Raw genomic sequence first — 57,082 nt, 5'->3', positions numbered from 1 at the left:
CGAAACCGCGCGGGTGGCGGCCGCGTCAGAACAGTGGCGCGCCGTCGTCGTCACCCTGACTGCCGGAGCCGTTACGCTCGGCATCCGGATCACGGTCCGGCACCTGATCGGAGCGGAACGTTTCGAAGATCGCGCTGGGGTTGCTCGAGTCCGTGACCAGCCCCGACTCGGGATCGATCCGCACGGTCACCAGGCCGCCAGGGCGGCGCAGGCTGTGCTCGGGCGACCCGATCAACGCCATTTCCATGAAGTCCGTCCAGATGGGAAGGGCGGCACGGGCACCGGTCTCGCCGCGCCCCATGGAGCGCCCCTGATCGAAGCCGATCCAGGCCGTCGTGACCACGTCACCATTGTATCCGGCGAACCAGGCGTCCTGCAGGTCGTTGGTACTGCCGGTCTTGCCCGCCAAATCACTGCGCCCGATCCGCTGGGCCGAACGTCCGGTTCCGGACGTGATCACGTCCTGCAGCATGCTCGTGGTCAGGTAGGCGTTCTCCGCCGAAATGATCCGCTCCGCCGGACGGTAGGTGGGCGCCAGCGGCGTATCGCCATTAAGCTCTGCCGTTTCCTCCACGGAGGCGTCTTCCAGCACTCCGGCTTCATGGGGCGCCTCACCACATTGCTCACACGCCAGTGACGGCTGCGCCGCCTGAACCACGGTGCCATCGCCATCCTCCACGCGTGACACGAAGTAGGGCATGACACGGTAGCCACCATTGGCGAACACGGCGTAGCCGGCGGTCAGCTCCCAGGGCGTCACGCCCGCACTCCCGAGTGCCAGCGAGAGATCGTCGGGCATGCGGTCCCTGGGAAAGCCGAACTGATCCAGGAAGTCCCGCGTCGTGCCAGTACCGACGTCGCGCAACACGCGAATTGAGACCAGGTTGCGGGACTGCGCCAGCGCCTCGCGCATCCGCGTCGGGCCGTAGAACCGGCCCGTGTAGTTCTCCGGCCGCCAGGTGCTCTCCAGGGCCTCATCATGGAAAACTACCGGCGCGTCGTTGATGATGCTGGCCGGCGTATAGCCGCCCTCGAGCGCCGCCGAATAGATGAACGGCTTGAATGCAGAGCCGGGCTGGCGAACCGCCTGTGTGGCCCGGTTGAACTGACTCTTGCGGAAATCGAAGCCGCCACTCAGCGCCAGCAGTGCACCGCTCCTCGGGGCGATGCTGACAATCGAGCCTTCCACGTCCGGGACCTGCGCCAGGCGATAGCTGCCGCCACCGAGCGCCTGCACGCGCACCACATCTCCCACGGAGACAACGTCGGCGACGTGCTCGGGCTCCGCCCCCACCACCCCCTGGGACACCCAGGGCCGGGCCCATTCCATGGCTTCCACGTCGAGTTCCACCGTGTCGCCGCCGCCCATGTAGACGGTCGCCACGACGTCCTCGGCGTCATCCGCGTCGGCATCCTGCTCCAGTTCCTCGAGCGCGTCGGGATCCAGCGCGTCGTCGTCCACGCCCCGAGGACCGATGGCGATCACGAGACCGGGACGTAGCCCCCCGAGGGTGCGCAGGCGACCCAACGCGTCATCCCACTCCTCCTCCCCGGCAAGGGCGTCCATGTCCAGCTGCCCCTCGGGACCGCGATAGCCGTGCCGCCGGTCATAGGCCAGCAGATTGCGACGCAGCGCGCGGTTGGCGATTTCCTGATAGCGGCTGTCGATGGTGGTGTACACCCGGTAACCGCCGGTATACGCCTCGTCCGCGCCGACCATGTCAACGACGTGCTCACGCGCCATCTCGGCAACATAGGGTGCCTCCACCGTGGGGCGCACGCGTCGGACGTGGGCCGTGTCCGGCTGGGTGCTCGCGTCGGCGAACGCTTCGGCGCTGATGACGCCGCTTTCGTGCATGCGGCGCAGCACGTAGGCGCGCCGCTGCAGGGCGCGCTCCGGGTTGGCTACCGGGTTCCAAAGCGACGGCGCCTTGGGCAGGCCGGCAAGCATGGCCGTCTCGGCAAGCCCAAGCTCGTCCGGTGACTTGCCGTAGTAGATCTGGGCGGCGGCGCCAATGCCGTAGGCGCGCTGCCCCAGGTAAATCTTGTTGAGGTAGAGCTCGAGGATCTGCTCCTTGTCGAGCTCCCGCTCAATCTTGAACGCGAGCAGAATTTCGTTCAGTTTACGCATGTAGGTCTGCTCGCGGCTCAGGAAGAAGTTCCGCGCGACCTGCATGGTGATGGTGCTGCCGCCGGGGCCGATCTCCCGGTGCTGCACGAGGTAGAGCACGGCGCGTGCCAGGCCCTGGTAGTCGACACCGGGGTGCTCGAAGAAGCGCTCGTCCTCGGCGGCGACGAACGCCTGCCACACGCGCTCGGGTATCTCGTCGAAGCGCAGCGGCTCGCGCATGTTCTCGCCGAACTCGGCGACGAGCTCACCGTCACCGGAGTAGATCCGCAGCGGCTCCTGGTAGCGGACGTCGCGGAGCTGCTCCACCGAAGGAAGCTGTGGCGACAGGTAGAGGTACAGGCCTGCCAGCGCGACGGCACCAACCAGCGCGAGGGACAACACGGTCGCCAGACCGTACACAAGGAAGCGGGGAAGACGGCGCATGATTCTCAATAATGTCTATGTGGTCTCGGTTTCGCCAAGTATAAAGCGTTATAACGGCGGGGACGAGTGCCAGATCAAACTTTCTGTTTTTCATTTCTTGCGGTTTGATCTATAGTTACGAAAAACTCTGCATGAAGCAGGGCAACTCTCTCACCCAAGCCACACAATGATAAGGGATTTCTCGTGGGACTCTTTCGCAAGAAAAGTCCACCGCTGCTGGGCATCGACATCAGCTCGTCGGCTGTCAAGCTGCTCGAACTGAAGCGCCAGGATGGCCGGTTTCGAGTGGAGAGTTACGCAGTCGAACCTCTGCCGTCCACTGCAGTGGTGGAAAAGACGATCGCCGACATCGACGCCGTCTCCGACGCCATCAAGGCTGCGGTCAAACGCTCGCGCACGAAGGTGCGCACGGCGGCGCTGGCGGTTCCCGCCTCGGCCGCGATCAGCAAGACCATCTCCATGCCCGGGGACCTGGGCGAGCAGGAGCTGGAGGCGCAGATCGAATTGCAGGCGGACCAGTACGTCCCCTACCCCCTGGACGAGGTAAACCTGGACTTCCAGATCATGGGGCCGTCGACCGACGGAGCCGGGATGGATGTGCTGCTGGTCGCCTCCCGCTCCGACAACGTGGACAGCCGCGTCGACGCCTGTGAGGCGGCCGGGCTGACACCGCACATCATGGACGTGGAGAGCTACGCCACCGAAACCGCCTTCGATCTGATCGCCGGCGAGCTCCCGGGCAAGGGCAAGGACCAGACCATTGCGCTGCTGGACGTGGGCGCGGTCATGACCACCCTGACCGTGTTCACCAACCGCCAGATCATCTACACGCGCGAACAGGTCTTCGGTGGCCGCCAGCTGACCGAGGAGGTCCAGAGCCGCTATGGCCTGACTTACGACGAGGCCAGCCGCGCCAAACGACAGGGCGAGCTGCCGGACGGTTATCAGGAGGAGGTCCTCGAGCCGTTCAAGCAGGCCATGGCGCAGCAGATCGTCCGCTCGCTGCAGTTCTTCTATGGCGCCAGCCAGCACAACAGTGTCGACGCCCTGGTGCTGGCCGGCGGCTGTGCAGGCATTCCCGGTGCGGCCGAGCTGATCCAGCAGGAGAGCGATGTGGCCACCTACACCGCGAACCCCTTCGCCGGCATGGCAGTCGCCTCCCGCATCAAGAAGCAGCGGCTGAATGAGGATGCGCCCGGGCTGATCATCGCCTGCGGCCTGGCCATGAGGGGTTTCGACGCATGACGCGCATCAACCTCCTCCCCTGGCGTGAAGCGCTGAAGAAGCAGCGTACCACCGAGTTCTACGTCATCCTCGCGATCACCGCCGCCCTGGCCGCCGCCGTCTGGTACGCGGGGCGCTGGTACATCGGCGACCTGGTCAGCCACCAGGAGTACCGCAACCAGATGCTCGAGACGGAGATCGCCCAGCTCGAGCTCCAGATCGAGGAGATCGACGAGTTGGAATCCGTCCGCGAGCAGCTGCTCGCGCGGATGAGCGTGATCGAGGAATTGCAGGCCGGCAGGCCGCAGGTTGTTCACCTGTTCGAGGAGATCGCCACCACCATCCCTGACGGCGTCTACCTTGAGGAGCTGAACCAGAGTGGCGAGCAGTTGACGGTCTCCGGGGTCGCCCAGTCCAACGCGCGCGTCTCCACTTACATGGAGAACCTGGACGGGTCATCGTGGCTCACGGCCCCGGACCTGGACGTGATCGAAGTGGACGACCGCCAGGGTAGCCGCGTCAGCCGCTTTACCCTGCGCGTGGACCAGACCGACCCGAACCGCGACGGGGAGGGGGCGGAATGAAACTCTCCGACATCAACCTCAACGAACTGGACCTCAACGAGATCGGGATCTGGCCGTGGCCGGCCAAGGCGGTCGTACTGATTCTGGTGTTCGCGCTGCTGGTGGGGGCCGGCTGGTACTTCGACTGGCAGGATCGCCAGACCACCCTCGAGCGCGTTGAAGCCGAGGAAACAGAGCTACGTCATCGCTTCGAGATTCGGCAGGAGCGCGCCGCCGCCCTGGACGACTACAAACAGCAGCTCGAGGAAATGGAGGAGTCCTTCGGCGCCATGCTCCGTCAGCTGCCCAGCCGCGTCGAGGTCGCCGGCCTGCTGGTGGACATCTCCCAGACGGGGCTCGCATCGGGGCTGGAGTTCGAGCTGTTCCGGCCGCAACAGACCCGCGAGCGCGAGTTCTACGCGGAGATGCCCATCGACATCGAGGTGCGCGGGACGTATCACCAGTTCGGCCGGTTCGTCAGCGGTGTTGCCAACCTGCCCCGCATCGTCACCCTCCACGACGTGGAAATCGAGGACACGGGTGACAACGGCGAACTCGCCATGCGGGCGACCGCGCGCACCTACTGGTACCTGGACGAGGAGGAAGGCTGATGATTCCGACTGCCTCCCGCCCGGGCACCGGCCCCCTGGTCGCCGCGATTGTGGCAGCGGCACTAGTGCTCGGCGGCTGCTCCCGCGACACCGACGACCTGGACGCCTACATCAAGGATATCCATGACCGGCCGGCGCGGGCACTGGAGCCCGTCCCGGAACCCGAGCCGGCGCGCAGCCACCGGTATCCGGATCTGGACATCCGCAACCCGTTCGCGCCCCTGAGCTTTGCGGAACCTGACGACGATGGCGATGACATGGCCGACGGCCCGACGCCGGATCGTGACCGCCCCAGAGAGCCTCTGGAGGAGTTCCCGCTGGACTCCATGCGCATGACCGGCATTCTGGAACAGGACGGATCGCGGTGGGCACTGATCCGCGACCCGGGCGGCACCGTTCACAGGGTCCAGGAGGGCAACTACCTGGGCGAGAACCACGGCGAAATCAAGCGCATCACCGAGCAACGCGTGGACATCCTGGAGCTCGTCCCCGCTCAGGATGGCGGCTGGCGTGAGCGTGACGCGTCGCTGACGACAAGAGAATAAGGCAGAGGGAGTCAACGAACGATGACGACGTTTGCGAAGGACAGGGCAAGGAGAGCCGCCTCGGCGAAGGGCCGGCGGCGCAGCCCAACCACGCGACTGGGCACACGACTGCTGATGACGGCGGCCGGGCTTCTCCTGGCGGCGGAGGCGCTGGCCGAGAACGCACTGCGGGACATCAGTTACTCCACCCTGTCCGGCAACCGTGTGCAGATCTCTGTGGAGCTGGAGAATCCGCCCGAGGAGCCCAGCAGCTTCACCATCGACGACCCGGCACGCATCACTTTCGACTTTCCGAATACGCGCAACCGCCTCGAGAGCCGCAGCATGCGGATCGGCGTGGGCGCCATCGAAGGTGTGTCCTCAGCCGAGGCGGACGGCCGCTCACGGCTGGTGCTCAACCTTTCGGAGATGACCGAGTACGACACCCGGATCGACGGCAACACCCTGCACATCTTCCTCGGCGGAGCTCCCGATGGCGCACCGGAAGCAGCCACCGCAACCGCGCTCGGCGATGATGAGCCGACGACCGCACCGCCGGGCAGCGCGCTGGAAGACATCGACTTCCAGCGCGGCAGCGACGGCGCCGGGCGGGTCGTCATCGACTTGAACGACGACCGCGTCCCCGTGGACCTGCGCCGCAGCGAGGGCCAGATCCACGCCCGCTTCCGTGACACCGACGTCCCGGAACGCCTCCAGCGGCGGCTGAACGTGGTCGATTTCGCCACGCCCGTGGAAACCATAGAGACCCGCCAGGACGGCGGCGACACGCTGGTCCGCATCCAGCCCATCGAGGGCGAGGATTACGATTACATGGGGTACCAGGCCGGCAACCAGTTCACCATCGAGTTCACCCCCGTCACCGAAGAGGAGCGCGAAGCCGAGGAGCCGGAATACACGGGTGAACGGCTGTCCCTGAGCTTCCAGGACATCGAGGTTCGCTCGGTACTGCAGATCATCGCCGACTTCACCGGCCTGAATGTGGTGGTGAGCGACTCCGTCACCGGCAACATCACCCTGCGCCTGCAAAACGTCCCCTGGGACCAGGCCCTGGACATCATTCTGCAGACCAAGGGCCTCGACAAGCGGGTCACCGACAACGTCATGCTGGTCGGGCCTGCCGACCAGATCGCCGCCCGCGAGCGCCAGCAGCTCGAGGCGCAGCAGGAACTCGAGGAAATGGCGCCGTTGCGCTCGGAGTTCTTCGAGATCAACTACGCCACTGCCGCCGAACTGGCCGGTCTGATCCGCTCCGAGGAGACCTCACTGCTGTCCAGCCGTGGCCAGGTGGCCATCGACGAGCGCACCAACACCCTGATCATCCGCGACACCGACCAGAACCTCTCCAGCATCCGCTCACTGGTGAACCGGCTGGACGTGCCGGTGCGTCAGGTGCTGATCGAGTCGCGCATCGTCATCGCCAACGACGACTTCAGCCGCGACCTGGGCGTGCGCTTCGGTGCCAGCGCCAGCGGCGGTGACGGGGTAATCGGCGGCACCCAGGACGGCGCCTTCGAATTCGCTGGCGGCACGACCGGCTTCGAGACCCCCGCGGGCAGCGGTCAGGAAGGCCTGATGGTCGACCTGCCGGTGGACGACGCCGCGGGCTCCGTCGGCCTTGCCGTGGGACGCATCGGCGACCGCCTGCTGCAGTTGGAGCTCTCGGCCATGGAGACGGAGGGCCGAGGCGAAGTGGTGTCCAGCCCGCGCGTCATCACGTCGAACCAGAAAACGGCGAGCATCCGCCAGGGCGTGGAGATCCCCTACCAGGAGGCCACGGCCAGCGGCGCCACCAACGTCTCCTTCCAGGAGGCCCTGCTGGCGCTGGACGTGACGCCGCAGATCACGCCGGACGAGCGCATCATCATGGATCTGGAGGTCAGCCAGGACACGGTCGGCCAGGTCTTCGCCGGCGTTCCCAGCATCGACACCCAGTCCGTCACCACCCAGGTGCTGGTGGACAACGGCGAGACGGTGGTCCTCGGCGGTATCTACGAGCGCGAGCGGCGGGAGCAGGAATCCCGGGTGCCGTTCTTCGGCTCGCTGCCCGCCGTGGGCTGGCTGTTCCGCAACCGCCAGGCGGTGGACGAGAACAGCGAGCTGCTGATCTTCGTCACGCCGCGAATCCTGCAGGAGAGCCTGTCCGGCGGTTCGACACAATAGGCTCGCTCCGTGGCCCGCCGTCGCCGCCCGCTGGGGCGGTAACGGCGGGCCAGGCTTCAAGCGGACCCGCCGCGGCGTTATCCTTGCTGCTTTTCCGGACGAGTATCGGCATGAGCCAATCGCGGCATCTTTTTCTCATCGGCCCCATGGGCGCGGGCAAGTCCACCATCGGTCGGCGCCTGGCGCGGGCGCTGGAGCTCCCGTTCGTGGACAGCGACCAGGTGATCCAGGAACGCACCGGCGTCGACATTCCGCGCATTTTCGACGTGGAGGGCGAGGCGGGTTTCCGGCAGCGCGAGAAGGCCGTCATCGACGAACTCACCGCCGGCTCACCCGCGGTCCTCGCCACCGGCGGTGGCGCGGTGCTGGACCCGGAGAACCGCCACCACCTACGGGAACGCGGCACGGTGGTCTACCTGCAGACCTCCGTTGACGAGCAGCTCCGCCGCACCGGCAAGGACAAGCGACGCCCCCTGCTGCAGACGGCCGACCCGCGCGCGCGGCTGGAAGCGCTGCTCACCGAACGCGACCCGCTGTACCGCGAAACCGCTCACCTGACCATCAGCACCGAACAGGGCAATATCGGCCAGGTCGTACGCAGAATCCTCGACACACTGGACAGCCAACGCCATGACCACCACGCCTGATCCCCGCCACCTTCAGGTGAACCTGGGCGAGCGCAGTTACACCATTCTCATCGGCCCCGGCCAGCTCGATGGCGGGTCGCCGCTGGCGGACTGGCTGCCGGGCCGGCAGGTTCTGGTGGTAACCAACGAGACCGTGGCGCCACTCTATCTGCAGCCGGTGCTGGACAGCCTTCCCGGCCTGCAGGTGGAAGCACTCACCCTGCCGGACGGCGAGGCCCACAAGACCGTGGCCAGCTGCGAGCAGATATGGACCCGGCTGCTGGAGCTGCGATTCGACCGCAGCTGCACCGTCATCGCCCTGGGCGGGGGCGTCATCGGCGACCTGGCCGGCTTCGCCGCCGCCGCGTATCAGCGTGGCGTCGCCTTCGTACAGATCCCGACCACGCTGCTGGCGCAGGTGGACTCCTCCGTCGGCGGCAAGACGGGGGTGAACCACCCGCTCGGCAAGAACATGATCGGCGCCTTCCATCAGCCCCGTGGCGTCATCGCCGATACCGACGTGCTCGCCTCCCTGCCCGTGCGCGAGATGTCCGCGGGCGTGGCCGAGGTCATCAAGTACGGTCTGATCCGCGACGCAGACTTCTTCGCCTGGCTGGAGGACAACATTGACGCGCTGCTGGCACGCGAGCCCCAGGCGCTCGCCTACGCCATCGAGCGCTCCTGCGCCAACAAGGCGGACGTGGTGGCGGCGGATGAACGCGAGCAGGGCATGCGTGCCACCCTCAACCTCGGCCACACCTTCGGCCACGCCATCGAGACCGCCACCGCCTACACCACCTGGCTGCACGGCGAAGCGGTAGGTGCCGGCATGGCCATGGCGGCGCATCTCGCCGCGGCAATGGAGTGGCTGCCCGCCGACGATCACGCGCGTGTCGTGGCTCTGATCCGGCGCGCCGGGCTCCCCCTGGAGCCGCCGGAGCTCATGACCAGCGAGCAGTTCCTGGAGCTCATGGCGGTGGACAAAAAGGCCCAGGCGGGCCGTATCCGCCTGGTGCTGCAGCAGGGCATCGGCCACGCTGTGGTCACCGACGCCGTGCCGGATGCGCTTCTGCGCGCCACCCTGGACCACTACACCGACGGCAACTGACCATGGCCACTCCGGAAGCGCGACCCCTCGCCCCCTACGCCGCCGATCCCGCACGCAGCCGCGGACGGGTCATCAGCGAGGGCGACGCCACCTACCGCAACGCCTTCCAGCGCGACCGCGACCGCATCATCCACGCGTCCGCGTTCCGACGCCTGGAGTACAAGACCCAGGTGTTCGTGAACCACGAGGGCGATCTGTTCCGCACCCGGCTCACGCACACCCTGGAGGTCTGCCAGATCGCCCGCACAATTGCCCGGGCACTGGATCTCAACGAGGACCTCACCGAAGCTATCACGCTGGCCCACGACCTGGGGCACACGCCCTTCGGCCATGCCGGCCAGGACGCCCTGAACGCCTGCATGGCGGATTACGGCGGCTTCGAACACAACCTCCAGTCCCTGCGCGTGGTGGACACCCTGGAGCAGCGCTATGCCACCTTCGACGGCCTCAACCTCACCTTCGAGACCCGCGAGGGCATTCTCAAGCACTGCTCCGCCCGCCACGCCCGGGAACTGGGACCGCTGGGCCGGCGCTTTCTCGACCGCACGCAACCGGGGCTGGAAGCGCAGCTCGCGAATCTGGCCGACGAGGTGGCGTACAACAGCCACGACGTGGACGACGGCCTGCGCGCCGGCTTGCTGGACATCGACGAACTCCAGGAGCTCGGGCTGCTCGGGCGCCTGTTCGCCGAGGTGCGGAAACACCACCCGGACATCCCGCGCCGGCAGTTCATCTACGAGACCGTCCGGCGCATGATCGCCGAGCAGGTCGCCGACATCATCGAGACCACCACGGACAACCTGCGCGACGCCGCGCCGGACTCGATCGACGCCGTGCGCCATCGCCAGGAACCACTGCTGCGATTCAGCGACTCGATGCAGGCGGAGCACAGGGAATTGAAGCAGTTCCTGTTTCGGGCGCTCTATCGGCACTATCGTGTCTACCGGATGGCGGAGAAGGCGAAGCGGACGATCCGCGCCCTGTTCGAGGCTTTCATGGACGACCCGGACCTCATGCCGCCTCAGCACAGCAGTCGCAGCCACCGGTTGGCGGAGGCCGGGGGCGCTGCCGGCCGCGCCCGCGCGGTGGCAGATTACATCGCCGGCATGACCGACCGGTTTGCCATCGACGAGCAGGACCGGCTGTTCAACCCGAAGCGCCTGACGTGACCCGGTCGCTGGCAACAGCGGATCGATTGAGCCACCATCAGAACCGTCAAGGAAACAAACCCATGAAGAGGGCAAAGACAATGACAACGCGCATACAGGGATCGGCCATGGCCGTTGGTCTGCTCGCCGCATTTGGAACCGCCACACCTGCCATGGCGGCGGATCGCTACGAGGGCGTCTACCTGGGCGTGCTCGGCGGCTGGAGCAACTTCGACACGGAAGTGGACGCGGACAATACCAGCATCGATGGCGCCAGCGCCGCCGGCCCCACCATGGGGGTGGTGCTCGGCACCAGTCAGGCGCAGGACGGTGCATTCCTTGGCCTGGAGGTCCACGCCACCTACAGCGACGCGGAGTATGAGCGCCAGAACGGCGGCGACCGCCAGACACTCACGGCCAGCACCGGGGTGGGCGTCACAGCGCGCTTCGGCGGCCTCGTGGAAGAGAGCACCCTGCTCTACGGCCTCGCAGGCTGGCAGCAGACCCGGGTGGAGCTGGAAACCGTCAACGGCGGCGTCGACTCCGACTCCACCGACATGGCCGGCGTGCGCTTCGGCGGCGGGGTGGAGTTCACCAATACCGCGCGCAATTTCGTACGCTTCGAATACAGCGCCGTGGTCCACAAGACCACCGAACTGGAAGCCGGCGGCGAAACCTTCGACGTCGCACCCGTGGCCCACCACTTCCAGGTGGGGCTCGGTTACAGGTTCTGACCGCCGTGCACCCCCCTGCGCCACCCGGCGCGGGGGTCTCTCCGCCCGCCCGTGGTCCGGGCGGGCGCCGCACCCCTGTGCCGCCCGGATTTGTGGCACTCATCACAAATCGCTATACTGGTCGACCCTTTGCCCTACGGATCGGGGCCTGGTCGTGTGTCCGGACATCGGCATATCGCCGCTGCGCCGCCGCGACCGGCGCAGGCTTCCTGAAGCCCCTACCCGGACGACATCAACCATCACGCAGAGGCATTCCCCGTGAGATACGAGAACGCTGACAGGCCGACGCTGTATCGGCCGAGCTTCGAGAAGGACAACTGCGGGTTCGGACTGATCGCGCACATGGACGGAAAGCCCAGCCACTGGGTGCTGTCCACCGCCATCGAATCCCTTGGCCGGCTGACGCACCGCGGTGCCGTCGCCGCCGATGGCAAGACCGGTGACGGCTGCGGACTCCTGATCAAGAAACCGGACGGGTTCCTGCGCGCGATCGCCGGCGAGCAGGGCTGGCAACTGGCGGACCGCTACGCCGTTGGCACGATCTTCCTAAGCACCGACGCCGACAAGGCCGCCCGGGCACGCGATACGCTTGATCAGGCCCTGGCCGACGAAGGTGTGACCGTGCTTGGCTGGCGCGAAGTGCCCACCGACGCCTCGGCCTGTGGCGAAGAGGCGCTGAAAACGCTGCCGCGCATCGAGCAGGTCTTCATCAATGCCCCGGACGGCATGGACGACCAAGACTTCGGCCGCCGCCTGTTCACGGCGCGCCGGGTCACCGAAAAGGTCATCGAGCCGGACGATGAGCACTTCTACATCACCAGCCTGTCCTCGCAGGTGCTGTCCTACAAGGGCCTGGTGATGCCGTCGTACCTGCCGGTGTTCTACCAGGATCTCAACGATCCACGCATGGAAACCGCCATCTGCGTCTTCCACCAGCGCTTCTCCACCAACACCTGGCCCCAGTGGCGCCTGGCCCAGCCGTTCCGTTTCCTGGCGCACAACGGCGAGATCAACACCGTCCAGGGCAACCGCAACTGGGCCAACGCGCGCGCCGCCAAGTTCGAGACGCCGCTGATCCCGGACATGGACAAGGTCGCGCCGCTGGTCAGCAGCGAGGGCTCCGACTCCAACAGCCTGGACAACATGCTCGACGCCATGCTGGCGGGCGGCATGGACATCTTCCGGACGCTGCGCATTCTCATTCCGCCGGCCTGGCAGAATGTCGACAGCATGGACGCCGATCTGCGGGCGTTCTACGAGTACCACTCCATGCACGTAGAGCCGTGGGACGGCCCGGCGGGCATCGTGCTCACAGAGGGGCGCCACGCCGCCTGCGTGCTGGACCGCAACGGCCTGCGCCCGGCGCGCTACGTCATCACCAAGGACCGGCACATCACCCTCGCCTCCGAGATCGGCGTCTACGACTACGACGCCGAAGACGTGGAGGCCAAAGGGCGGCTCAAGCCCGGCGAAATGCTCGCGGTGGACACCGAGACCGGCGAACTGCTGCTGCCGAACACCATCGACGACCGCCTCAAGCAGCGCAAGCCGTACAAGCGCTGGCTGCACGACCATCTGCAGCGGCTGGAATCCACGCTCGAGGAGACCGAGCTGGAAGACAGCGGGACGCCCATCGGCGAGGACGACCTGCCGACCTTCAAGAAGATGTACAACCTGACCCTGGAGGAGAACGACTCCGTGGTGCGGGTGCTCGCCGAGGGCGGCCAGGAGGCCGTAGGCTCCATGGGTGACGACACGCCGCTGCCGGTGCTGTCGCGCAACGAGCGCGCCCTGTACGATTACTTCCGCCAGCAGTTCGCCCAGGTCACCAACCCGGCCATCGACCCGCTGCGCGAGCAGATCGTCATGTCGCTGGAGACCTGTCTCGGGCGTGAACTCAACGTCTTCGAAGAGACCGAAGAGCACGCCAAGCGGCTGGTGGTGGAATCACCGGTGCTCTCGCGCACCAAGTTCTTGGTGCTGCTCAACCAGGACGATCCGGCCTATGCCAACCACGTCATCGACCTGCAGTACCCGGAGAGCGAAGGCCTGAAGGCGGCGATCGAGCGGGTGGCCGACGAGGCCGAGGAGGCGGTGCGCGACGGTAACGTCATCATCGTCCTCAGCGACCGCTACGTGGACGAAGGCAAGCTGCCCATCCACGCGCTGCTGGCCACCGGCGCCGTGCACCACCGCCTGGTGGCGAAGGGCCTGCGCTGCGACGCCAACATCGTGGTGGAGACGGCCACGGCGCGTGACCCGCACCACTTCGCCACGCTGATCGGTTACGGCGCCACCGCCATCTATCCCTATCTGGCCTACGCCGCCATCCGCAACATGCGAAGCAGCGGCCAGATCAAGCTCACCCCGGTGGACCAGCTGCGCCGCAACTACCGCAAGGGCATCAACAAGGGGCTGTTCAAGATCCTCTCCAAGATGGGGATCTCCACCATCGCCAGCTATCGCGGTGCGCAGCTGTTCGAGATCGTGGGTCTGGCCGACGATGTGGTGGACCTGTGCTTCACCGGCACGGTCAGCCGCATCAAGGGCAGCCGCTTCCAGGACCTGGAAACCGACCAGAAGACCCTGGCCCGGGAGGCGTTCTCGCGCCGCACCGTGGTCCGCAAGGGCGGCCTGCTCAAGTTCGTGCAGAATGGCGAGTATCACGCCTACAACCCGGACGTGGTGCAGCACCTGCAGGAAGCCGTGGAGACGGGCGACCGCGAGGCGTGGGACCGTTTCTCCGACCTGGTGAACACCCGCCAGCCCATGGTGTTCCGGGACCTGCTCAAGGTGACGGAGCAGAGCGCGGCGCTGGACATCGACGACGTCGAGCCCATTGAGGAGATCCTGCCGCGTTTCGACTCCGCCGGCATGTCCCTGGGCGCACTCTCTCCGGAAGCGCACGAGTCTCTGGCCATCGCCATGAACCGCCTGGGCGGCCGTTCCAACTCCGGCGAAGGCGGCGAGGACGAAGCGCGCTACGGCACCGAGCGCATGTCCAAGATCAAGCAGGTGGCCTCGGGGCGCTTCGGCGTCACGCCGCACTACCTGGTGAACGCCGAGGTGCTGCAGATCAAGGTGGCCCAGGGCGCCAAGCCCGGCGAGGGCGGTCAGCTGCCCGGCCACAAAGTCAACGAGATGATCGGCCGGCTGCGCTTCTCCAAGCCCGGCGTGGCGCTGATCTCGCCGCCGCCGCACCACGACATCTACTCCATCGAGGACCTGGCTCAGCTGATCTTCGACCTCAAGCAGGTCAACCCGCAGGCCCTGGTCTCGGTGAAGCTGGTATCAGTGGCCGGCGTCGGCACCATCGCCGCCGGTGTGGCCAAGGCGTACGCCGACCTCATCACCATCGCCGGCTACGACGGTGGCACGGGCGCCAGCCCGCTGACTTCGGTGAAGTACGCCGGCGCCCCGTGGGAGCTGGGGCTGGTGGAGACGCACCACGCCCTGCGCGCCAACGACCTGCGCGGCAAGGTGCGCGTGCAGGCCGACGGCGGCATGAAGACGGGGCTCGATGTCATCAAGGGCGCCATTCTCGGCGCCGAGAGCTTCGGCTTCGGCACCGCGCCCATGGTGGCCATGGGCTGCAAGTACCTGCGCATCTGTCACCTGAACAACTGCGCCACCGGCGTGGCCACTCAGGAGAAGGTACTGCGGCTGAAGCACTTCATCGGCACCCCGGAGAAGGTCGCCAACTACTTCCGCTTCGTGGCACAGGAAACCCGCGAGTGGATGGCGAAGCTCGGCGTGCGCCGGCTCGAGGACCTCATCGGTCGCACCGACCTGCTGGAGATCCTCCCGGGCGAGACCGAGAAGCAGCGGCAGCTGGATCTCACGCCGCTGCTCTCCGACGGTGGCGTGCCGGCGGACAAGCCGCGCCACTGCATCGAGCCCAGCAACGAGCCCTTCGACAAGGGCGAGCTGGCCGAGGAGATGGTGCGCGAGTGCCTGCCGGCGATCGAGTCGAAATCCGGTGGCGAGTTCCACTTCGAAGTGAAGAACATGAACCGCTCCATCGGTGCCCGGCTCTCCGGCGAAATCGCAAAGCGCCACGGCAACTACGGCATGGCCGACAACCCGCTGGTGCTGCGTCTGCGCGGCAGCGCCGGGCAGAGCTTCGGCGTCTGGAACGCGGCCGGGCTGCACATGCACCTGACCGGCGACGCCAACGACTACGTGGGTAAGGGCATGGCCGGCGGCAAGCTGGTCATCCATCCGCCGGAAGGCAGCACCTTCCGCACCAACGACACCACCATCATGGGCAACACCTGCCTCTACGGGGCCACGGGCGGCAAGCTGTTCGCCGCCGGCATGGTGGGTGAGCGCTTTGCCGTGCGCAACTCCGGCGCCCACGCCGTGGTGGAAGGCATGGGTGACCACGGCTGCGAGTACATGACCGGTGGCGTGGTGTGCTGCCTCGGCCCCACCGGGCTGAACTTCGGCGCGGGCATGACCGGCGGTTTCGCTTTCGTGCTGGACATGGATAACGAGTTCGTGGACAGCTACAACCACGAGCTCATCGATATCCATCGGGTGCAGTCCGAAGCCATGGAAGCGCACCGAAACTATCTCAAGGACATGATCCGCGAATACGTCCGCGAGACAGGCAGTGAGTGGGGCCAGGAGATTCTCGACAACTTCCGGGATTACGCCCGGCGGTTCTGGCTGGTCAAGCCCAAGGCGGCGGACCTCCAGAGCATTCTGGATACACTGCGCCAGGCCGCTTGATCCGCTCCGGTCGGCGGCAATGCCGTCGGCCGGCCGTCTTCCCATCCGGTACGCCGGAGACTGACGAACGCGACAGGAACCCATGGGTAATAACTTTCAGTTTATTGAAGTCCCCCGCCAGGATCCGAGAAAAGAACAAGTCGAGGTCCGGGTCAACAACTTCAACGAGATCTACGACCAGTTCGACAAGGAGACTGCAGCGTCCCAGGCGGACCGGTGCCTGGACTGCGGCAATCCGTACTGCGAGTGGAAGTGTCCGGTCCACAACTACATCCCCAACTGGCTGAAGCTCATCGCCGAGGGGAATCTGTTCGAGGCGGCGGAGCTGTCCCACCGCACCAACTCGCTGCCCGAGGTGTGCGGCCGGGTCTGCCCGCAGGACCGCCTGTGCGAAGGCGCCTGCACGCTCAACGACGGCTTCGGCGCGGTCACCATCGGCAACATCGAGCGCTACATCACCGATGAGGCGTTCAAGGCCGGCTGGCGGCCGGACATGTCCGGCGTGGTCGACACCGGCAAGAAGGTGGCCGTGGTCGGCGCCGGGCCGGCAGGCCTGGGCGCGGCGGACATCCTGGTGCGCAGTGGCGTCAAACCGGTGGTCTTCGACAAGTACCCGGAGATTGGCGGGTTGCTGACGTTCGGCATTCCGCCCTTCAAACTGGAGAAGGAGATCGTGCGCACCCGGCGCCAGATCATGGAAGAGATGGGCGTGGAGTTCCGCCTCGGCACCGAGATCGGCAAGGACATCACCTTCGAGGAACTGGACCGGGACTACGACGCGATCTTCCTCGGCATGGGCACCTACACCTACATGCGCGGCGGCTTCCCCGGGGAAGACCTGCCGGGCGTGTACGAGGCCCTGCCGTTCCTGGTCTCCAACATCAACAAGGAGCTGGGCTACCAGCAGGAGCCAGGCGACTTCATCGACATGCAGGGCAAGCGCGTCGTGGTACTCGGCGGCGGCGACACCGCGATGGACTGCAACCGCACCTCCATCCGCCAGGGCGCGAACAGCGTCACCTGCGCCTACCGCCGCGACGAGGAGAATATGCCGGGCTCCCGCCGCGAGGTGGTCAACGCCAAGGAAGAGGGCGTGAAATTCATGTGGAACCGGCAGCCGGTGGAAATCGTCGGCGACGGCAAGGTCGAGGGGGTCAAGGTCGTCTCCACGCAGCTTGGCGAACCGGACGAGCGTGGCCGTCGCCGCCCGGAGCCGGTCCCCGGCAGCGAGGAAGTGATCCCGGCGGACCGGGTGCTGATCGCGTTCGGCTTCCGCCCGAGCCCCGCGGACTGGTTCGAGGCCCACGCCATCGGCACCGACGACCGCGACCGCGTCACCATCCGCAAGGACGAGCAGCTCTTCGGCCAGACCGGCAACCCCAAGGTGTTCTCCGGCGGCGACATGGTGCGCGGCTCGGACCTGGTGGTCACCGCCGTGTTCGAGGGCCGCGAGGCCGCCAAGGGGATTCTGAACTACCTGGAGGTCTGACAGGCCTCCGGGGCACCGCCGCCGTAGGAGCGACGTCAGTCGCGACTGGGTTTTCGATACCCGGCAATCGCGACTGACGTCGCTCCTACATGGTGGTCAAACGCGGATGCGGGCTTCAGCCCGCGTCCACGGAAACAGACACACATTCCGGCACACTCACACGGCTCAGGAGGCTGCGTTGACCTCACCCGCTCCACTCCAGAACGACCTCCTCCTGCGCGCCCTTTTGCGCGAACCCACCGAGCGCACGCCGGTGTGGATGATGCGCCAGGCCGGGCGTTACCTGCCCGAGTACCGGGCGACGCGCGAGCGGGCAGGCAGCTTCATGGCCCTGTGCCAGAACCCGGACATGGCCTGCGAGGTCACCCTCCAACCGCTGGAGCGGTTTCGTCTCGACGGCGCCATTCTGTTCTCAGACATTCTGACCATCCCCCACGCCATGGGGCTCGGCCTCCACTTCGTGGCCGGCGAGGGCCCGCGTTTCGAGCGCACGGTACGGGACGAAGCGGCCATCGACGCGCTTCCCGTCCCGGACCCCGAGCAGGAGCTGCGCTACGTCCCGGACGCCGTGCGCGTGATCCGTCGGGAGCTTCAGGGGCGGGTGCCGCTGATCGGGTTCGCCGGCAGCCCCTGGACGCTTGCCACCTACATGATCGAAGGCGGCAGCTCCAAGAACTACGCCTGGAGCAAGGGCATGCTCTACGACCGGCCCGACCTCATGCACCGGCTTCTGGACAAGCTTGCCCGGGCCGTCACCGACTACCTGAACGCGCAGATCGCCGCCGGTGCACAGGCGCTGATGATCTTCGACACCTGGGGCGGCATCCTCACGCCGGCGGCCTACAGGGAGTTTTCCCTGCGTTACGCGGAACAAATCATCTCCGGACTGTCCAAACATGCAGACGGGCGGCGCGTGCCGGTGACGTTCTTCACCAAGAACGGCGGCCCCTGGCTGGAGGACATGGCCGGGTGCGGTGCCGACGGGCTCGGTCTGGACTGGACTCAGGATATCGGCGACGCACGCCGCCGTGTGGGTGATCGCGTCGCACTGCAAGGGAATCTGGATCCGAGCGCGCTGTATGCCGCCCCGGAGACCATCCGGCGGCATGTGGGCGACATCCTGGCGGCGTACGGCCATGGAACCGGTCACGTATTCAACCTGGGGCATGGCATTCACCCGGAAGTGAACCCGGAACACGCCCAGGCAATGATCGAAGCAGTACATGCGCTCAGTCCCGGCTATCATCAGGGATAGGTCCGGAGTGCGCGCCGCCCTGGCGCCCCCGGAGGACTGCGGCAAGCGAGGACAACGGCATGAAGGTGCGAACCCTGTCTGCAGGGGTGGTGGTTGTGCGGCGCGAAGGCGATGCCTGGCGCTGTCTGCTGCTACGCGCCTTCCAGTACTGGGACTCGCCCAAGGGCCAGGTGGAGCCGGGCGAGAAGCCGATCGAGGCAGCCGTCCGTGAGGTGCGCGAGGAAACCGGCATCCGCGAACTGAATTTCTTCCTCGGACACGACTACGTGGAAACCGGCCCTTACGCCCGCGGCAAGGTCGCCCGCTACTATCTCGCCGAGACACCCGGCAGGCACGTGGTGCTGGGCGTCAACCCGGAGCTGGGGCGACCGGAGCACCAGGAATACCGCTGGGTCAGTTTCCGCCGCGCCCGCCAGCTCGCCTCACCGCGCGTGCAGCGCGTGCTGGACTGGGCCGAACACCGGCTGCGCCAGGGGAGCACGGACCCCACGCAGGCCGATGACGGGCGCGGACAGTCCGCTGGCGCCGGTCGTTCCTGAACCCTACCTAAGTGATTTTCCGTATCCGCCAATTCCGTGGCGTCGCGATAGACTGGATGCTCCGGATCGTCGCGGCACGGCGCGGCGGCGATCGTCCAAGCCCCTCACGAGGACACCCATGAGCCAAACGGCCGAATCCGTAATCCAGTTTCTCGATCCACGCAAGTTCCGGGACCCACACACCACCGCGTCCGGCGAGCCCCGCGCCCACGTCGGCCTGCGCACGCTGGAGACGCTGTGGTTCTGCACCGGCACGCTGTGCAACCTGGAGTGCCGCAACTGCTACATCGAGTCCTCGCCCAGCAACGACCGCCTCGTCTACATCACCGCCGGCGAGGTGGCCGCGTACCTGGACGAGATCGAGCGCGACGGCCTGGGCACCCGGACCATCGCGTTCACCGGCGGTGAGCCGTTCATGAATCCGGACATGATTCCCATCCTCGACGACGTGCTGTCGCGCGGCTTCGAGGCGCTGGTGCTCACCAATGCCATGCGGCCGATGATGAAGGTGGCCGACCCGTTGATCGACATTCAGAGACGCCACGGCGCCCGGCTGACCGTGCGCGTGTCCATCGACCACTACGACCGCGACACGCACGAGGAAGAGCGCGGACCACGCTCCTGGGCCCCGGCCATCAAGGGCCTGCACTGGCTCACCAGCAACGGCTTCACGGTGGACATCGCGGGCCGCCTGTTCTCCGGCGAATCCGAGCAGGCGATGCGCCAGGGTTACGCGCAACTGTTCCGCCGGGAGCACATCGACCTGGATGCCCACGACCCCCACAGCCTCGTGCTCTTCCCGGAGATGGACGAACGCATCGACGTGCCGGAGATCACCGAGGCGTGCTGGGATATCGTCGGCACCTCGCCTGATACGCAGATGTGCGCGAGCTCGCGCATGGTCATCAAGCGCAAGGGCGCCGAACACCCCGTGGTCGTGCCCTGCACGCTGCTTCCGGACGATCCCCGCTTCGAACTGGGCCGAACCCTGGCCGGGAGCTTCGTGGACGTCCCCCTGAACCATCCGCACTGCGCGAGATTCTGCGTGCTCGGCGGCGCGAGCTGCAGCGGCTGAGCAGCCACACCTTGGGCACATCGGCGGCGCGAGGCATAATGCACGCACACACGCGCTGCAGGATGTCTCATGACCACGCACAGCACCACAGTCGGCTACTTCCCCGGCGTGCGCATGCGCCGCATGCGCCGCGACGCCTTCTCCCGCCGCCTGATGCGGGAGAACCGGCTCAGCACCGATGACCTGATCCAGCCCCTGTTCGTGCTGGACGGCGAGAAGCAGCGGGAGCCGGTGCCATCCATGCCCGGCGTGGAACGGCTCTCCATCGACCTGCTGCTGGAGGAGGCCGGACGCCTGGTGGAACTGGGCATTCCCGCCATCGCCCTGTTCCCGGTCACACCGCCGGACCTGAAAACACCGGATGCGCGCGAGGCCTACAACCCGAACGGCCTCGCACCGCGCGCCGTGCGCGCCGTGAAGGCGCAGTTCCCGGAACTGGGCGTCATGACCGACGTGGCCCTGGACCCATTCACCAGCCACGGCCAGGACGGCGTACTGGACGACCAGGGCCACATCCTCAACGACGAGACCGTGGAGATCCTGGTCAAACAGACCCTGTGCCATGCGGAGGCCGGCGTCGACATCGTCGCCCCGTCCGACATGATGGACGGCCGCGTCGGCGCCATGCGCGAAGCCCTGGAAGCCGCCGACCACATCAACACGCGGATCATGGCCTACTCCGCCAAGTACGCCTCCAGCTACTACGGGCCGTTCCGCGACGCCGTGGGCTCGGCCAGCAACCTGGGGGCCGCCGGCAAGCAGACCTATCAGATGGACCCGGCGAACACCGACGAGGCCATGCGCGAAGTCGCCCTGGACCTGGAAGAAGGCGCCGACATGGTCATGGTGAAGCCCGCCATGCCCTATCTGGACGTCATCTATCGCGTGCGCACCACCTTCGGCGCCCCCACGTTCGCCTACCAGGTGAGCGGTGAGTACGCCATGCTGATGGCAGCGGTAAAGGAAGGCTGGCTGGACGAGCGCGCCTGCGCCCTGGAGGCGCTGACGGCCATGAAGCGCGCCGGCGCCGACGGCATTCTCACCTACTTCGCCGCCCGCGCAGCCCAATGGCTGCGTGAGGACGAAGGGAAATAGCGCCGACTGAGGCTCGCCCTGGGATGGGCGTTCACTGACGGACTGTCTGCGGCCCGGACGGCCGCAGTCAAGCGCCCATGGATGGGTTCACAGCGTGTCCGTCAGTGAGCGCCCATCCCCGGGCCCATGCAAGAGGCAGCAGGCAAGCCATGACCGACCGCTACGCCGTCTTCGGCAACCCCATCGCCCACAGCCGCTCGCCGTGGATCCATACCCGGTTCGCCGAGCAGACTGGTGAGGACATCGAATACACCCGCCAGGAAGTCCCCACCGACGGCTTCGCCGAAGCCGTGGAGCTCTTTCAGGACAAGGGCTGGAGCGGCCTCAACATCACCGTCCCCTTCAAGGAAGAGGCCTGGTCCGTGGCCGACAGCCGCAGCCCCAGGGCCGAGGCGTGCGGTGCCGTGAACACCCTGCTGTTCCGTGCCGACGGCGGCCGCCACGGCGACAACACCGACGGTGAAGGACTGGTGCGGGACCTGCGCGACAACCACCGCATCCCGCTGCAGAACCGACGCATCCTCGTCCTCGGCGCCGGCGGCGCCGTGCGCGGCGTGCTGGAACTGCTCGCCACCGAACACCCGGCGCTGCTGCTCATCGCCAACCGCACCGTCAGCCGCGCCCGGGGCCTGGTCCCCCTCTGCCATGAAGCCCCCGACGCGCGCGCCTGCGGCTTCGACGCTCTGGGCGACGAGGCACCGTTCGACCTCATCATCAACGGCACCTCCACCGGGCTCAGCGGCGGCATGCCCGACCTGCCCACGGGCATTGTCGGCGCCGGCACCACCGCCTACGACATGGTTTACGGCCCCGAACCCACACCGTTCATGCGCTGGGCCGCGCAGCACGGCGCCGCCCGCACTCTGGACGGCCTCGGCATGCTGGTGGAGCAGGCTGCCGAATCCTTCCGCCTGTGGCGCGGCGTCTCGCCGGACACCGCCCCGGTCATCCGCGACCTGCGCCGCGCCATCTCGGAGCCGGACCAGCCATGACCGAACTCACTGCCGCCCAACATCGAACCCTGTGCGCGCGGCTGCAGGAGCCGGGGCGCTACCCGCATCCCGTGTCCCAGGTCACCACCGTGCGCACCCACATCTCCACCCTGCTACTCACCGAGCGCTACGCCTACAAGCTCAAGCAGCCTCTGGACCTCGGCTTTCTCGACTTCACGACCCTCGCGCAGCGCCGCCATGCCTGCGACGAGGAACTGCGGCTGAACCGCCGCCTCGCCCCGGAACTCTACCTCCAGCGCATCGCCATCACCGGCACGCCCGACGACCCCGTGATCAACGGCGACGGCCCGCTGCTGGACTGGGCCGTGCAGATGCGCCGGTTCGACGATCGCCGCCTGCTCGACAACCTGCTGGCACAGGGTGAACTGCGCTCCGGCATGCTCGACGACATCGCCGCCCAGCTCGCCGCCTTCCACGAGCAGGCAGCGGTCGCGGGGCACGACTCGCCCCTGGGCACACCGGACGCGGTGGCCGAACCGGCCCGAGACAACCTCGCCAGCCTGACCGAGCAGCTCGGCAACGACGGCCGCGTCACCCACCTGCGCGACTGGACCGAGCAACAGATCACCGCCCTGACGCCGCTGATGGCCGATCGGCACGCCGGCGGGCACGTGCGCGAGTGCCACGGCGACCTGCACCTGGGGAACATCGTCGCCATCGACGACCGCCCGGTCATCTTTGACGGCATCGAGTTCTCGGAAGCCCTGCGCTGGATCGACACCATCAACGAAGTGGCCTTTCTGGACATGGATCTGCGCAGCCGCGGGCGGCCGGAACTGGCTGCCCGGTTCACCAACATCTACCTGGAGCACACGGGCGACTATAACGCTGTCGGCCTGCTGCCGTTCTATCGTGTCTACCGGGCGCTGGTACGGGCGAAGATAAACGCCCTGCGGCTGCAGGATGCGGACGCGGCCACACGAGAGACGGCGCGGGAAGCCGTGGACCGTTACCTGGCCGTTGCCGCCGAAGATACGCGGGCACCGACACCAGGGCTGTTTCTCATGCACGGGCTGTCGGGCAGCGGCAAATCCACCGTGGCCACTGCCATTGTGGAGCGCACGGGGGCGATCCGGCTGCGCTCGGACGTGGAGCGTAAGCGGCTACACGCCATGGATCGCGCCGCCCGCACCGGCGCCGGTGTGGGCGAAGGCATCTACGACAGCACCGCCTCCGAGCGCACCTACCAGCGCCTCGAAGCTCTGGCCGCCGCGCTGCTCCGCGCTGGTGCGGACGTGGTCGTGGATGCGGCCACGCTTCGCCGCGGCGAGCGCGACCGCTTCCGGAGACTGGCCGCAACGGTGGGTGTCCCGTTCACGCTGGTGGACTGCCGCGCGGACGAGGCCGAGCTGCGGCGCCGCATCATCGACCGGCAACGCACCGGCAGGGACCCGTCGGAGGCGGATACCAGCGTTCTCGACCACCAGCTCCGCACCGCCGAACGCCCGGGCGCCGACGAAGAGGCTGATGTGCTGGTTGTGGATACCGCGCAAGACCCGGGCTTTGCCGCGCTGGACGCGGTGACGGCGCGGGAGACGCCGGCGGGCTGAACCGCCCGTCGCGCTACTGCACGATCACGTGATTGCTGCGCACCTCGCCGTCGACGCGGACGAAGCAGTTCAGGGCGTTCACCAGCGGATTGCGGCGACACCGCACATCCAGCGCATGGCCCCGGAACTCCCCCTCCACCCGTGCTTCGGGACGATCACCGACGAAGCGCATGTGCCCTTCCAGGGCGGTTTCACCATCGATGAGCAGGCGCACCCGGTCCGGCAGCAGCTGGCGCTCCATGGCATAGCCCCACTCCTCCGGCGGCGCATCGGCAGCCGCCAAGGGTCCGCCGACGCAGACGGCCAGGGCCATGACCACACCCAGACGTTGAATCCACACACCAACCTCCTCGCCGATTGATTGTCGGCCCCAGGGGAATACTGCCCCGTACGTTGACAGACCCCGTTCGGCCGCACGAGTTGCAAGCCGGCGTGGGTCTACAGGAGTGGCCGTGCTACTGTGCCGCCAGCATCGATAACCGGGGACACGACCCATGGCGGGTATCAGTCTGATTCTCTTCATCACGGCCATCACCATGGGCGCCACCACCCTGTGGCGCGGCCTGCGCCAGGGCCGCCCCGCCGTGATCCTCGGTTATGCCCACGCCACGACCGCCTTGACGGCGCTGACTGTCCTCGGCGTCCGCGTGTTCACCGGGCCCGAGAACCTGCTGCTCAACAGCGCCTTCTTCGTCTTCCTGCTAGCGGCGATCGGGGGGCTGTTTACCCTTGCCGTGCGCGGCCGCAACGAACCGGTGATGCTGCCTCTGATCCTGCTGCACGCCACTGCCGCCGTGGTGGCGGTGCTGTTGCTGATCGCGGGCGTCGCCGCCGGCGGCTGACGCGCCCCGCCCCTCGCTGCTCCAGCTCGACTTGCATCGGCCTGGCGACGCCGCTACAGTCGAGTGTCCGACCGACCGGTCAGCCTCACGCCGATGCACCGCCCATGTCCGCCACCCCGGCCACAGGCGGGGTCGTGCCCGACGACAAGGGAGGGAGCCCATATGCCCCAGCACAGCGGCCCAGAGCCTTCCACCACCCGTACGGAAGCCGCAAGGCGCATCCTTACGGCGGCACGCCTGCTGTTCACCGAACGCGGCTTCGAAGGCGTATCCATCCGCGATATCGCAGCGCGGGCGGAAGTGAGCAAGGCCAACGTCTTTCACCACTTCCGCAACAAGGCGGCACTCTACGACGCCGTGCTCGAGGACTCGCGGTTGACGTTCGACGGGCTGCTGGTGGACCTGACGGACCACGACCGGCCCCTGAGCGACCGCCTCGAGCGCTTTCTCGTGGACGACCTCCGGAGCATGCTGCAGGACCCTTCCTCGGTGAACCTGTTTCTGCGCCAGATGCTCAACTCCGCGGGCAATCCGCAGCGCCAGCGCGCCGAAGACACCATCACCGACGGCATGAACGACCTGCTGAACACCATTGCGGAGGCGCGGAGAAAGGAGGGGGGTCAGACAGCAACACCGGACTCGACGCTCGCCCTGACCCTGACGCTGCTCGGTGGCGCCTTCATGTACTTCCAGCTGCGGGACGTGTTGCCACGGCTCGACGACGCCGGACAGCGCTGCGACCCGGACCGCTATTGTGCCGAGATCATGGCGCTGCTCCATCCCGGGCTGACGCAGGACCGCGACACGAACGAGTGAATTCGAACCAATACAGCAAGGGAAGCCCCCAATGGCCCGCAAACTGAGCCTGTTCCTCTTTCTCGGCCTGTTCGCCCTGGCCGGCTGCAGCAACGATGACGACGCCGCCGCGGACGATGACAGCGGCCCCGGGGATGACGGCGTGCTCATCACCACCGAGGAGGTGGCACGCGACACGGTCGACGACACCGAGCGCACCATTGGCCGCCTGACCAGCAAGACAGCGCCCTCAATCACCGCCGAGGTGTCGGGCCAGATTCAGGCCATCCGCATCGAGGAAGGGGACGAGGTTGCCCGCGGCGACACCCTGGTGGAGATCGATCCGGAGCCCTATGAACTGGCCCTGGCCCAGGCCCGGACCGACGTTCGCCGGCTCGAGGTCAGCCTGCGGACCCAGCGACGGGAGCTGGAGCGCAACGCAAAGCTACTGGAAGACGGCTATGTCACCCAGTCGCAGTTCGACACCACCGAGGGCGAGGTGGAGTCCCTGGAAGAGGATCTGCAGGGCGCCGAGGCCCAGGTGCGCAATGCCGAGAGGGACCTGCGCAACACCACGATCCGGGCGCCGGTGGACGGCGCCATTGACGAGCGCATGGTATCCGAAGGCGATTACACGTCCCCCGGCGAGCCCATGCTGACCATCGTCAGCCAGGACCTGCTGCGGGTCCGTCTGCCGTTCCCCGAGACCGTGGCCCAGCGGCTGGAAGTGGGTCAGCCCGTGCAGCTGCGCGCCCCGGTCGCCGGCGGCGACGTGGACGGCACCATCTCCGAGCTGCGCCCGGGGCTGGCCGGCCAGAGCCGCACATTCGAGGCCATCGTCAATGTGGAGAATCCGGGCGGCTGGCGCCAGGGCGGCAGCGTGAACGCCTCAGTGCTGGTGGATCAGCGCGAGAGCATCGTCATCCCCAACGACGCCATCATCCAGCGCCCGTCCGGAGAGGTGGTCTACGTCATCGAGGACGACACCGCCCACGAGCGCGCCGTGGACGTGGGGCGCCGCGGGCCGGACCGCACCGAGATCCGGGACGGCCTGGATGAAGGCGAAATCATCGCCGTGGACGGGGCCGGCTTCCTGTCCGACGGGGCCGCCATCCGGACCGCCGAGGAGTAAGCACGCATGACGCTGCCCGAATTATCCATACGGCGACACGTGCTCGCCGTGATGATCAGCGCCGTACTGGTGCTGTTCGGCTACATCGGCTATCAGGAAGTGGGCACCGACCGCATCCCGAACATCGACTTCCCGGTGGTCAACGTGGTGGTGGCGCAGCCCGGCGCTGACCCGGACATCATCGACGCCTCCATCACCTCGGAGGTGGAGCGGGCGGTGAACACCGTGCCGGGTATCGACTACATCCAGTCGTCGTCCAGCCCCGGCACATCCATCGTGACCATCACGTTCGATCTGGACATGGACATCGACGTGGCGTTCAACGAGGTTCAGGCGAAGATCAACGAGATCCGCCAGCAACTGCCGGAAGACGCCGAAGACCCCATCGTCCAGAAGGTGGAGACGGACGCCCAGGCGATCATGTGGCTCAGCGTCCAGGGCGACCGGACCCTGCAGCAGCTCGGCACGTATGCGCGCAATGTGGTGCGGCCGCAGATCGAGAACATCAACGGCGTGGGCGAGATCCAGATCGGCGGCGGTCTGGAGCGCAACATCCGCATCGAGGTGGAGCCGGACCGCCTGGCCGCTTTCGGCCTCACGGTCACCGACCTGATCAATGCCATCGAGACGGAGCACTTTCAGCTCCCCGGCGGCTTCCTGGTGGCGGAACGCACCGAGCGGCTGTTGAAGCTGGACATGGAGTACCACCAGCCGGAGGCGCTGGAGGAGCTGATCGTGGCCTCCCAGGACGGCGCCCTGATCCGGCTGCGGGACGTGGCACAGGTGATCGATGGCCTGGAGGACCCGCGGGCACTGGCCCGGTTCAACGGCGAACCGACGGTCGGCCTCGGGGTGGTGAAGGTCTCCGGCACCAACACCGTGGCCATCATCGACGAGGTGAAAGAGCGCCTGGACACCGAAATCCGGCCGCAGCTGCCGCCGGGGATGGAAGTGAACATCGCCTCGGACCAGTCCGTGTTCATCCTGGAGATGATCGACACCCTGTACCAGACCATCGGGCTCGGGATCCTGTTCGCGGCGTTCGTGCTGTGGCTGTTCCTGAAGAACCTGCGCTCGACGCTGATCGTGACGCTGTCGATCCCCGTGGCTCTGGCAGCGGTCATCGCCACCATCTTCGCATTCGGTTACACCCTGAACTCGCTCACCATGCTGGCGATGCTGCTGCTCATCGGCGTGGTGGTGGACGACGCCATCGTGGTGCTGGAGAACATTTTCCGGCACCGGGAGGAAGGTATCGAGGACCCGGTGGAGGGGGCAATCGTGGGCTCCAACGAGGTCTTCTTCGCCATTATCGCCACGACGCTGTCGCTGGTCTCCATCTTCCTGCCCGTGCTGTTCATGGAAGGGATCATCGGCCGCTTCTTTGAATCCTTTGCGGTGGTGGTGGCCATGGGGGTGCTGGCTTCGAGCATCGTCGCCCTCACCCTGACACCCATGCTCTGCTCTCGCTTCCTGGCGGTACCGAAGGAGCACGGGAAGGTCTACAACACGCTGGAGGGTGCCTTCCGCGGCATGGAGTCCGGTTACCGCTGGCTGCTGGCGAAGGTGCTGCGTTTCCGCTGGGTCACGCTCGGTATCGTGTTGCTGGTGACGGTCGCGGCCGGCAGCCTGCTCGGGCAGCTTGGCGGCGAGTTCACCCCCGAGGAGGATGAGGGGCAGTTCGTGGTCAGCATCCAGACGCCACTGGGCTCCAGCATCGATTACACCGACGAGAAACTGCGGGCGGTGGAAGAGGTGCTCGGCAACCAGGAAGGCGTAGACACCTACTTCACGGCCATCGGCCTGGGCGATCAGGGTCAGGTGAACGACGGCATCTCGTTCGTCCGCCTTGAGCCCCGCGATGAGCGGACGCTCAGCCAGCAGGAGATCACCGCCCAGGTGCAGGGCGAACTGGCACAGCTGAGCGGTGTCCGTGCGTTCGCCTCGGCGGTGCCGCTCATCGGTGGTCAGCGCGGCGAGCCGCTTCAGTTCAATATCAGCGGCCCGGAGCTTGACGAGGTGGCGGAGCTGGCAGAGGAACTGGAGCAGCGGCTGCGCGCCCGGGACGAGATCGACACCCTCGACCTGGAGCTCGACCTGGACCAGCCGGAGCTCGTGCTGAACGTGGATCGAGACCGCGCCCGAAACCTGGGTATCAGCACCTTCGACGTCACGCGCGCGGCCAACGCGCTCGCCGGCGGTATCGACGTGGCCCGCTACAACGACGAGCCCGGTGACGGCGAACGCTACGACGTCCGCCTCAAGGCCCGCGAGGGGGCACTGCAGACGCCGGAGGACCTCTCGAAGCTGTACCTGCGATCCGAGAACGGCGACATGATCCGTCTCGACACCCTGGCGGATTTCCAGCCGGAGCTGGGTCCCGCGGTGATCGGGCGGTACGACCTCCAGTATGCGGCCCAGTTCTTCTCGACCCCGTCGGTCCCGCTGGCAGAGGCCGTGGACCTGGTGGAGAGCGAGGCGGAAGAGATCATGCCGCTGGGCTACTCCCTGAACCTGGTAGGCCAGGCCGAGGAGTTCGAACGCACGGCGGCGGCCATCATCTTCGTCTTCGTGGTGGCCATTCTGCTCGTGTACATGGTGCTGGGCAGCCAGTTCAACTCGTTCCTGCAGCCCTTCATCATCCTCGCGGCGCTGCCGCTGGCGATGATCGGCGGCATCGTCGGGCTGTGGCTGTTCGGGCACACCCTGAACATCTACTCCATGATCGGCCTGGTGCTGCTGGTGGGGCTGGTCACCAAGAACGGCATCCTGCTGGTGGACCTCACCAACCAGTACCGGAGCAAACGGGGCATGTCCGTGAACGAGGCGCTGGCCGCGGCCTGCCCCGTGCGTCTGCGGCCCATTCTGATGACCTCGCTGACGCTGATCCTGGCCATGCTGCCCGCAGCCATCGGCGCCGGTGCCGGCGCCGAGACCCAGGGCCCGCTGGCGGTGGCCATCATCAGCGGGATGATCTCGTCAATGCTGCTGACCCTGGCGGTGATTCCGGCGGCGTACTCGCTCCTTGAGAACGCCGCGGAACGCGTACGGCAGCGGCGGGAGCGGGGTCACGCGTAGGGTGGACCTTCAGGTCCACCAAACGTGATGCAGGTTGAAGAGCCGTGGCCGGGGTGGTGGACCTGAAGGTCCACCCTACGCCACTACGAGGCAGCGGATCCGGGAGCGGCGGGTGCCGGGGCCCTACATGGGCCCCGGTGGCCGGCGGAGGAAGCTGCCGGTGTGCCGCCAGTAGAGGATGAGCAGCAGGCCGAAGACCATGCCGCCCAGGTGCGCGAAATGGGCAATGCCGGCCAGGGTGCCGGTGATACCGGCCCACAGCTCGAACGCGCCATAGGCGATCACGAAATACTTCGCCTTCATGGGGATCGGCGGAATCAGCAGCATGATGCGCTGGTTGGGGAACATCATGCCGAAGCCGAGCAGAATGCCGAACACCCCGCCGGAGGCGCCCACGGTCGGATAGACGCTGCCATCAGCGGCGGCATTGGTGGCCACCACCAGCTGAATGAGACCGGCACCGATCACGCAGAACACGAAATAGAACGCGAACCGGCGCGAGCCCCAGAGGTTCTCCAGCGCCACACCGAACATCCACAGGGCAAACATGTTCACCAGCAGGTGGAACGTGCCGCCGTGGAGGAACCCGTAACTGAGCAGCTGCCATGGGCGGAACCCCGGATACTGCTCCATGCCCATGCTGGTCATCATGGCGTCCGGCGTGCCCAGGGGCCAGAGCGCGAACGTGGCCAGCAGCCAGTGGCCAATAACCCCCTGCGCCAGGAACAGTACGCCGTTGGCAATGAGCAGTGTCAGAACCACCGGGGGCAGCAGGGACGGCCCTGCAACCCGGCGCGGGGGTGGTTGCTGCGGTGGCGGCTCCGGTGCCGCCTGTCCTTCCCAGTCTCGCATGCGTGCGCATACTCCAGATGGTCCAAAGCGTCAGCGCACTGTAGAACGCCCCACCAGGGCAGGCAACCGCCGCTTCAGGTGGCGGGCAGCCCGCTACCCCTCGCCGGAGAAGTCGTAACGCCAGAACATGCCGGCGCGCCACTGATCGAGGTGTTCTTCCTGTACGTGAGGCTCCACGAGCTGGTGCTCGTACTCCAGGCCGAACTGGTGGCGGTTCATGCGATAACGCCAGTCCATGGAGAGCTGGTACTCGTCCACGTCCGGACTGACCAGGCCGGGGCGCTCCAGCGTGCGGTAGCCCAGCGAGACCCCCAGCTCGTGGAGCGCACCGGTCGCCGCCAGGGACAGGGTGGGATGGACAGCGTGCTGCTCCAGGTGGCCATCACGGGTGCGGTAGGCAACCCCCGGTGCCGCACTCACGTCCAGGTCACCCACGCGGAAGCCGGCACTGTGGGCGAGACTGGCCCGCCGCTCGGTGCGCGCGAACCGGCCGCTGGCACGGTCGTCCAGGTGAAGCCAGTAGAGATTCATGTGTGTCTCCTGGGAATCGGTCACCGGCAGTTCCAGATCCCAGGTGGCCCGACGGGTAAGCTGATCGACTCCGCCAACACGGTCGGCTCGCTCCCGGTGCAGGACATCCACGCGGTGGTTCGTGTGCACCGGGCCGATCCCGAATGGCACGGCCACTTCCATGCCGTGCTCGTCGATCCGGATCGGGTTGGCCGTGGCGGCGGCGTCCCGGTAACGGTTGAAGCGCCCCCGCAACCGGGTCCGGTCGGTCAACTGCAGGCCGGCGGCGGCCGCGAGCGTGCGGCTGTCGCTCACCACTTCCGTACCCGCGGGTTCGAAATCAGCACCGAAGCGCTCGTAGCGCACACTGTAGTCCAGCGGCAGGGGCAACAGATGATCCTCGCCGGCGAGGCTGGCGCGCCAGCCCCGGTCATCCACGGCGCGAACGGAATCATCCTGCAGACCGGACCAGGCCTGCCCCTCCAGCCGCGCCAGCTCCGCCTGGGCATCCAGGTCCTGGCGCATGAACTCCATGCCCCAGTCTCCGGCTACACTGGTCACCAGGTGGCGATGTTCCTCGCCGGTGAACGCCATTTCGTCGTGGTGCACCACGTTCAGGGACCAGTCGCCAAGGGTTGGGTCGGTTACCAGCCACGAGGCGCCGTGGTAGTCGCCTTCCGGCTCCACCAGATGCGGCAGCCGGGTCTCGTCGTCGTCGTACCAGTGTCTGCGGTAGCTCCCCGAGAGCCAGACCAGGGAGTGCTCCGCCCGGCCGAGCTCCGGCTGCATTTCCAGGCGTGCACCGCGCACATCTCGATCGAGACTGAGACGGCTGAAGTATGCCTGCTGGTCACCGAGATCGACCCGGTAGGGCACGGGGGATGTGGCGTTCTCGTGGTGCAGACGCAGGTATTCGATGCGCGTGCCGTGATCTTGAGTCCGGTAATCGGAGCCGCTCACCACGCTGGAGAAATCGATATCCCAGAGCGGCTCACCATCACCACCGCGGGTGAGGCCCAGGTTGAGGTCCTGGTAGGCCTGCAGGCCGTCCTCGGCATAGGTGCCCAGCTCGCGGTCACCGGAAATGCTGTAGTACTCCATGCGCGCCGTGGTGTCACCGCGCACGCGCCAGTCGCCGTCACCGGACTCATCCCCCCCGGCCAGCCCGAGAGCGGGAAGCAGCAACAGCAACCACAGTAAACGCACGGAGTTTATTGGGGTACCCGTCGGGTCCATCGAACCACCAGATCCTGTCGGCTCTCCCGCCGTTCAAGGCCGCCGTTGTCGGCGGAGCCCTGCACCTGCAAACGCACCGAGACGCGGACAACCCGCGTGATCACCCCGGGGGCGCGCTCCTCGTCCAGAACCCGAACCGGCCCCACGGAGAGGATGCGCAGCTCGGCATCCGGGGGGACCTGATCCTCGATCGCACCCAGAAGCCGCTGCCGGTCCGGAAGATCGGGGTCCAGGTAGTCGCTCAGCCGCGGCGTATTCCAGGAAGCCGCCAGCGCCCGCAGCCAGCCCTCCAGCTGCTGGCGGTCGGCGGTGGGTAATGCCCCCATGTCCTCCTGCTCGCCAATGGGTTCCTGGGAGCGCTGTCCACCATGCAGCGCCGTGGCAAACCCGATTAGCAGCACCAGCAGCAGGCGGCTCACTTCTCCTCTCCGTCATCACCGGGAAGCCCGAAGCCGGCGGGCTCACGCGGGTCGAACGGGTTCATGCCGTCACCGCTGCGGGCATCGAGCAACTGCCCTTGCGTCTCGCCGCAACCCGGGCGGTCGATGATCGCCTCTTCCAGTGCGACCCGCGTACTGGCGTCGGCGTCCAGCCCGTCCTCGAGAACCTCCGCGTGCAGCACCAGCAACGTGCGGCAGTCGGCCTCGGACAACGCCGGCGCCGGCGCGCCCGCAACACCGCGACCGGGCACGGCGACGGCGAGCACAACCAAGCCCGCGCCGGCAAGAGCCCACGCTGATTTCATGTGATTTCCCCCGAACATGTCAGCGCCCAAGATTAGCGGCTGACAACGAAAAGAAAAAGTGCTTACATCACAAAGCCCTGCAACAATCTGTTACAAATCGCTCTGCGCTTACCTGAAGAGGACAGCATGTCGCGAAGAACCCTGGCGTTCGTGATGATCGCCACCGCGGTGGTGGCGCTGATCACCATCGCACGCTACCCCACCGAGCCCAGCTGGCAGGCGGATGACCCGCGGCGCGGCGCCCACCTGACCGCAATGACGTGGTGGCAGGAGCATCTCACGCTGGCGCACCAGGATGGCACCGTGTGGCAACGGCGACAGGGCGAGTGGCACCAGCTCCCGCCGCTGCCGGAGGAGGCGCGCAGCACGGTGCTCCTGGGTGGCGACGGACCGCTGCTGGCCGGCACGACGCGGGGCGTCCTGGCGTTCGACGACGACGGCTGGACGGCGTTCACCGGCGATGACGCCCCCACCGGGCGCATCAGCCACCTGGCGCAGTCGGGAGAGACGCTGATTGCCGCCGGCAACGCGGGTGTCTGGCGGCGCGGCCCGGACGGCGACTGGACCGATCTCGGCCGCCCCGCCGGCGAGGCGCCGGTGTACCGCGTCATGGTATCGCCGCAGGATGACGGCGATACCCTTGTGCGCAGCGGCACCATCGAGGCGGGGGTGCATCTGTTCTGGCCGGGAGCCGACGGCTGGGTTCCGGACAACGACGGCCTCCCGTCGGACACCAAGGTGCTGAGCTTCCACACGCTGCCCGACGGCACAGTGCTCGCCGGCACGGATCAGGGCCTGTTCCGCCAGCAGGAGCCCATGGACGAATGGCAACAGGTGGGCGGACTGCTGGGCGATCGCCGTGTGCTGACCCTGGCCCACGACGAGGACCGGCTATACGCGGGCAGTGACGATGGCGTCTGGCGGGCCCCGCTTGCCGACGACACGCTGGAAGCCGAACCCGACTGGCTGCCGATGCCGGCGCGCGAGGGCCAGCTCGATGCCCCGGTGGCGTGGGTGCTCACGGATGACGCCGCCCCCTGGATCGCGGCGGGCAGCGCCTACAACCTGCGCTCCAGCCGCACGCCGGAGTGGTACATCCTGGTAATCGGCGCGCCGCTGCTGCTGGTGGGCGGTGGATTGCTCTTGTACGGAGCTCGTCGCAGGTCGTGATGCGGTGCGCAGCGGTGGGTTGCTGTATCCGGGAGCTCCGGCACTTCGCCTAACTTTTCTCCCTCACGGGAGAAAAGTTTCCGTGGCTATGCCCTGGCCGGTTTACAGCACATCCCTGTGCTGTAAACCGGTGGCCGCATCCCTGCGGCCACCCTTCGGGCCGGGCGGGCTCCGCCCCGGAGCTGCGTGAGTCGCTCCCGGATACAGCAACCCACCGCAACGCACAGGTCCTTCACACGATCGGCGGCTCCTCGCCCCATTCCTCGCCCTGCTCCAGCGACTCGCTGAACCGCTCCAGATCCCGGTGCACCCGGCCCACCTGATCGAAGCGGGCAACGTGAAACAGCGCCTCGCCTTCATGGACCAGTGGCAGGTTGGCACGCCCGATCACCACCCCGGGGAAGGCCGCCTTCACCGGTTGCTCAGCGCCGCCGAAAGGGTCGGAGATCCAGCCCAGGGGCTGCCCCTCGGCGACGCGGGCACCCAGCGCCACGGACGCGCGGAACAGCCCGTCCTGCCCCGCCCGCATCCAGCTACTGGCGTCCGAGACGTACTGCGGTTCCGGGGTCGGCTGCCGGCGCCGCGATGGCGGCAACATCCGCAGGTGCCGCATGACGCGGATCACGCCCTGCAACCCCGCCCGGATCGCCGTTTCATCGAAACGCAGCGCCTCCCCGGCCTCATAGGTGACCACCGGCACCCCTGCCTCACGCGCGGCGCTGCGCAGGCTGCCCTCGATCAGCGGTGAGTCGATCACCACCGGCAAGCCGAACGCACGCGCCAGTGCTGCGTCCTCGGGGTTGTCCAGATCGGCGCGCACCTGTGGCAGGTTCTCCCGGTGAATGGCCGCCGTGTGCAGATCAATCACGTGGCTCGCCCGCGCCAGCACCTCGCTGCGCACCCGGTACGCCAGACGCGAAGCCATGGAGCCGGATTCACTGCCGGGGAAACTGCGGTTGAGATCCCGCCGGTCCGGGAGATAGCGGGAGCGGGCGCTGAACGCCAGCACGTTCACCACGGGTACGGCGATCAGCGTGCCAGCCATGCGGTTCAGCATCTGCTGACGCACCAGTCGCCGGATGATTTCGGCACCGTTGATCTCGTCGCCGTGGACAGCGGCGGTGACCACCAGGCAGGGCCCTGACCGGCGACCGTGGACCACCTGCAGGGGAATATTGACCGGGGTGTGGGTGTAGAGCTGCCCCGCGGGGAGTTCCACCGTCTCCCGCCCACCGGGAGGAATCGTTACGCCGGCGATCTCCAGCGGTGCACGTGCCACATGACCTCCTGTTATGGTAAGCCGCGCATTGACAGGCGGTTATGCGCAGTTATCTTTGATGGACGGTCCGCCGGGAAGCCCGCAAATTCACGAAAGGGAGTCATCCAATGCTGTCATGGTCCCTCACGTTCCTCGTCGTCGCCATAATTGCGGCAGTTCTCGGTTTCTCCGGCATCGCGGGCACCGCCGCGTGGATCGCGCAGGTGCTGTTCATCTTCTTCATTATCCTGTTCCTGGTCTCACTGATTCTCGGCAAGGGGGCCCGATGACGCCCGGTGCCGGTTCTTGACCGAGACGTAATTGCGGGCAGAGTACCGCAGGAATTCCCGCTCCTCCTCGGTGAGCTCCCGCACCGCCTTCGCCGGGCTGCCCACGTACAGATGGCCGCCGGGTAGCTGTTTGCCCGGCGGTACCAGTGAGCCCGCACCGAGAATGCTTTCACTGCCGAGCACTGCACCGTCCATGATGGTGGCGGCCATGCCGATCAGGCAGGCGTCCTCCACCGTGCAGGCGTGCACGATCGCCTTGTGGCCCACGGTCACATCCTCGCCGATGATGGTGGGGTAGCCCGGACTGTGGTCGCCGGCGTGAGCCACATGGACGACCGCGCCGTCCTGGATATTGGAGCGCGCACCCACGCGGATGTAATGCACGTCGCCGCGCACCACGGTCATGGGCCAGACCGAGACGTCCTCGGCCAGTTCCACGTCACCGATGACCAGGGCGGTTTCGTCGACCCAGGCGCTGGGGGCGATTTTCGGGCGGTACGACTCGAATGTGCGAATCATGACGGTCCTCGTCAGGTCATGGTGACCATTTCTTCGGCACTGGTGGGGTGAATGGCCACGGTCTCGTCGAAGTCGCGCTTGGTCGCGCCCATCCGGACGGCCACGGCGAAACCCTGCAGCATCTCGTCGGCGCCGACGCCGATCACGTGGCAACCGACCACGCGCTGCTCCTCACCCACTGTGACCAGCTTCATGCGAGTCCGGGGCTTGTGCTCGGAGAGCGCGTAGTCCATGGCGACGAACGTCGTGCTGAAACAGGTGACCGCGTCACCATGCGCCTTCCGCGCTTCGGCCTCGGTCAGCCCCACCGTGCCGATGGGCGGGTGGCTGAACACCACGGTCGGCACGTTCTCGAAGTCCATGCGCCGGTCGCGCTGCCCTCCGAACAGGCGGTCCGACAGGCGGCGCCCGGTAGCAATGGCAACCGGCGTCAGCGGAATGCGGCCGGTGACATCCCCCAGCGAGTAGATGCCGCTGACGTTGCTCTCCTGCCATTCGTTCACGGGAATCTGCCCGGCGTCGTCCATTGCCACACCCGCGGCATCCAGCCCCAGGTCGTCGGTGTTGGCGTGACGGCCCACGGCCCAGATGACCGTATCCAGCCCGTCCACGCTGCGGCCGTCCTCCGCCGTGAGGGTGAGCGTGCCGTCGGGCCGGCGCTCCACTGCCGCCGGCGTGAACTCGGTGACCAGATTCACACCATGCTGGGGCAGCGCCTCCTGCAACCCCTCCTGAATGAGCGCGTCGAACTCACGCAGTGGCGCATGCCGACGCACCAGCAGTGTGGTTTCCGTGCCGAGCCCGGCGAGCACGCCGGCCAGTTCCACGGCGATGTAGCCGGCTCCCACCACAGCCGCGCGCCGGGGCTGAGTGCCGAGCTCGAAGAAGCCATCGGAGTCGATGCCAAGCTCCGCTCCGGGAACACCCGGCCAGGAGGGGCGGCCACCGGTGGCGATGATGAAGTGATCTGCCGTGTAACGGGTGCCCGCCACTTCCACAGTGCGTTCGTCCACGAACCGGGCATGCCCCTCGATCAGGGTGACGCCGTCCTTGTCCAGGTTACGGCCGTAGATGCCATTGAGGCGTTCGATGTACGCAGCGCGGCGGGCCACGAGGGTCTCCCAGTCGAGCCCTTTCAGATCCACCTCGAAACCAAAGTCGGGCGCACGCTCCACCACCTCGCGCGTGTGGGCGGCATTCCACATGACTTTCTTGGGCACGCAGCCGACATTCACGCAGGTGCCGCCGAGGCGGTCACTCTCGATCACGGCCGCGCGGGCACCGTGGGACGCAGCACGGCGCGCGGCGGCCAGGCCGCCACTCCCGCCGCCGATGGCAATGCAGTCAAAATGTGTGCTCATGGACACTCCCGGACTCAACTCTATGATTTGCGGCACGACCGCCGCTCGCCCCTCGCGCCGACGGCCGCCATGGCGGAAACCATATCACGGCAACCCCCATCGGAACCGTCGCCACCCCTCACACACGAGGGCACTCTCAGGCCATAATGGGCTGTTATACGACACGCTGTGGAGAGATGCTTCATGACCAACCCGCTGCTGGCCAACACCGACCTGCCCGCGTTCTCCGCAATTGAGCCGGAGCACGTGGAGCCGGCCATCGACCACATTCTCGCGGATAACCGCGCGCGGCTGGAGGCGCTGCTCGATCAGGACGGCCCGTTCACCTGGGACAATCTCGTGCAGCCAGTCGAGGCCCTGGACGACACCCTGAGCCGTGCCTGGTCGCCCGTGACCCATCTGCATGGCGTGATGGACAGTGAAGGCCTGCGCGAGGCCTACAACGCCTGCCTGCCGAAACTCTCAGAGTACTCCACCGAGCTCGGCCAGAACGTCAGGCTGTTCCGGGCGTTCCAGCAGATCCGCGAGCGCGACGACTTCCAGGCGCTCTCCGCCGACCAGCAGCGCACCGTGGACAACGCCCTGCGCGACTTCCGCCTGGCGGGTGTCGATCTGCCCGAGGCGAAGAAGACCCGCTACCGCGAGATCGCCAGCCGCCTCTCGGAGCTCGGCGCCCGCTTCCAGGAGAACGTCCTGGACGCGACCAACGCCTGGAGCAAGCAGCTCGACAGCGCCGAGCGCCTGGACGGCCTGCCCGACTCCAACCTCGCCATGCTGGCTCAGGCCGCCGAACAGCAGGGCGAGAGCGGCTACCGCATCGGTCTGGACTTCCCCAGCGTGTTCGCCATTCTCACCCACTGCCGCGACCGGGATCTGCGCCGGGAGGTCTACGAGGCCTTCGGCACCCGCGCCTCGGACCAGGGGCCCCATGCGGGCCAGTGGGACAACAGCGCCATCATGGACGAAATCCTGTCCCTGCGGCACGAAAAGGCGCAGCTTCTGGGCTACGACAACTACGCCGAGCTGTCGCTGGCCACGAAGATGGCGGAGAGCACCGACGCCGTCACCGGCTTTCTCACCGACCTGGCGCAGAAGGCGCGCCCCGTGGCCGAGCGGGAATTCCAGGAGCTGCAGGCCTTCGCCCGGGACGAGCTGGGCCTGGACGACCTGCAGCCGTGGGACGTCACCTTCGCCTCCGAGCAACTGCGGCAGTCCCGCTACGCCATCTCGCAGGAGGATCTGCGCCCCTACTTCCCGGCGCAGCAGGTGATCGACGGCCTGTTCCAGGTGGTGGAGCGGCTCTACGGCGTGCGCATCCAGGAAAACACCCAGGCCGCGGACACCTGGCACCCGGATGTCCAGTTCTTCGAGATCCTCGACAGCGACGGCAGCGTGCGCGGACGGTTCTTCACCGACCTCTACGCCCGCACCGGCAAGCGCAGCGGCGCCTGGATGGCCGAGTGCAAGGTGCGCCGCGACACCGGCGACGGCATCCAGACCGCGGTGGCCTTTCTCACCTGCAATTTCGCCCCGCCCGTGGGCGACCAGCCGGCCCTGCTGACCCACCAGGAAGTGGAGACGCTGTTCCACGAGTTCGGTCACGGCCTGCATCACATGCTCACGCGCGTGGGCGCGGCGTCGGTCTCCGGCATCCACGGGGTGCCCTGGGATGCGGTGGAGCTGCCGAGCCAGTTCATGGAGAACTGGTGCTGGGAGCGGGAGGCGCTGGACCTGTTCGCCGCCCACCACGAGACCGGCGCCCGGATTCCCGACGATCTGTTCGAGCGCATGCGGGCAGCGAAGAACTTCCAGTCGGCCATGGGCATGGTACGGCAGCTGGAGTTCTCCCTGTTCGACTTCCGCCTGCACCTGGAGCACGACCCGGCCACCGGCCCGCGCATACTGGAAACCCTGGAAGCGGTGCGCGACCAGACCGCCGTGGTCCGCCCACCCGAGTGGCACCGCTTCCCGCACGGCTTCATGCACATCTTCGCGGGGGGCTATGCGGCAGGCTACTACAGCTACAAGTGGGCCGAAGTGCTCTCGGCGGACGCCTACTCCCGGTTCGAGGACGAAGGCGTCTTCAGCGAGGCCGCCGGCCGGGACTTCCTGGTGCACATCCTGGAGAAGGGCGGGTCGGAGGACCTGATGGCGCTGTACAAGGCGTTCCGGGGACGGGAGCCGACGGTGGATGCCTTGCTGCGGCACAGTGGGCTGGCGGCTTGAATGATTGTGGCGGGTTGACGGTGGACCTGAAGGTCCACCCTACGCCCGGCACCGTCTCCCGCGCGGGAATCCCGTAGGGTGGACCTTCAGGTCCACCATCCCGGGCACCACACAACCGATAAGATACATGGGTGGATATTCACATCCACAAGGACCGGCGGCGCACACACCCGGATCGAACACATAAGACGACGGAGACCGAGCTATGGCCGACTACCCGACCGACCCGAACTGTATATTCTGCAAGATCGTCGCCGGCGAGATTCCGGCCGCCATCGTCGGGCAAACCGAGCACGTGGTCGCGTTCATGGACGCTTTCCCGTCCTCCCGCGGCCACACGCTGGTCATCCCCAAGGCGCATCACGCCAATCTGCTGGAGATGCCCACCGACCTCCTGCAGACCTTCATCGCGTCGGTGCAGGACGTGGCGCAGGCCATCCAGGCGGCCATCCAGCCCCACGGCATCGCCCTGACGCAGTTCAACGGCGAAGCCGCCGGGCAGACCGTGTTCCACTACCACCAGCACATCATCCCCCGCTGGGAGGGCCAGGACCGGCGCAGCCATGGCAAGGACCAGGCGGACCCGGAGGAGCTCAAGGCCGTGGCCGCCGAGATCCGCGCCAAGCTGGACTGGGAGGGCTGAATGAAACTCGCCTCCTGGAACGTCAACTCCCTGAAGGTGCGCCTGCCTCACGTGCTTCACTGGCTGGAGACCGAACAGCCCGACGTGGTGGGCCTGCAGGAGACCAAGCTCACCGACGACAACTTCCCGGAAGCGGCCATCCGCGAAGCGGGCTACGAGGTGGTCTACGCCGGCCAGAAAACGTACAACGGCGTGGCCCTGCTGGCCAGGGACCCCATCAGCGAGACCGTCACCGACATCCCCGGCGTGGACGACCCGCAGCGCCGTGTCATGGCGGGCACGGTCGGCGATCTGCGCTTCATCAATCTCTACGTACCCAACGGCTCGGAGGTGGGCAGCGAAAAATACGCCTACAAGCTGGACTGGCTGGCCCGCCTGCGGGACTGGATCGCCGACGAAATGGCGCGCCATCCGCGCCTGGCGGTGGTCGGAGATTTCAACATCGCACCCGCTGACGCCGACGTGCACGACCCGGAGGAGTGGCGGGGCAAGATTCTCTTCAGCGAGCCGGAGCACGCCGCGCTGAAGGCGCTCACCGATCTGGGCCTGGAAGACACCTTTCGCCGCTTCCCGCAGGATGAGCAGGTGTTTTCGTGGTGGGACTACCGAATGAACAACTTCCGGCGCAATCGCGGCCTGCGGATTGACCTGGTGCTGGCGAGCCCCGAGCTTGCCGCGCAGTGCACGGCCAGCCGGGTGGACGTGGAGCCACGCCGCTGGGAGCGCCCCTCCGATCACGCGCCGGTAGTGGCCGAGTTCGCCGCGCCGTAACGGCGCCGGGCGCATGGAGCGGGGACCGTAGGGTGGACCTTCAGGTCCACCATCTTGGCTGGACTGGTGGACCTGAAGGTCCACCCTACGGTTCTACGGTTCCCCGGCTCAGTTGGTGAACAACTTGGTGTCCCGCTGCGCCATGGTCCTGGCGATGGCATCCGGGCGGGCAACGGTCACACCCTCGATGAGATCGTCTTCCGTCTTGTCCTGGCCGGGCAGGAAGATGGCACAGACCTGTACCTCAACCCCCGCCTCGATCAGATTGCCAAGCATCTGACGCGGGGAGGCATCGGCGGGCTGTACCACGCCCGACCCCATGTCGGAGCCTTCCAGCGCCAGTTCACCCGCCGAGTCGCAGAGCAGCACCTGGGCGCTGCCGCCCTGTTCCAGATACTGCGCGGTCAGGATCATGGCCATGGCCTGGGTTTCGTTCGAGCCGGAGTTGACCACCGTGAGCAGATGCTCCGGTTCGTCGGCATGTGCGGACTGGCCGATCAGCAGTGCGACCGCCAGCATGAACAGCATGGAAATTCGCCGGATCATTGCATTGCTCCTTCTTAGTTGGGTTGCGAGCGCCGCTTGCAAGTGGACAGGCCCAGCGGGCTGTACGCGGGGCAGAAGCCCATTGCGGCCGTAGCCAGCGGAATCACGCCAACCCAGCCCCAGGCCGTCTGCGGGCCGAAGAATACGAGACTGATCAGGGCGAGCCCGACCACGGCACGAATCCCCCGATCAATGGTTCCCATATTGTGCTTGAACATGACTGCCTCCTTCCGGCATACGGTTGCGACCGCATTCAACATGCGCCCATGCGCAGAGCAAGTCAGTGACTAAGTCACACACCCGTCGGAGGTCCGCCTCCGGCATGACAGGCAGTCAACGACCGTCCAGAATGTTGGGGAGACAACCGACGCCAGCAGTGAGAGATGAGCCATGCAAATCGCGGAACACCCCGCTTTCGCCGGGATGGAGCCGGATCTACTGCAGGACGTGCAGAAACGGGCACGCATTGTCGAACTACCCGCCGGCCAACAGGTCTTCCGCCCGGGCGATCAGTGCCAGGGCCTGCCGCTGGTACTCGAGGGCAGCGTGCGGGTCCAGATGACCGGCAGCTCCGGCCACGAGATCGTCCTCTACCGCATCGGCGACGCAGACGTGTGCACCCTGTCCATCGGCTGTCTGATGGCCGGTCGCGGTTATCGCGCGGAGGCGATCGTGGAGACGCCGACAACCGTTATCGTGCTTCCGAACAGCGTTTTCGATTCCCTGATGGCACGCTCCGCGCCGTTCCGACGGCAGATCATGGTGTCCTACGGCGAGCGGCTGGACTCGCTCATGATGCTCGTGGAGGAAATCGCTTTTCAGCGCATGGATGTGCGGCTGGCCGAGTGGCTTCGCAGCCACGCAAAGGACAGCCCATTGAACATCACGCACCAGACACTGGCGGTGGAGCTGGGTACGGCCAGGGAGGTGGTCAGCCGCCTGCTGAAGGACTTCGAACGCGATGGCTGGATCCGACTCGCGCGGGGCCGGATCGAGATCCACGGCGACGGCACCCCGCCACAGCCGCCCCCCCTGACCGCGTAAAGGCAAGTTGCGCCCGACTGGCCTAGACTAGTCGATAACCCGATGGTGACCGGCCTTAGGGGCCATCGACCATGCGCCAGAAGATCGACATCATCCGCTCGCGGGATGGCGTGCGCCTTGCCTGCGCTCAGTCCGGCGCGGGGCCTCCGCTGGTCCGCGCGGCCACCTGGATGACCCACGCCGAGTACGACTGGCATGGGCCGGTGTGGCGTCACTGGCTACGGTTTCTCTCCAGCCGCCACAGGCTGATCCGCTACGACCAGCGGGGCGTGGGACTGTCCGACCGAAACCCGGGCAATGTCGATTTCGAGGAATGCGTGACCGATCTCGAGAGCGTTGTCGATGCCCTGGAGCTGCGGCGCTTCCCGCTGTTCGGGATGTCCCAGGGGGCGGCGTTGGCCGTGGAGTACACCGCCCGGCACCCCGAGCGGGTCGAGCGGCTGTTGCTCTACGGCGGTTTCCCGCTGGGCTGGCACGAGGCACCCGACGACCTTCGTCGGCTGTGGGCGGCCCTGCAGGAACTGGCCGCGCTGGGTTGGAGCGTGGAGCACTGCGCCTTCCGGGAGATTTATGGCCGCCTCTTCGCCCCGGAGAGCGATGCCAGTCAACGCGAGTGGTTCGCTGACGTGGCACAGAAAACCACCTCCGGTGAGGCTGCAGCCCGAACCATCGACATGCTTGGCAAGGTGAACGTCCTCCGCCGGCTCCGGGAGGTGCGCTGCCCAACCCTGGTCATTCACCCCGAGCGTGACGCAGTGATCCCCGTGGAGGCTGGTCGCACCCTGGCCGACGGCATCCCGGGAGCCGAGCTGGCCATTCTCGACAGCTGCAACCACATCCTGCTGGAACACGAACCGGCGTGGGCGCGCTTCCAGTCCCTGGTGAACGGCTTTCTGCCCGCGGCCGCTGCCGCACCCTGTCCTCTGCCGGACGGCGAGCACCTCACCCGACGGCAGCAGGATGTGCTCGCACTCCTGGCCGAGGGGCTGTCGAATCACGAGATTGCCGAGCGATTGGGCATCGGCGAGAAGACCGTGCGAAACCACGTCAGCATCATCCTCGACAAGCTTGGCGTCCACTCCCGGGCACGCGCCATCGTGCTCGCCCGCCACTCGGACCAGCTCCCGTCCTGACCCGGGGCGAATGTCCCGAATCAACACCCGGGAACCCTGCGTACACGGGACCGCTGCCTCATGTCGCGCGCCCACGGAGCACGCACGCTGGGGCTGTCAGTTCAGACAACGCGGGAGGACACGTCATGAACCGGGCAATCACTGCAATCACCGTCGCAACCGCACTACTTTTCAGCGCGGGGCAGGCGCAGGCCGTGACCACCGTCGCCGGAGCCAACGGCGTCAACCTGGCCGTCTTTGAAACGGGCAACCCGGACGGGCCGCCAGTGGTGTTCGTGCACGGCTTTACCATGAACCACCTGGCCTGGGAGGCGCAGTACAACGGGCCGCTGGCCGAAGAGTACCGCATCATTGCGCTCGATCTCCGCGGCCACGGCGCATCCGACAAGCCGCTCAAGCCCGAGCACTACGGGGACTACTCGATCTGGGCGGACGACATCAACGCTGTCATCCGCGCCAAGGAGCTGGACCAGCCCGTTCTGGTCGGGTGGTCCATGGCGGGGGCGCTGCTCGCGAGCTACCTCGCTGAATACGGGGATGACGACATCAGCGGTGTGGCCTTCACCGGTGCGTTCACCAGCCGCACCACCAGCGAGGGAGAAAGCGTCTTCGAGGAGCAACTGCTGCCTCACATCCAGAACATGGCGGCGCGCGACCCGAGAACCAGTATCGAAGCCACCCGCGCCTTCGTGGGCATGCTGACCGCCAACGAGCTGGACCCGGACGCGTTCAGCACCCTGTTTGCCAGCTCCATGATGGTGCCACCCGAAGTGCGCGGGGCCATCGTGACAATGGAACTGGGAATCCCCGGTGAGGCGCTGGCAGACATCACGGCGCCGATGCTGGTGATCCACGGCACGGACGACGCCATGATCAAACCCGCCGCGGCGGAGCACATCGCTGAGACATTCCCGAACGCCGAGCTGCATCTCTACGAGGGCATCGGCCATACCCCGCAAATGGAGGCACCGGAGAGGTTCAACAGTGACGTGAAGTCATTCCTGCGGGCCGCCTTCGCGGACACACCTCAGTAACACCGATCCGGCTGCCCGGGACGCCCCGGGCGCCGGGCATTTCAAGGTCCGCTTGAATCGACCCCGCTGTAGGGTGGACCTTCAGGTCCACCATCTTGGCTGAACTGGTGGACCTGAAGGTCCGCCCTACGGGTCTCGTACCCGGACATCTCCCCCTTCCTCGTCCAGCTACCCATCGGCACGGGCCTCGACAATGCGTTTGATGTTCACGCCTTCGACGCGCATGTGCTCGCGCACGGCGTCGAGGTCCTTGGCGTTCGCCCGACGGGCCAGAGGCCCCAGCCTGAGATGGATCTCGGCGATGAACTCACACCCGCCGGGCTGCGGCTCCATGCGAAACAGCATGCGTGGCAGGAAGAACCGCATGAGCCAGAACGTGGGCGCGAACTCGATGTACCGCCCCGGGGTAACACGGGTGAACTCGACGCGCTTCTTGAACAGCTTCCCGCGGATGTACTCCTCGAAGTAGAAGACGTTGCCTTCCTGCAAGCCACGACCGGACACCCATTGAAAAACGACATGGTCCGGATGCCACTCCAGGTAGTTGCTCTCCATGTCTTCGAAGAACCCGAAGACGGCCTCCGGCGCCGCCTCAATCTTCACTGAATCTCGCAGAATCACCGTCGATCTCCTTTCGACTGACTCCATGACCATAGCGCCCGGCCGCCCCGCCCGCAAAGAGTCCTTTGCGACCTTCTAGTTCCAATCGATTCCAGCAAGCGCCCGCGGAGGCGAACAAGCCGACGGCGGTTCCGCGACACCGGTGGTTGGCCGTAGGCGGCACAGTAGGGCGCACACCGTTTGAGCACGCGGAGGGATGGCTCATGGCGTCGTTCTTCCTCACATCCGACCCACTCCCCGAACAGGCGCGTAACGAGCGCGTCTACCGAGGCGATCTGATTGTCTTCCGGGGTTCTGCGGCCGTGGCGGACCTCGTGGGTGCACTGCAGGCGATCTGCCGGCAGCACCTGGGTGCCGATCCGGAGTCGGTTCATGAGCGGTTCCCGGAGGCGGCGGTCAACGCCGCGGCTCAGGCGCTACGGGACGAAATCGCCGCCGATGACACGGTGACCGCGATGCTGCGCACGGCACTTCAGGCCGTGGGCGTGCGCATCGACGACACCTACGGCGACGGGCTGGAGCTGCGGGTCCAGAGCGCATCCAGCGGCAGCGGTGGGCGCCTGATCAGCCCGCTGGGCGTGCACCGGGACACCTGGGGGTCGAACATCATGGCGCAGACCAACTGGTGGGCCCCGGTGTGGCCGACCACGCCGGAGCGCACCATCGCCTTCTTCCCGGCCTATTTCGAACGCCCCGTGCCCAACACCAGCGCGGGCTGGGATTTCGGCAAGCTGCTGCGCCGCCTGAAGGCGGATGGGCCAGACACCGACTACCCGCTGCTGCCACTCGCCGCCGAGCCCCCGGGCTGGGAGGAGGCGATGCCCGTGAGCATCGAGCCCGGCGACCTGCTGTGCTTCTCCGGCGCCCACCTGCATGCGTCGGTGCCGAACGCCACGGAGCGGACACGGCTATCATTCGAGCTGCGCACGGCCAACCGGCCGGACGTGCAGGCCGGCCGGGGCGCACCGAACGTGGACGGGACTCCCGTGCGCACCACCTACCAGCTCTTCCGGGGACTGAACCACGGCGAACGGCTGGGCTCCCTGGAGTAACACCACCGGCCGTGGCTGTAGGGTGGACCTTCAGGTCCACCATCTTGGCTGGACTGGTGGACCTGAAGGTCCACCCTACGGGCCCTACGGCCGGCGGGGTTACGGGCCGTCGGCGTCGTCCCCGCGGACGATCTCCACCAGCGCATTCAGGGCGTCGCTGGCGGTGAAGATGCCGAGAAACTGCCCGTCATCATCCGTCACGATGACGCTGCCGACCTTCTGGTCCGACATGGAGTAAGCCACTTTGTCCAGGGGCGTGCTGGCAGCGACCGTGAGCGGGTCCTCCGCCATGATATCCGCGGCGCACACCTGGTGCTTCGCCGACGAGTCCAGCCCCAGCACGACGCGCACGTCCCGGTCGCTGACCACGCCCACCGCCGTATCACCACGCAGCACGGGGAGGTGGCGAATGCCGTGCCTGTCCATCAGCGCACGCAGTTCGTCGATGGTCATGCCCTCGCTCGCCGTCACGGGATCGGGCGTGGTGAACTCCTCAACCGGCATTTTCCTTGACGTCATGTTGGCCTCCTTTAGCCGAAGTCAGGGCACAATTCCAATGCCCCTCCAGTCTACCAAACGGCCATCACCGGGATGGTCGCCTCGCGCCTGAACACAATAACCGCACTCGCCCCGGAAACCGGCACTCACCCCGTGCGTGATTGATCGTCGCCGCCGTTCTCCGCGATCAGGTTCATCACCAGTCGCACCATCAGATCCTTGGCCTTGGGGTCACTCTCGGCGATGAGCAGAGTGAGTGCCGTCAGTCCCTGCTCGTTCAGGGTCAGGCGCATGCCTTCCTGGCGGAGATAGAGCAGGAACAGGAAGGCACCCGAGCGCTTGTTGCCGTCGGAGAAGGGGTGATTCTTGATCACGAAGTAGAACAGATGAGCGGCGCGCTCCTCCCGCGTCCTGTACAGCGCCTCGCCGAACATGCTCTGTTCCAGATTGCCCAGAATCGAGGCCAGTCCGTCGCCCCGGTCCCGGGCGAACAGCTCCGTCGCCTCGCCCCGTTCCCGTAGCTCTCCGGCCAGGGCATCCAGTGCATGGCGCGCTTCATCGAAGGCGAGCACCCCACGAGCGGGCCGGGCACCGGGCGGCACACCCAAGGCGCCTTCGTCGTAGTCCTGTAGCAGGCGCCACGTGCGGGCGTAGCCAAGGATCAGGCCCACCACCTCCTGCCCCACATCCGGAACCGGTTCCTGCCGCCTGAGCGTCTCGCCAAGCAGCTCCACAGCCTGCTCAAGCTCGGCGAGTCCCCGCTGAGCCAGGCGATGCTCGCTGACGCTGTAGCCCTGGGTGAGGTGTTCGCGCAGAACGCGGGTGGCCCACTGGCGGAAGCGGGTGGCTCGCAGCGAGCTGACTCGGTAGCCCACGGCGATCACAGCGTCCAGATCGTAGTGCTTCAGCCGCCGCCTGACTTGGCGCTGACCCTCCCGGCGAACTACCGAGAATTCCTCGGTCGTTGTCGATTCACTCAGTTCCCCATCGGCATAGATATTCTTCAGGTGCAGGCCGATGTTGTCCGTGGAAGTGTCAAAAAGCTCGCCCATCTGGCTCTGGGTCGCCCAAAGGGTCTCGCCTTCCAGCCGTACTTCAACAGGACACGTTTCATCCTCGAAAATAACGATCTCACCCATGCCGTCTCTTCGCTGTAGGGCCCCCAAAGTCCAGCACATTTGTACAGATTCCCGGTATGTCCGCCAATGGCTGCCAATACGCGCTACCCACAGCATCAGTGACCAGCCCCCTGATGACTAAGCTCCATGCCGATATGGTCCGTCAAGGGGCTAACAATCTCAGTGGGCTGCCATCTCAAAATCTGTACGCATTCCAAGCGCGGCTGCTCGAGTGCAAGCAACATACTGGGATGAGCGCTCGGAGGTAGCCCGACGAGCTATCTTGGCAAGTTCACGACGGATGTATCCGTGAGTTCCAATTGCTACTTCCTTCTCTCAATTGATTCCAGCAAACGCCCGAACGTGCCCTCGTCCAGCTTCCTCGTGGAGAGATGCATGAACCCATGATCATCGTCTTCGTTAGCGATAATCGCAACACGCGCGCCACCTTCCTGAATACCCGCAAAAATGGTCGCTTTGCCGCGCGTGAGGAACTTCAGTTCCTGCGCACAGAGCCCGCTTGCGTATTCCCGGGCAAACTCGCCTGCCTCGTGTGACGGCAACTCGTCGTCTGGAGTCTTGAATGCCCACTCCAGAAACTGGGAAACCGTGGTATCGCCGATGGCTGGATCCAGTTCAGAGCGCGTGACCTCCCGGAACGCAATGCGCGCTTCGCCCTCGTAGTCAAGGATCATCACGACATTGTTATGGACCAGCCGGGACGGCGCATCCGGCACGGAAACACTCAATTGCGGATTGACGCGGAGCTCGATGCCCTCTAGAGGCTCCGAGCTCCCCAGGCCGTCGACAGGCTTAGCGGTCGCGTCACACGCATTACCGGACACGCCGGCAGGAAACGCGGATGCGACGAAGAAGACGAGGAAAAACGAGATGCCACGAATAGCCAGAATGCGTCCATGCATTGGTCTGATCCTCCCTGAATAGCCAATAAACTAGCAAGGTGCACCGAGGCAGGCAATGCATCAAGAAGGGAGTTCAGGGCCTTGGCTCGGCATGATGCGTAGGGTGGACCTTTAGGTCCACCATCCATGCTTCCATAAGACGCCGGGGCCTGCAGAGAGTTTGATGGTGGACCTGAAGGTCCACCCTACGGGTATACGGGCGTGGGCTGCGGCGAACTTATGTTGGATTTACAGCGTGGTCACCAGTTCCCCGATGACTCGCAGCTCGGTGGCGACATCTTCAGTCAGCTCGATGTCCTGGTAGCCGAAAAGACGACTCTCCGGCTTCAACACGATTCGGGTGTGGTACCACTCGCCATCGTCACCCGCCGCCTTCTCGCTGCGGTAGCGCTTCAGGGTGTAGCGTTCGCCGGTGTCATCGTCCTGGATGTCTCGATGTGACACCAGCACGATCTTGCCGTCGCGCGTGCCGCCGGGGTTGGCGCGGAACACGCACCAGGAGCCATTGGGAATGCGTTTGTTCATGGATTCGCCCACCACCCGGGTCACGACATACCCGGGTTGTGGTTTCAGCCACTCCGGCCGCTGCATCCAGTCGCAGTCCTCCACCGACTGGGCATCACTGAACTCGCCGGCGGCCACGGCCAGGTCGTACACCGGCAGGGCATTTTCATAAGGCTCGACGTCCTCGGGCGACAACAGAGGATACGGAAGGTCGTCATAGTCTGCCGACCGCATCACCGGGTTGGCGGACGGCGTTTCGATCTGTTGCCGGAGCCACGCATTGGTTTCCGGATCCGTGCAGAACACGAAGCACCCTTTCATGCCCCGGGTCAGCAGCGTGCGGTAGGTATTCTTGATGATGGCGTCGGCCTGCTGCCGGGCTGTCTCGGGATCGTCCTTGTAGAGCTTGCGGATACCCCGGACTGAGCGATCCATAGACGACCGCTCGCGGCCGTCGGTGTGGATTTCGCCATCGCGCACTACCAGGTCCGGCCCGATGATCACTCCCACGTAATCCAGTTCCAGCCCCTGGATAGTGTGAATACAGCCGATCTGCTCCACGGAGTGCTCGGCCAGAGCCCACAGGCTGCCGTCTTTCGTCAGGTTCCACTGAGCGGCGAAATCGTGTTCCGGCAGTTCGATGTCCATGGCGGCCGGGTCCTTCTTGCTGTTCCAGTCCCAGCAGTACCCGGCCACCATGCGGGCGCGGTTGTTCGCGTTGTGAGCCAGCACCGCCTGGCGTAGCGCGTGGGGAGAATCCATCACCCGGATGTCGTAATCCACAGACTCAATCGCGTCATTGGCCGTCTCCCGAATCTGCAGCAGATGGTCCACGAACGCGAGATAGCCGTCCGACCCGCCGCAGCGAAACTGCGAGGCGAGTTGCAGCTCCGTTACCTCGGCGCCCAGATGCTCGGCCCAGTGGCGTATCTCCGCCCGCGTGCCGACATCTTTCAAGGTCACCCGCTGCGCCTCATCCACGAAGAACACGGACAACCGGCCCGCCTGCATGATCTCCTTGACCTGATGCTCGCCCAGGTTGCCATACAGGCCGCTCTTCTCGTTGAGCCGGTGCGCCTCGTCCACGAGCAGGGCATCGAACGCATCGGTTTCGCTATCCACGAACGCGCCGGACCCGCGAAACAGGTTGCTGATCCGGCTCTTCCTGAAGGAGCCGGTCAACTGCGCCTCGTAGACCGCCCGCGGCGCGGCATTGCGCGAGACATACTGGGTGACGAGTTCGCGATCGGTCAGGCGGGCCAGCAGGTTGACGGCCAGCACCGACTTGCCCGTGCCCGGCCCACCCTCGATGATCAGCACCTGCCGCTGTCCTTGCTGGGCGCGATGCGCCAGCTCCAGAGCCTTCTCGAAGGCCACCTTCTGGTCGTCAATCATTACGAACGCATCGTTGCCCTGAAGCATGGACAACACTGCGTCAGCCAGGCTGCGCGAGGGGCGAATGCGGCCGTTTTCGATTCGGTAGAGGATGTCCCGGCGGTCGCCGTAGCGCACATGGCGCTTGAGAAACCCGGCCAGGCGCTCGGCGTCGCGGGAGATGAATACCGGCGCGCGGGAGGTATGGGGCGCGTACACCGGATCGTTCACGGCGCCGTCATCGTCGAGATTGTGCAGGTAGACACAGGGCACGAGGCGAATCGACTCAGTGCGGACCGTTTCGTTGTAGTCCTCGATCAGGGCAGCGTACGTCCACGCCTGATAGGACGGATGGCTCGTCTCGCGCCAGCGTCCGCCGAGCGGCGTGCTGATGATGCCGTCCCGCTCCAGAGCCTCGGCCTGCTGCCACTGCTTGAGCTCGACGATGACGGCGGTCTCCTCGCGCGCCTCGCTCTCCCCGGTCAAGATGAAATCAATGCGTTTGCTGGTGAGCGGAATGTGGTACTCCAAAGACACGCCCGCGTCGGCCGGAATCTCCGGGTCGTGGAGCAGGTTCGACATGAACTGCAGGGAGTTGCGCCAGGCATCCACCTCGCCCACCGCCACCGAGCGCGACAGCCGACGCCGGAACTCCAGCAGGATCTTTTCGTGAATCCGGTTGCGGCGCACATCCTCGATGAAGGTGGCCTTGGTGGCGGTATAGACAATCACGAGTCGGCGTCTTTGTTGCCCTGATAGGCCGAGTACTTCCGTGCCGAACCCCGCACCAGATCAGCCGGGTAGCGCTGCTCGTTGATCGCCATCTTCTCTTCCACCGCACTCGGAATATCCACGCTGAGCTTGTCGGCCAGCCGCAGCAGGTAGATCTGCACATCCGCGATCTCATGGGCCGCCGCCTGCCGTTGCTCGGGCGTTAGCTCATACGACCGTGCCTCGGTCAGCCACTGGAAAAGATCCAGCAGCTCGGACACCTCACCGCCGAGTGCCATGGTGAGGTTCTTGGGCGAATGAAACGCGTCCCAGTCGCGGATCTCGGCGAACGCGCGAACCCTATCGCGGAGGTACTGGAATTCAGACATCTGGGCTCCTACCAAGCCACGGCCCGACCGCAAATTGACCCTGTTCACCCTAAAGGGGCGCGGGGTGATTGACACCATTCTGGACTGCCCGCCGGAAGCGGTCGATACATGCGTGGGCGTGACCACCTCCTCGTGATGCTGATTCCCGCCCGGGACATTCCGGTGCCCGGATCCAGCCTCTACGACCACTACTCGGACCGGCGGCCTCTTAAGCACTTGCCGAACAACGCCGAATCGGCGTACACCTGTCCCTGTCGGCAACAACCACGCTGGAGGCTCGCATGTCCGCGCAGGCACCGGGGCAGGAACCGCGCCAACTCCTGGAATACTCGGTGGTGTTCACCGATCGCTCCATGAACCACATGTCCGCCGCGTTCCAGGGCGTGATGCGTGATCTGTCGGCCGGGCTGCGGCGCGTCTACGGAGCCGAGGCGGCCGTCGTGGTCCCCGGAGGCGGCACCTGGGCCATGGAGGCGGTGGCGCGCCAGTTCGCCACCGGCCAGCGCTGCCTGGTGATCCGCAACGGCTGGTTCAGCTATCGCTGGACGCAGATCCTCGACACCGGCGGCATCGCCTCCGCCGCCACCGTACTCAAAGCGCAGCCCACGACCGCACAGCACCCCGCCGCATACGCTCCGCCGCCGGTGGAGGAGGCAGTAGCAGCCATCCGCGCCGAGCAGCCCGCCGTGGTCTTCGCGCCCCACGTGGAGACGTCCTCCGGCATTCTTCTGCCGGACGACTACGTGCGAGCCCTCGCTGACGCGGCACACGAAGTCGGCGGCCTGTTCGTCCTCGACTGCATCGCCTCCGGCGCGCTGTGGGTGGACATGCGCGCACTGGGCGTCGACGTGCTCATCAGCGCACCACAGAAGGGCTGGAGCGCGTCGCCCTGCGCCGGGCTGGTGATGCTGAGCGCCGCAGCGGAGGAGCGCCTGGCGCAGACCACCAGCACGAGTTTTGCGCTGGACCTCAGCAAGTGGCGCGCCATCATGCGCTCCTATGAAGACGGCGGCCACGCCTATCACGCCACCATGCCCACGGACAGCCTGGCCCGCTTCCGCGACACCCTGCGGGAGACCGAGGCCGCCGGCCTGGAAACCCTGCGGGAACGGCAGATCGAGCTGGGCAAACGCGTTCGCGGGCTGCTCTCGGAACACGGCTTTGCCAGCGTCGCCGCCGAGGGATTCCAGGCGCCGGGTGTCGTCGTCTGCCACACCGACAACCCCGCCCTGCACAACGGCCGCGCCTTCGCGGACCAAGGCCTGCAGACGGCAGCCGGCGTGCCACTCATGTGCGACGAACCGGAGGACTTCCGCACGTTCCGGATCGGCCTGTTCGGGCTGGACAAACTCCAGCACGTGGACCGGACGGTGGCCCGGTTGGAGGAGGCGTTGGCGGCGATTGCCGGGCGGGAGTGAGGCAGCCCCGCAGGTCATCGGAGGAGCCGGAAATGCCGGTCGCACGTGTCTTGCGCCACCTGGATTGGATCTCTGTTCCGCTGCGCCGGGGGACGTTCGGTAGTAACCACAGAACAGCCGCATAACGTCAGGTTGGTGCGTTAGCGTGTCGACTGCGTTCCGTTGTTGGGCTCATCGAACTGCAGGGATTCTACTCCCTCCAGGTCCACGCTCCTCCGAGCGCACCAAAGATCATAATGATCCTGCATCGCCAGCCAGCTCTCCGGAGAGCGACCAAGCGTCTTCGAAAGACGCAATGCCATCTCTGGGCTCACGGCGCTCCGCCCCTGAAGGAGGCGCGCCACGGTAGACGGCGAGACCTTGAGCTTAGCGGCAAGATACCGGGCTCTCAGCTCGAAGGGCTCAAGGTAGACCTCGCGGATAAATTCACCCGGATGGGGAGGGTTGTGCATAGTCATCAGGCGTAGTCCTCGTAATCTAGAACGTAGGCGTTTCCGTCGCGGAACTCGAAGGTCAAACGCCAGTTGCCGTTGACCCAGATCGACCACCGGCCCCGGTCGCCTCCCTTGAGCGGATGCAGCCGAAACCCCGGGATTTTCATATCGTCGATGCTGGCTGCGGTATCAAGTGCGGCAAGCCGCATCCTAAGCCGCGACGCATGCTGCGGCTGGATACCAGCGACGCTCCCCGACTCGTTGAACCGCCGAAGCCCCTCGTGGCGGAATGATTTGATCAGGTCGGAACTGTACCACGTTGCGCATCACGCAACATTTATCCAACACTTCAATCATGGCGCCGGATTGTCCGCAGTGCCGGGGAAGTCCACGGGCCGCATGAACGTGTCCAATTTGGCCGGGCAAGGTCATAGCGGTTTCGCGTCGGCTGCAGTGATGGGATGGACTCCTCCCGCCCTCTTATTCGGCATCCCGGTGCCATGCTGGAAGTGTCGCTTGCAGCAATGAAGAACAGGAGGAGCCCATGTCCACCAGTATGACCATCGCCGTTGATCTGGCAAAAACGGTCTTCGAGATCGCCGTCTCCGACGGCAACGGAAAGATCATCGAGCGCCAGCGTCTGAGCCGCTCCCAGTTCCAGTGCTTCTTTCAGAACCGGGAGGTCGCCACCGTGGTCATGGAAGCCTGCGGCACGGCCCACTTCTGGGGGCGCAAACTCGCCCGTCAGGGGTTCACCGTTCGTTTGCTGCCCGCGCAGTACGTCCGCCCCTACCGACGTCGCAACAAGACCGACCGCGCCGATGCCGAGGCGCTGCTCGAAGCCGCCCGCTGTGGCGAGATTCTGGATGTGGCGGTAAAAACCGAGCACCAGCAAGCCATTCAGGGACTCCATCGCATCCGCTCCCAATGGATGGCCGCTCGCACGGCGCGGATTAACGCCTTGCGTGCCCTGTTGCGGGAACAGGGGATTGAGTTGCCACGTGGCGCCGGCAATGCGGTCAAGGCCGCGCCTCAGGCCATTGACGACGAGCGCGTCCCCTACGCGCTGCGCATCGCCCTGCTTGACGTGGTTGGCGATATCCTCAGCCTGGAGGCACGAATCGAACGAACTGAGCAGCAATTGGACGCATTCGCCCGATCGAACTCCGCGGCTCAGACGCTGATGGCCATTCCTGGCGTCGGCCTGCTCAGCGCCACCGCCCTGGTGGCGGCAGTCGGCTCGCCGCATCAGTTCTCGAACGGTCGCCATCTCGCCGCCTGGCTCGGCCTGACCCCTCGGGAGAACAGCTCCGGCATGCGACGACGACTGGGGCGCATCTCGAAGCGGGGCGATCCCTATCTGCGAACCCTGCTCACCCACGGTGCTCGCGCCGTCCTCAGTCGCGCCAAACAACTCGCCGCCCAAGGCAAACCACTGAACCACCTCCAGGCCTGGGCGCTCGCGCTGGAACAACGCACCAACCACAACAAGGCGACCTGTGCGCTCGCCAACAAGCTGGCCCGTATCTGCTGGGCCGTCTGGATCCACCAACGCCCGTTCAACGGGAACTACCAGCCACACGCCGTGGCTGCCTGAACCAGGCATTTGGTCACACCACGGATTGCGCAGAGACACGACGATCATGGCAAACGAGGTCGGCCCCACACTGGATAAAGCCGGTAACAATGACGGCTCCTCGAAGCCGTTGGCAGCGATTGGCTCCCGGTGTGCGGATTCCATGAAGGCCAGGAGCTCAAGACTCCGCCAAAAGGCCGAATATACGACCGCAACCGACTCTCTACGTGCCTCGATCACAACCTCCGTCTCTGCCTACTTGCGGGAGGAGTCCATATACGCATTGTTGGGCGCGCCTAGCGATACCCCACGGCTGGGCATATAGCGTCCAATATACGCTTCGCCAGTGTTTGCAGCGGCCCAAATATTGGCAATTGCTTCGCTCCAGTGCATATATATCGAAGTTCGGTTGATGAATGTAATTGACTAATAAGGCTAAAGAGATCTAGCTCCTCTTCGGAAAGTTCGACATATTCCGCCAATCCATGCTTGTTCGCCTCAGACAAGCACGCTTCAAGATCGTGTCCCAGTCGGACAATCCCCTTGAGGCTTACGCCTTTCCAGCGCAGAAATGCCTTTAGGGCGAGCTCGATCGCCTGGGCCACTAAGTGCATCACCGGCGCCGGAGCTACGTGCTCGTACCCGGGCCGTGATCCCACCACTTCATCGGCCGCAACGGCCGAGTCGTAGTAAGCGTCCGGTGAGCACCGTCTTCCTGTCGTATCGGTGATTGCCGATGATCGCGTCTCCATGGGTGAAGTGGGCACCGGGTAGGTGTCCACCTGGAGGCGAAGTGGACATCAACGAAGAACATCCCCCGGCTGTTGGCGTCGACAGGCGCCGGCGTTTCACGCTCGGCTACAAACGGCGGGTGGTCGAGGAGACGCTGACCGAGGGCGCCTCGGTCTCGGTGGTCGCCCGCCGCCACGACGTCAACGCCAACCAGCTCTTCAGGTGGCGCAAGCTCTATCGTGAAGGTCTGCTGCAGGAGACCACGGGCACGAGCGCGGCGGCACTTGTGCCCATCCACGTGGCCGACACGCCTGTCGCTGCGGCTACCGAGCCGAAGCGTTCCCCAACGTCAGGTAATGGGGAGCTGGAGATCACCTTGAGCGGCGGCCATCGGGTAGTTGTGCGCGGCGACGCCGACGGTGCGGCGCTGCGCGTGGTCCTGGAGGTCCTGAGCCGATGATGGCGCCCCCGACCGGCACGCGCATCTACCTGGTCGCCGGTGTCACGGACATGCGCAAGGGCTT

The 57,082-nt window shown here is 66.2% G+C and carries 52 protein-coding genes; 33 read left to right on the top strand and 19 right to left on the bottom strand.

All coding sequences use genetic code 11. The annotated features are described in order from the left end of the window. Window positions 1-25: 25 nt before the first annotated feature. Window positions 26-2,554 (bottom strand): penicillin-binding protein 1A, encoded by a 2,529-nt coding sequence (locus tag ACNSTU_RS05405; RefSeq protein ID WP_290632829.1) that lies wholly within the window; start codon window positions 2,552-2,554, stop codon window positions 26-28. Between the two features lie 183 nt (window positions 2,555-2,737). Between ACNSTU_RS05405 and ACNSTU_RS05400 the strand changes: the two genes are divergently transcribed. The 17 genes from ACNSTU_RS05400 to ACNSTU_RS05320 all read left to right on the top strand — a co-directional run bounded on the left by ACNSTU_RS05400 (window position 2,738) and on the right by ACNSTU_RS05320 (window position 24,023). Further along, window positions 2,738-3,799, top strand: a complete 1,062-nt coding sequence (locus tag ACNSTU_RS05400; protein WP_290632831.1) for a pilus assembly protein PilM — start codon at window positions 2,738-2,740, stop codon at window positions 3,797-3,799. Then, complete coding sequence (locus ACNSTU_RS05395; protein WP_290632833.1) at window positions 3,796-4,362, top strand: PilN domain-containing protein; 567 nt, start codon at window positions 3,796-3,798, stop codon at window positions 4,360-4,362. The genes ACNSTU_RS05400 and ACNSTU_RS05395 overlap by 4 nt, the downstream gene beginning before the upstream one ends. After that, window positions 4,359-4,952 carry a type 4a pilus biogenesis protein PilO gene (locus tag ACNSTU_RS05390; protein ID WP_290632835.1) on the top strand — a complete coding sequence of 198 codons (594 nt, stop codon included), beginning with the start codon at window positions 4,359-4,361 and terminating at the stop codon, window positions 4,950-4,952. The genes ACNSTU_RS05395 and ACNSTU_RS05390 overlap by 4 nt, the downstream gene beginning before the upstream one ends. Continuing rightward, entirely contained in the window at window positions 4,952-5,497 is a 546-nt protein-coding gene (locus tag ACNSTU_RS05385) for a pilus assembly protein PilP (protein ID WP_290632837.1), read from the top strand. The genes ACNSTU_RS05390 and ACNSTU_RS05385 overlap by 1 nt, the downstream gene beginning before the upstream one ends. Window positions 5,498-5,518: 21 nt before the next feature. Next, window positions 5,519-7,657 (top strand): type IV pilus secretin PilQ, encoded by a 2,139-nt coding sequence (gene pilQ, locus ACNSTU_RS05380; RefSeq protein WP_290632839.1) that lies wholly within the window; start codon window positions 5,519-5,521, stop codon window positions 7,655-7,657. A 110-nt stretch (window positions 7,658-7,767) separates the two neighbouring features. Beyond that, complete coding sequence (gene aroK, locus ACNSTU_RS05375) at window positions 7,768-8,304, top strand: shikimate kinase AroK (protein WP_290632841.1); 537 nt, start codon at window positions 7,768-7,770, stop codon at window positions 8,302-8,304. Next, on the top strand, window positions 8,288-9,391 hold the full coding sequence (aroB, locus tag ACNSTU_RS05370; RefSeq protein WP_290632843.1) for a 3-dehydroquinate synthase: 1,104 nt from the start codon (window positions 8,288-8,290) through the stop codon (window positions 9,389-9,391). The genes aroK and aroB overlap by 17 nt, the downstream gene beginning before the upstream one ends. A gap of 2 nt (window positions 9,392-9,393) precedes the next feature. Continuing rightward, on the top strand, window positions 9,394-10,560 hold the full coding sequence (locus ACNSTU_RS05365; protein WP_290632845.1) for a deoxyguanosinetriphosphate triphosphohydrolase: 1,167 nt from the start codon (window positions 9,394-9,396) through the stop codon (window positions 10,558-10,560). Between the two features lie 80 nt (window positions 10,561-10,640). Beyond that, window positions 10,641-11,273 (top strand): outer membrane protein, encoded by a 633-nt coding sequence (locus tag ACNSTU_RS05360; RefSeq protein WP_290632847.1) that lies wholly within the window; start codon window positions 10,641-10,643, stop codon window positions 11,271-11,273. Between the two features lie 258 nt (window positions 11,274-11,531). Then, complete coding sequence (gene gltB / locus ACNSTU_RS05355; RefSeq protein ID WP_290632849.1) at window positions 11,532-16,007, top strand: glutamate synthase large subunit; 4,476 nt, start codon at window positions 11,532-11,534, stop codon at window positions 16,005-16,007. A gap of 82 nt (window positions 16,008-16,089) precedes the next feature. Beyond that, the gene (locus ACNSTU_RS05350; protein ID WP_290632851.1) at window positions 16,090-17,496 is read left to right on the top strand and encodes an FAD-dependent oxidoreductase; all 1,407 of its coding nucleotides are present in this window, start codon (window positions 16,090-16,092) and stop codon (window positions 17,494-17,496) included. 178 nt (window positions 17,497-17,674) lie between these two features. Then, window positions 17,675-18,751: a uroporphyrinogen decarboxylase gene (hemE, locus tag ACNSTU_RS05345; RefSeq protein WP_290632853.1), complete on the top strand. Its 1,077-nt coding sequence runs from the start codon at window positions 17,675-17,677 to the stop codon at window positions 18,749-18,751. Window positions 18,752-18,810: 59 nt separating this feature from the next. Continuing rightward, a complete protein-coding gene (locus tag ACNSTU_RS05340) occupies window positions 18,811-19,290 on the top strand; it encodes a bis(5'-nucleosyl)-tetraphosphatase (RefSeq protein ID WP_290632855.1) in 480 nt (159 codons plus the stop codon). A gap of 118 nt (window positions 19,291-19,408) precedes the next feature. After that, window positions 19,409-20,365, top strand: a complete 957-nt coding sequence (locus ACNSTU_RS05335; RefSeq protein ID WP_290632857.1) for a radical SAM protein — start codon at window positions 19,409-19,411, stop codon at window positions 20,363-20,365. Window positions 20,366-20,434: 69 nt separating this feature from the next. Continuing rightward, window positions 20,435-21,460: a porphobilinogen synthase gene (gene hemB / locus ACNSTU_RS05330; RefSeq protein ID WP_290632860.1), complete on the top strand. Its 1,026-nt coding sequence runs from the start codon at window positions 20,435-20,437 to the stop codon at window positions 21,458-21,460. Between the two features lie 149 nt (window positions 21,461-21,609). Then, window positions 21,610-22,452, top strand: a complete 843-nt coding sequence (aroE, locus tag ACNSTU_RS05325) for a shikimate dehydrogenase (RefSeq protein WP_290632862.1) — start codon at window positions 21,610-21,612, stop codon at window positions 22,450-22,452. Beyond that, complete coding sequence (locus tag ACNSTU_RS05320; RefSeq protein ID WP_290632864.1) at window positions 22,449-24,023, top strand: AAA family ATPase; 1,575 nt, start codon at window positions 22,449-22,451, stop codon at window positions 24,021-24,023. The genes aroE and ACNSTU_RS05320 overlap by 4 nt, the downstream gene beginning before the upstream one ends. A 13-nt stretch (window positions 24,024-24,036) precedes the next feature. On the opposite strand, the gene ACNSTU_RS05315 is transcribed toward ACNSTU_RS05320, so the two are convergent. After that, window positions 24,037-24,363 (bottom strand): hypothetical protein, encoded by a 327-nt coding sequence (locus ACNSTU_RS05315; protein ID WP_290632866.1) that lies wholly within the window; start codon window positions 24,361-24,363, stop codon window positions 24,037-24,039. A 154-nt stretch (window positions 24,364-24,517) separates the two neighbouring features. Here ACNSTU_RS05315 and ACNSTU_RS05310 point away from each other — a divergent pair, with 154 nt between their 5' ends. The 4 genes from ACNSTU_RS05310 (at window position 24,518) to ACNSTU_RS05295 (ending at window position 29,870) form a co-directional block, all read left to right on the top strand. Then, a complete protein-coding gene (locus ACNSTU_RS05310; protein WP_290632868.1) occupies window positions 24,518-24,865 on the top strand; it encodes a hypothetical protein in 348 nt (115 codons plus the stop codon). 162 nt (window positions 24,866-25,027) lie between these two features. Beyond that, complete coding sequence (locus ACNSTU_RS05305) at window positions 25,028-25,681, top strand: TetR/AcrR family transcriptional regulator (protein WP_418212164.1); 654 nt, start codon at window positions 25,028-25,030, stop codon at window positions 25,679-25,681. 31 nt (window positions 25,682-25,712) lie between these two features. Then, window positions 25,713-26,792 carry an efflux RND transporter periplasmic adaptor subunit gene (locus ACNSTU_RS05300; RefSeq protein ID WP_418212163.1) on the top strand — a complete coding sequence of 360 codons (1,080 nt, stop codon included), beginning with the start codon at window positions 25,713-25,715 and terminating at the stop codon, window positions 26,790-26,792. A 6-nt stretch (window positions 26,793-26,798) separates the two neighbouring features. Continuing rightward, window positions 26,799-29,870: an efflux RND transporter permease subunit gene (locus ACNSTU_RS05295; protein WP_418212162.1), complete on the top strand. Its 3,072-nt coding sequence runs from the start codon at window positions 26,799-26,801 to the stop codon at window positions 29,868-29,870. Window positions 29,871-29,993: 123 nt separating this feature from the next. On the opposite strand, the gene ACNSTU_RS05290 is transcribed toward ACNSTU_RS05295, so the two are convergent. From ACNSTU_RS05290 to ACNSTU_RS05275, 4 genes are all read right to left on the bottom strand, one after another. Further along, window positions 29,994-30,644 carry a rhomboid family intramembrane serine protease gene (locus ACNSTU_RS05290; protein WP_290634747.1) on the bottom strand — a complete coding sequence of 217 codons (651 nt, stop codon included), beginning with the start codon at window positions 30,642-30,644 and terminating at the stop codon, window positions 29,994-29,996. Window positions 30,645-30,815: 171 nt separating this feature from the next. Continuing rightward, window positions 30,816-32,438, bottom strand: coding sequence for a hypothetical protein (locus ACNSTU_RS05285; protein WP_290634711.1), 1,623 nt, complete (start codon window positions 32,436-32,438; stop codon window positions 30,816-30,818). A gap of 5 nt (window positions 32,439-32,443) precedes the next feature. Next, window positions 32,444-32,887 (bottom strand): hypothetical protein, encoded by a 444-nt coding sequence (locus ACNSTU_RS05280; RefSeq protein WP_290634713.1) that lies wholly within the window; start codon window positions 32,885-32,887, stop codon window positions 32,444-32,446. Then, window positions 32,884-33,213: a hypothetical protein gene (locus ACNSTU_RS05275; protein WP_290634715.1), complete on the bottom strand. Its 330-nt coding sequence runs from the start codon at window positions 33,211-33,213 to the stop codon at window positions 32,884-32,886. The genes ACNSTU_RS05280 and ACNSTU_RS05275 overlap by 4 nt, the downstream gene beginning before the upstream one ends. 126 nt (window positions 33,214-33,339) lie before the next feature. Between ACNSTU_RS05275 and ACNSTU_RS05270 the strand changes: the two genes are divergently transcribed. Beyond that, window positions 33,340-34,383, top strand: a complete 1,044-nt coding sequence (locus tag ACNSTU_RS05270; RefSeq protein ID WP_290634717.1) for a hypothetical protein — start codon at window positions 33,340-33,342, stop codon at window positions 34,381-34,383. Window positions 34,384-34,615: 232 nt separating this feature from the next. Here the strand turns inward: ACNSTU_RS05270 and ACNSTU_RS05265 are convergent, their stop codons facing one another. Then, the gene (locus ACNSTU_RS05265) at window positions 34,616-35,662 is read right to left on the bottom strand and encodes a succinylglutamate desuccinylase/aspartoacylase family protein (RefSeq protein WP_290634719.1); all 1,047 of its coding nucleotides are present in this window, start codon (window positions 35,660-35,662) and stop codon (window positions 34,616-34,618) included. A 107-nt stretch (window positions 35,663-35,769) separates the two neighbouring features. Between ACNSTU_RS05265 and ACNSTU_RS05260 the strand changes: the two genes are divergently transcribed. Then, on the top strand, window positions 35,770-35,931 hold the full coding sequence (locus tag ACNSTU_RS05260) for a DUF1328 domain-containing protein (protein ID WP_290634721.1): 162 nt from the start codon (window positions 35,770-35,772) through the stop codon (window positions 35,929-35,931). Here ACNSTU_RS05260 and ACNSTU_RS05255 read toward each other — a convergent pair. After that, entirely contained in the window at window positions 35,902-36,450 is a 549-nt protein-coding gene (locus ACNSTU_RS05255) for a gamma carbonic anhydrase family protein (protein WP_290634723.1), read from the bottom strand. The genes ACNSTU_RS05260 and ACNSTU_RS05255 overlap by 30 nt on opposite strands. A gap of 11 nt (window positions 36,451-36,461) precedes the next feature. Next, a complete protein-coding gene (gorA, locus tag ACNSTU_RS05250) occupies window positions 36,462-37,811 on the bottom strand; it encodes a glutathione-disulfide reductase (RefSeq protein ID WP_290634725.1) in 1,350 nt (449 codons plus the stop codon). A gap of 183 nt (window positions 37,812-37,994) precedes the next feature. On the opposite strand from gorA, the gene prlC reads away from it, so the two are divergent. From prlC to xth, 3 genes are all read left to right on the top strand, one after another. Beyond that, window positions 37,995-40,037 (top strand): oligopeptidase A, encoded by a 2,043-nt coding sequence (gene prlC / locus ACNSTU_RS05245; protein ID WP_290634727.1) that lies wholly within the window; start codon window positions 37,995-37,997, stop codon window positions 40,035-40,037. A gap of 205 nt (window positions 40,038-40,242) precedes the next feature. Then, complete coding sequence (locus ACNSTU_RS05240) at window positions 40,243-40,680, top strand: HIT family protein (RefSeq protein ID WP_290634729.1); 438 nt, start codon at window positions 40,243-40,245, stop codon at window positions 40,678-40,680. Next, window positions 40,681-41,451 carry an exodeoxyribonuclease III gene (gene xth / locus ACNSTU_RS05235; RefSeq protein WP_290634731.1) on the top strand — a complete coding sequence of 257 codons (771 nt, stop codon included), beginning with the start codon at window positions 40,681-40,683 and terminating at the stop codon, window positions 41,449-41,451. It abuts the gene before it with no gap. A gap of 108 nt (window positions 41,452-41,559) precedes the next feature. Here xth and ACNSTU_RS05230 read toward each other — a convergent pair whose 3' ends face one another. Together ACNSTU_RS05230 and ACNSTU_RS05225 are read right to left on the bottom strand one after the other, a co-directional pair. Beyond that, on the bottom strand, window positions 41,560-41,997 hold the full coding sequence (locus ACNSTU_RS05230; RefSeq protein WP_290634733.1) for a hypothetical protein: 438 nt from the start codon (window positions 41,995-41,997) through the stop codon (window positions 41,560-41,562). 14 nt (window positions 41,998-42,011) lie between these two features. Next, a complete protein-coding gene (locus ACNSTU_RS05225) occupies window positions 42,012-42,215 on the bottom strand; it encodes a YgaP family membrane protein (RefSeq protein WP_290634735.1) in 204 nt (67 codons plus the stop codon). 172 nt (window positions 42,216-42,387) lie between these two features. On the opposite strand from ACNSTU_RS05225, the gene ACNSTU_RS05220 reads away from it, so the two are divergent. From ACNSTU_RS05220 to ACNSTU_RS05210, 3 genes are all read left to right on the top strand, one after another. Next, on the top strand, window positions 42,388-43,041 hold the full coding sequence (locus ACNSTU_RS05220) for a Crp/Fnr family transcriptional regulator (RefSeq protein ID WP_290634737.1): 654 nt from the start codon (window positions 42,388-42,390) through the stop codon (window positions 43,039-43,041). A gap of 71 nt (window positions 43,042-43,112) precedes the next feature. Then, window positions 43,113-44,174, top strand: a complete 1,062-nt coding sequence (locus tag ACNSTU_RS05215) for an alpha/beta fold hydrolase (RefSeq protein ID WP_290634739.1) — start codon at window positions 43,113-43,115, stop codon at window positions 44,172-44,174. A 125-nt stretch (window positions 44,175-44,299) separates the two neighbouring features. Then, window positions 44,300-45,208, top strand: a complete 909-nt coding sequence (locus ACNSTU_RS05210; RefSeq protein ID WP_290634741.1) for an alpha/beta fold hydrolase — start codon at window positions 44,300-44,302, stop codon at window positions 45,206-45,208. A 168-nt stretch (window positions 45,209-45,376) separates the two neighbouring features. Here the strand turns inward: ACNSTU_RS05210 and ACNSTU_RS05205 are convergent, their stop codons facing one another. Further along, on the bottom strand, window positions 45,377-45,829 hold the full coding sequence (locus ACNSTU_RS05205) for an SRPBCC family protein (protein WP_290634743.1): 453 nt from the start codon (window positions 45,827-45,829) through the stop codon (window positions 45,377-45,379). Between the two features lie 203 nt (window positions 45,830-46,032). Here ACNSTU_RS05205 and ACNSTU_RS05200 point away from each other — a divergent pair, with 203 nt between their 5' ends. Then, window positions 46,033-46,881 (top strand): phytanoyl-CoA dioxygenase family protein, encoded by an 849-nt coding sequence (locus ACNSTU_RS05200; RefSeq protein ID WP_290637975.1) that lies wholly within the window; start codon window positions 46,033-46,035, stop codon window positions 46,879-46,881. 99 nt (window positions 46,882-46,980) lie between these two features. On the opposite strand, the gene ACNSTU_RS05195 is transcribed toward ACNSTU_RS05200, so the two are convergent. The 5 genes from ACNSTU_RS05195 to ACNSTU_RS05175 all read right to left on the bottom strand — a co-directional run bounded on the left by ACNSTU_RS05195 (window position 46,981) and on the right by ACNSTU_RS05175 (window position 52,398). Continuing rightward, the gene (locus tag ACNSTU_RS05195; protein WP_290632985.1) at window positions 46,981-47,400 is read right to left on the bottom strand and encodes an HPP family protein; all 420 of its coding nucleotides are present in this window, start codon (window positions 47,398-47,400) and stop codon (window positions 46,981-46,983) included. A 125-nt stretch (window positions 47,401-47,525) separates the two neighbouring features. Continuing rightward, on the bottom strand, window positions 47,526-48,518 hold the full coding sequence (rhuM, locus tag ACNSTU_RS05190; RefSeq protein ID WP_290632987.1) for a RhuM family protein: 993 nt from the start codon (window positions 48,516-48,518) through the stop codon (window positions 47,526-47,528). Between the two features lie 302 nt (window positions 48,519-48,820). Next, on the bottom strand, window positions 48,821-49,420 hold the full coding sequence (locus ACNSTU_RS05185) for a hypothetical protein (protein ID WP_290632989.1): 600 nt from the start codon (window positions 49,418-49,420) through the stop codon (window positions 48,821-48,823). 228 nt (window positions 49,421-49,648) lie between these two features. Then, window positions 49,649-52,030, bottom strand: a complete 2,382-nt coding sequence (locus ACNSTU_RS05180) for a DNA/RNA helicase domain-containing protein (protein ID WP_418212161.1) — start codon at window positions 52,028-52,030, stop codon at window positions 49,649-49,651. Then, window positions 52,027-52,398, bottom strand: a complete 372-nt coding sequence (locus tag ACNSTU_RS05175) for a nucleotide pyrophosphohydrolase (RefSeq protein WP_290632279.1) — start codon at window positions 52,396-52,398, stop codon at window positions 52,027-52,029. The genes ACNSTU_RS05180 and ACNSTU_RS05175 overlap by 4 nt, the downstream gene beginning before the upstream one ends. A gap of 281 nt (window positions 52,399-52,679) precedes the next feature. Here ACNSTU_RS05175 and ACNSTU_RS05170 point away from each other — a divergent pair, with 281 nt between their 5' ends. Beyond that, window positions 52,680-53,816 (top strand): aminotransferase class V-fold PLP-dependent enzyme, encoded by a 1,137-nt coding sequence (locus tag ACNSTU_RS05170; protein ID WP_290632276.1) that lies wholly within the window; start codon window positions 52,680-52,682, stop codon window positions 53,814-53,816. A gap of 140 nt (window positions 53,817-53,956) precedes the next feature. Here ACNSTU_RS05170 and ACNSTU_RS05165 read toward each other — a convergent pair whose 3' ends face one another. Together ACNSTU_RS05165 and ACNSTU_RS05160 are read right to left on the bottom strand one after the other, a co-directional pair. Beyond that, window positions 53,957-54,274, bottom strand: a complete 318-nt coding sequence (locus tag ACNSTU_RS05165) for a HigA family addiction module antitoxin (protein ID WP_290632274.1) — start codon at window positions 54,272-54,274, stop codon at window positions 53,957-53,959. Beyond that, entirely contained in the window at window positions 54,274-54,549 is a 276-nt protein-coding gene (locus ACNSTU_RS05160; RefSeq protein WP_418212197.1) for a type II toxin-antitoxin system RelE/ParE family toxin, read from the bottom strand. The genes ACNSTU_RS05165 and ACNSTU_RS05160 overlap by 1 nt, the downstream gene beginning before the upstream one ends. 257 nt (window positions 54,550-54,806) lie before the next feature. On the opposite strand from ACNSTU_RS05160, the gene ACNSTU_RS05155 reads away from it, so the two are divergent. Next, window positions 54,807-55,847, top strand: coding sequence for an IS110 family transposase (locus tag ACNSTU_RS05155; RefSeq protein WP_418212196.1), 1,041 nt, complete (start codon window positions 54,807-54,809; stop codon window positions 55,845-55,847). 772 nt (window positions 55,848-56,619) lie between these two features. Then, window positions 56,620-57,018: an IS66-like element accessory protein TnpA gene (tnpA, locus tag ACNSTU_RS05150; RefSeq protein WP_418212160.1), complete on the top strand. Its 399-nt coding sequence runs from the start codon at window positions 56,620-56,622 to the stop codon at window positions 57,016-57,018. Window positions 57,019-57,082 lie beyond the last annotated feature (64 nt).

It is taken from the genome of Aquisalimonas sp. APHAB1-3 (assembly GCF_048323695.1).
GTDB lineage: Bacteria > Pseudomonadota > Gammaproteobacteria > Nitrococcales > Aquisalimonadaceae > Aquisalimonas.
This window is presented reverse-complemented; position numbering and strand designations above follow the sequence as displayed.

What these genes read in the sequence shown, in the direction of transcription:
- ACNSTU_RS05405 (WP_290632829.1), bottom strand. Translation starts at nt 2,554, where the DNA reads ATGCGCCGTCTTCCCCGCTTCCTTGTGTACGGTCTGGCGACCGTGTTG.
- ACNSTU_RS05395 (WP_290632833.1), top strand. Translation starts at nt 3,796, where the DNA reads ATGACGCGCATCAACCTCCTCCCCTGGCGTGAAGCGCTGAAGAAGCAG.
- ACNSTU_RS05390 (WP_290632835.1), top strand. Translation starts at nt 4,359, where the DNA reads ATGAAACTCTCCGACATCAACCTCAACGAACTGGACCTCAACGAGATC.
- ACNSTU_RS05385 (WP_290632837.1), top strand. Translation starts at nt 4,952, where the DNA reads ATGATTCCGACTGCCTCCCGCCCGGGCACCGGCCCCCTGGTCGCCGCG.
- pilQ (WP_290632839.1), top strand. Translation starts at nt 5,519, where the DNA reads ATGACGACGTTTGCGAAGGACAGGGCAAGGAGAGCCGCCTCGGCGAAG.
- aroK (WP_290632841.1), top strand. Translation starts at nt 7,768, where the DNA reads ATGAGCCAATCGCGGCATCTTTTTCTCATCGGCCCCATGGGCGCGGGC.
- aroB (WP_290632843.1), top strand. Translation starts at nt 8,288, where the DNA reads ATGACCACCACGCCTGATCCCCGCCACCTTCAGGTGAACCTGGGCGAG.
- ACNSTU_RS05365 (WP_290632845.1), top strand. Translation starts at nt 9,394, where the DNA reads ATGGCCACTCCGGAAGCGCGACCCCTCGCCCCCTACGCCGCCGATCCC.
- ACNSTU_RS05360 (WP_290632847.1), top strand. Translation starts at nt 10,641, where the DNA reads ATGACAACGCGCATACAGGGATCGGCCATGGCCGTTGGTCTGCTCGCC.
- ACNSTU_RS05350 (WP_290632851.1), top strand. Translation starts at nt 16,090, where the DNA reads ATGGGTAATAACTTTCAGTTTATTGAAGTCCCCCGCCAGGATCCGAGA.
- ACNSTU_RS05340 (WP_290632855.1), top strand. Translation starts at nt 18,811, where the DNA reads ATGAAGGTGCGAACCCTGTCTGCAGGGGTGGTGGTTGTGCGGCGCGAA.
- ACNSTU_RS05335 (WP_290632857.1), top strand. Translation starts at nt 19,409, where the DNA reads ATGAGCCAAACGGCCGAATCCGTAATCCAGTTTCTCGATCCACGCAAG.
- hemB (WP_290632860.1), top strand. Translation starts at nt 20,435, where the DNA reads ATGACCACGCACAGCACCACAGTCGGCTACTTCCCCGGCGTGCGCATG.
- aroE (WP_290632862.1), top strand. Translation starts at nt 21,610, where the DNA reads ATGACCGACCGCTACGCCGTCTTCGGCAACCCCATCGCCCACAGCCGC.
- ACNSTU_RS05320 (WP_290632864.1), top strand. Translation starts at nt 22,449, where the DNA reads ATGACCGAACTCACTGCCGCCCAACATCGAACCCTGTGCGCGCGGCTG.
- ACNSTU_RS05310 (WP_290632868.1), top strand. Translation starts at nt 24,518, where the DNA reads ATGGCGGGTATCAGTCTGATTCTCTTCATCACGGCCATCACCATGGGC.
- ACNSTU_RS05305 (WP_418212164.1), top strand. Translation starts at nt 25,028, where the DNA reads ATGCCCCAGCACAGCGGCCCAGAGCCTTCCACCACCCGTACGGAAGCC.
- ACNSTU_RS05300 (WP_418212163.1), top strand. Translation starts at nt 25,713, where the DNA reads ATGGCCCGCAAACTGAGCCTGTTCCTCTTTCTCGGCCTGTTCGCCCTG.
- ACNSTU_RS05295 (WP_418212162.1), top strand. Translation starts at nt 26,799, where the DNA reads ATGACGCTGCCCGAATTATCCATACGGCGACACGTGCTCGCCGTGATG.
- ACNSTU_RS05275 (WP_290634715.1), bottom strand. Translation starts at nt 33,213, where the DNA reads ATGAAATCAGCGTGGGCTCTTGCCGGCGCGGGCTTGGTTGTGCTCGCC.
- ACNSTU_RS05270 (WP_290634717.1), top strand. Translation starts at nt 33,340, where the DNA reads ATGTCGCGAAGAACCCTGGCGTTCGTGATGATCGCCACCGCGGTGGTG.
- ACNSTU_RS05260 (WP_290634721.1), top strand. Translation starts at nt 35,770, where the DNA reads ATGCTGTCATGGTCCCTCACGTTCCTCGTCGTCGCCATAATTGCGGCA.
- ACNSTU_RS05255 (WP_290634723.1), bottom strand. Translation starts at nt 36,450, where the DNA reads ATGATTCGCACATTCGAGTCGTACCGCCCGAAAATCGCCCCCAGCGCC.
- gorA (WP_290634725.1), bottom strand. Translation starts at nt 37,811, where the DNA reads ATGAGCACACATTTTGACTGCATTGCCATCGGCGGCGGGAGTGGCGGC.
- prlC (WP_290634727.1), top strand. Translation starts at nt 37,995, where the DNA reads ATGACCAACCCGCTGCTGGCCAACACCGACCTGCCCGCGTTCTCCGCA.
- ACNSTU_RS05240 (WP_290634729.1), top strand. Translation starts at nt 40,243, where the DNA reads ATGGCCGACTACCCGACCGACCCGAACTGTATATTCTGCAAGATCGTC.
- xth (WP_290634731.1), top strand. Translation starts at nt 40,681, where the DNA reads ATGAAACTCGCCTCCTGGAACGTCAACTCCCTGAAGGTGCGCCTGCCT.
- ACNSTU_RS05230 (WP_290634733.1), bottom strand. Translation starts at nt 41,997, where the DNA reads ATGATCCGGCGAATTTCCATGCTGTTCATGCTGGCGGTCGCACTGCTG.
- ACNSTU_RS05225 (WP_290634735.1), bottom strand. Translation starts at nt 42,215, where the DNA reads ATGTTCAAGCACAATATGGGAACCATTGATCGGGGGATTCGTGCCGTG.
- ACNSTU_RS05220 (WP_290634737.1), top strand. Translation starts at nt 42,388, where the DNA reads ATGCAAATCGCGGAACACCCCGCTTTCGCCGGGATGGAGCCGGATCTA.
- ACNSTU_RS05215 (WP_290634739.1), top strand. Translation starts at nt 43,113, where the DNA reads ATGCGCCAGAAGATCGACATCATCCGCTCGCGGGATGGCGTGCGCCTT.
- ACNSTU_RS05210 (WP_290634741.1), top strand. Translation starts at nt 44,300, where the DNA reads ATGAACCGGGCAATCACTGCAATCACCGTCGCAACCGCACTACTTTTC.
- ACNSTU_RS05200 (WP_290637975.1), top strand. Translation starts at nt 46,033, where the DNA reads ATGGCGTCGTTCTTCCTCACATCCGACCCACTCCCCGAACAGGCGCGT.
- ACNSTU_RS05195 (WP_290632985.1), bottom strand. Translation starts at nt 47,400, where the DNA reads ATGACGTCAAGGAAAATGCCGGTTGAGGAGTTCACCACGCCCGATCCC.
- rhuM (WP_290632987.1), bottom strand. Translation starts at nt 48,518, where the DNA reads ATGGGTGAGATCGTTATTTTCGAGGATGAAACGTGTCCTGTTGAAGTA.
- ACNSTU_RS05185 (WP_290632989.1), bottom strand. Translation starts at nt 49,420, where the DNA reads ATGCATGGACGCATTCTGGCTATTCGTGGCATCTCGTTTTTCCTCGTC.
- ACNSTU_RS05175 (WP_290632279.1), bottom strand. Translation starts at nt 52,398, where the DNA reads ATGTCTGAATTCCAGTACCTCCGCGATAGGGTTCGCGCGTTCGCCGAG.
- ACNSTU_RS05170 (WP_290632276.1), top strand. Translation starts at nt 52,680, where the DNA reads ATGTCCGCGCAGGCACCGGGGCAGGAACCGCGCCAACTCCTGGAATAC.
- ACNSTU_RS05165 (WP_290632274.1), bottom strand. Translation starts at nt 54,274, where the DNA reads ATGACTATGCACAACCCTCCCCATCCGGGTGAATTTATCCGCGAGGTC.
- ACNSTU_RS05155 (WP_418212196.1), top strand. Translation starts at nt 54,807, where the DNA reads ATGACCATCGCCGTTGATCTGGCAAAAACGGTCTTCGAGATCGCCGTC.